The sequence below is a fragment of the Halobacillus alkaliphilus genome, from assembly GCF_900113125.1.
In the GTDB taxonomy this organism is placed as follows: Bacteria; Bacillota; Bacilli; order Bacillales; family Halobacillaceae; genus Halobacillus; species Halobacillus alkaliphilus.
The window spans coordinates 43,290-95,440 of the sequence record NZ_FOOG01000011.1; the positions used below are offsets into that span (position 1 = coordinate 43,290).

The window sequence follows — 52,151 nt, forward strand, 5'->3', positions numbered from 1 at the left end:
GGCCCAATCGAAAGAGAGGACGGCCCAATCGAGAGAGAGCACGGCTCAATCGGGAGAGAGGACGGCCCAATTGAGGTACCCCCACTCAATCATCGCCAAAGCCAAATATCCAGTAGGTTGCGCAGAAGGTTTGGAAGAAGAGTTTCTTTCCCAGTCACTGTCCTTTCAAAGAATGTATCAAAAATGAGCCCTCCATAACCGGGAACCCCTCCCAGGCTCCAACTCATCCAAAAAAACCAGACCCTCATCTAGAGAGTCTGGCTTCTATCAATCTTATACCCACGTATAATCTTTGCCCCAGCTTTCTTTCGCCAGCTGCTGAACGTTCTGAACAATTGAATCATCGACAGCGTAGGCTTCACCCTGCTCATAAGGATTGTAGTGGAAGGCATAAAGCCTTGAGGCGAATTCATGGAATGGAAGTGAGCTCTCGCCTTCTTCTTCTCCATTTCCAGCTACGCTTGGTTCAATATTCTGCCCCCAGTTCTGGGAACCGTCGTTGTTCGGATTGTAAAAATAGATCCTGTCTACTCCTTCAGGGTCTACACCGATACGAATAATCGATACGGCGTGGAGCCCGAGGAGCTTTCCGTGTACGTTCGTGATAAAGATCCCGACAGGGTTTGGATAAATCATTTCATAGTCATCATTATATTCGGTATGGTGAGTAGCGTAAAACAGACGTACAAATCCAGGATAGTCCTGCACAAACCCCGTAAGCGGATCGATGATATTGGCGAAACCTTTTTGCACCCAGTTGCCGTAAAAAGCTGGGTTGACCCATCGGTGCCCGTCGTCTCCGCGTAAAGCTACACGCGACATCATTTCGCTGTAAATCCTGTCCAAATGAGGAACCAGGATAAGTGAGATCGGATCGAGCTCCTTATGCAGCTCGGGAGCGAGTCCACCGCTTAAATCTTTGGAGTGAATGGCTTGCCCTTCGAACATGAAATCGATGTCTCCATCCCGCGCTGCGCGTGGGATAATTTCCAGTAAGAATCCTGGAGCGTGCTGCGCCCATAAGCTGATCCCTCTGGCAGCCTGGCAGGTTGGATTGAAGCCCTGACCGATGCCGAGCGGCTGGCCAAGCACTTGAATCGTCGCGGCAACGAGGATATTATTTGCTGTTAATCCTTCACCAACGCTGGTGGTCTGGGCAAGAGCGTTCCGGACATCAGGACGAATATCAAGCTCGATCAATCTCCGCAATCCTGGTGGAACAGGAGAATGAGAGAGGACACCTCGCTCAAGCATCAGTGCCAGCCCGTAAATCGCCTGACGGGTTGCTGGAAACACGGAGGCACGGATTAATTGAATCACGAGCTCGTTATTTTCCTCCAGGTTGGCAATTCCTTTACTGCTCAAATCGAGCGCGTGAGGCAGCAATTGTGGCATGCGTTTGGACAAGTAGCGGATTAAAGTTGCATGATGCGGTGCTACGAGACCAGTGGAACGCATGGATTTAGCAAAAGAAACGCTTTCTGAAATAAGCTCCGAGCGTGACAGCCCTTTGAGCTGCGCACGGTAAGCGTGCACATCCTTATAACGGCTGCTTATCTCCGAAGGACCTTCGATCGCAGCGATAAAGCGGATAAGTTCAGATTTATCATTATCCTCATGTTCTTTTTCTAACATTTCTTTGGCCATTCGAATCATGGAGACAGTCCGCTTAATCATAATGGGGCGCTGTGCGGTCAGACGTTTGATTTCATCAATAAGCGTCTGAATGAGCGCATTAGATGAAAGATGATTGGCTAAGAATTGAAAAAGTTCACTGGCTTTTTCATCATTCTCATGCTTTTCAATACGTGCGCTTTCCGAAGCATCCGGAAATAGAAGATTCAAGTTGAGAACCATCACTTCATTTAGAAATTCTTCTGCCATCTGCGGTGTAACGGCTGGATTGACATACCGCTCTTTCGCTATAGCCAGCATGCGCAGTTCACTTAAGATTTCAATGATCATCGGCAGTCCTTTTGCTTTTAAGGATCCAGCAACAAGCGGGGGCTGAAGCTTATTCGCTTCCTCCCATGGTCCATCCTGGAATACACCGGTTTGCTCAAATCGGTCGGCATATCCATAAAGGTGTTCCAGTCCATTATCCGTTTCAATGAGGCGGTTAGCCTCCTGATAGACATCGGTCTGGTATCTTGATTTTGCAAAAGGCGGTGCTTCTTCTAAAGCAGCCAGGGCCTGAGAGAAACGTTCGATAATAACACCTGTAGGTTGAGGCATTTCACCTCTCCTTTCTATAAGAACTTCACTTGTCTAGATGTAGAAATCATACTTTTCGTAACTTTTAAGAAGGTTCGTCATTTCCTCACTATCTTTTCCATAGAAAAAGATGGTTCCATAATGGTTCCCGAAACCGACACGTTCTGCTACTTTACCTTGAGGCGGGGTGAACATATCGTGCTTTTCAAAGTAGGAATGGTGCTCCAGTTCCTCAGGAATTTCAAGATCTTTTACATAATCGGTATTTGGGTGGACCATCAGACAGCCTGCGTAAGCTTCATATTGGTAAGGATCCGGGAAGAATTGATCCAGTTCCTCTTCCGTCGTATTCGGATCACTGCATAGAATTTGGGCTTCATAAGCGCTGAATCCATAGGCGCGCTCAATCAGCTCAAAGATGTGACCGCCTGGCACACGGGCAGCCACTTCACCGAAGTGCAGGGTTCCGTCTGGAGTGAGGAAATATTCAGGATGGATCACACCGTATTCAATTTCGAAGGCATCCACCAGCTGCTGAACTGCCCGTTCAATCAAAGGTCTCTTTTCTTCTAGTAATGGCGAAGCGGGGACGAAATTAGAATAGCCCAAACGAATATATTCTGTGATATTTAAAAAGCGGACTTTGCCCTTATGAACAAAGGCTTCACATGAGAATTCCTGTCCATCCAGATGACTTTCCATTAAGAGAGGGAAGTCTGTATCTTGAATTTGTTCAATTCCTTCAGCGGTATTGATAGCCAGGTGACCAACGGATCCAGCTTTGTCCAGTGGTTTTACATGAATCGGATCAAGATGATCGCCGTCTAATTTAAGCAGGGCTTCATTTACACGCTTTAGAAAACGTTCCACGTCGTCTTTGCTGCGCGCTTCTTCAAAAACGCCTACCTTAATTCCGGATATTTGTGCTTTGCGTTTCATCATCCCTTTATCACGTAATAATAAGGAACGGTTAAACACACGCGGATCTTCGCGGAAGCGGGCATTTAAGGCTCCAGCCCACTCGACACACTCTTCATATAAAGGAACGGCTACTTCTGCGCCCATTTCTTTCAGCTGCATATAGAGGTGATCAGAGCTTTCATTGATCTTGTTGAAATCCCATCCCACAAACGGAATCTCGTGTTTCTCGGCATAGGACTCAAAATCGGGTGGACCTACTACGATGAACGGCCGGTTCATTTTCGCGGCAGCTTCTATCGCTTGCACGCTCCATCCAATCAAAGCTGTATAATAAGGCTTCGTTTTCTCCGATTCCTCCACAGTTGTATTCAATTCAAGTTGATCAAGTTCCATCTCATCGCTCTCCTTTTAAAATGACTTTTCTGGAATTTGAAACCGCATCATTTTGCCATGTAGTCATAAACGGTCTCTATCATTTTAAAAGTATCAAAGTCTAGCAAAAACTGTAAGCATTATTATTGGATTCGACAATCAAAGTCAAAAGTCGCGCTTCTTCTACACTACATGTAGGGGGACTACTTTTGTAACTTTACGGGGATTGATAATGACCATCTATACCAACAATTAGAAAAGAATAAACCTATTTACAAAATTTAAAATAAATTGGAGATTATAGGAGTTATTATTTTTTTCCGAAAGAGGTTGATTCAAGTTAATTAAAGTTTTGAAACCTAGATGGATCTGTTTCGTATGCAGAGTAACGATGTTTTTTTAAAGAGGGGTGTTCATTCATCCTTTGGTCAATGTATATATGTTTCTTGAGAATTATCTAACAAGTCACCCCTCTCTACTGTAATGCATGCGGCTGTATAGTAGATTAGTAGGCAGGGAGCACATTTGAAGCGATTAGAAGGTAAGCCCTCAATTGTTCAATAAGAATTGTAGTCTACCAGTATCACGGACTTATCTTCAGCAAAATATCAACTCGTGGAGGTATTCACATGAGTGAGGAAAAAGAAAAACCCGAAGCAGCAAGGGAAAGAATTAGACAAGAGGAATTGAAAAAAGAGCCTTCGGGAAGTATTCACGGAGGCGGCCTTCCTGACTTAGTTGGGAATTTAGGATGGAAAGGTACTGGAATCATTATTCTTGTACTGATAGCAGGGTTTATCATCTATGCTGTTTTCTTTCGCTAATGTAATATAATAAATACCTTGATAGCGACTGTTTATCAAGTCTATCCTTAATCATCTATATAAAAGCATGGCAAATCTACCATTTTTCTTAAAATAGGTTTAAGCAAAGGTTTTTTTGTCAAAAGTACCCCAAAAGGGTGATGAATAATGACTAGCGAACTAAAAGAAAAACAACGCTATCGAGACAGATTAAAAAAGCTGAATCCAGCTAAAGCTATAAAACGCAGCAGGAAGCATTTTTCTGAGAAAGAATATGGTGAGAAGATCCGTACGAATAGCAGCCGGATCGGATCTAAAATTGTGTACTATAGTCTTTTGCTCTATTATGCATTTAAGAGTGAGGATACACCGAAGAAAGCGAAACTCACGATTGCCGGTGCGCTTGGTTATTTGATTCTGCCGGTTGATTTAATTCCAGATTTTATTCCAGTTGTCGGTTTCACGGATGACAGTGCCGTAATCGTTTATGCGGTCTATCAGGTTATCTCTCATATTGATGAAAATGTGAAGGAGCAGGCGCGTAATCGCGTGAGCAGTCTGTTTGGCGAGTCTGTGCTGGGCGATTTGGAAGATCCGGCCAAAGATTCAGCCGAAAATCCGCAAGCATAGATGGGGGAAGATTATGAATCAAGTAGACATACGAGAAGTGGCTGATGCCATCGAGGTGCAAGTAGAAGGTGACTTAGCGCTGGTAGATAAGATCGACGGCAAAATCGTTCATGTTAGTGACGAAGCAATAGGAGATGTAGAAGAGGAAGAGGACTTCGACCATTTGTTGGAATGGCAAAGAGAGGAACGCCATTTAGCACAGCATATTTTAGAGAATGAGACTCGCTACATCCAAGTGCCTGATTGTTCAGAAGTGGATGAGTACCAGATGATGGAAGCATTCATCAACTCTCTTCAGGACGATCAGATCCATAACGATTTATTGAGAGCCATCCGCGGTAAGGGAGCTTTTCGCAGGTTTAAAGATCAAATTGTGACCTACGGGGTTGGTGATCAATGGTATGAGTACAAAGATGAGCAATACCGTTCGCTTGCCATCGAATGGTGCGAAGAAAACAACATTCCATACAAAAAATAAAGAAAGCTTTAAAAGGCGCCTGTCCGGATTTTCGGACAGGCGCCTTTTACTTATGCTTTCGTTTTGTAGGATGTAATGTGATCTTGAAGTGTATCGTCCTTGCCGAACAGGAAGTGTTTCTCCATATCCGGGGAATACGTAGAGTTTACAGTCGTACGTCCTACGGTTTCTGCGACTTCACGAAGCATAGCCGGAGAAGCTCCGCAGCAGAGTCCCAGGTAGTTCACACCAATGCTATGCGCTTCTTTAGCCCACTCGGCGAGCTCATAGCGGTTCGTGTAAAGTGGATCGAGAGACGTCGGGAACGTCGTTTCTGTCGGAAGTGTACAAGCACAGCCACCGTCAGGAAGATTGAAGAAAGTAGGGTGTTCTTCCGTCGTGCGGTAAGGAATCGGTAGAGCACCTACATAACCGTCCACCGTATTACGGATTTTTTCCACATACGGCTGCATTGTAGCCGGTCCGCGGAAGCAGTTCATTCCAACGACAAGAGCGCCTTTTTCCTTTAACAGACGGCAGGCTTCTTCTACCTCATAGCCGTCTCGAAGGATATTTTCGCCCATCAGACCGAACGTGATCACAGCTGGGAGGCCTTGTTTTTGGATTTCTTCAAGAGCAATTAGAGCTTCCTCGTAATAATAGAAGGTTTCGCCGTTCACAAAGTCCACGCCTTCTTCCTTACACCAGCCGATCATCTCTGCGAACATGCTTCTTGTTTTTTCAACGGCTTCAGGATCATCCGGGTTGAACAAGTTCGTGTTGGAAATGTTCCCAGCTACGAGCGCTTCTTCTTCTGGATGTTCCTGCGCCACTTCTTTAGCTAGACGAATGGCCTGGCGGTTAAGCGGTTCTAATAACTCCTCTTTACCGATGATTCTCATTTTCTCGCGGTGACCGTTATAGGTAAAAGCTAAGACGACGTCGGAGCCTGCGAGCATATAGTCACGATACGTTTGTTTTAGTGCCTGAGGGTTATCAAGGGCTACTTCCGGTACAAAGGATCCAGCCTGTAAATAGCCTCGGCGCTCCAGTTCAAATAAGTATCCTTCTCCACAAATAACGGGTCCATCCTGTAATCTCTGTTCTAATGATCGTTTCATTTCATTCAACAACCTTTCCATTTTGTGATTGTAGTTATATTAGTTGAAAGCTAATGCCCTTCTTACAGGGACACGCTGACTTTCTGTCTGGTACGGGCAACCGCCTGTAAAGCTTGTTCAATATCTTCAATTAAATCACCAGGGTGTTCAAGACCGACGGAGAGTCTGAGGAGCCCGTCGGTAATGCCTCGTTTCGCTCGCTCTTTTTCCGGCATAGCTGCATGGGACATGGTGGCCGGATAGGATAGAATCGATTCCACAGCCCCAAGACTCACGGCAAAGACTGGGAGACGGATTTGCTCCACAAACGCTTTGGCTGCTTCTTTATCCGCCAGCCGGAAGGAAAGCAAGGCCCCTGCTCCGGTAGATTGTCTACGGTGAATCGGATGACCGTCATGATGGGAAAGCCCTGGGTAGTAAACTTCTTCCACCAAGGAATGGTCTTGCAGATGAGAGACAATTTTAAGCGCTGAGTCTGACGATTGCTTCAGCCGGGCGCCGAGTGTCTTGATCCCCTGAATGAGCTGGTAAGAGTCCTGAGCACCGAGAATAGAACCGAAAGAATTTTGAATAAAAGCGAGTCTCTCTCCAAGTTCTTCATTTTTAGTTACGGCAAGCCCTGCAATGATATCGCTGTGACCGGATAAAAACTTGGTCGCACTATGCAGGACGATATCTGCTCCAAGCTCAAGTGGATTCTGATAGAGCGGCGTCATGAAGGTATTATCCACGAAGGTTAGACAGCCATGGGCTTTAGCAAGCTTTGCGACACCTTCAATATCTGTGATATTTAAGCAAGGATTGGACGGCGTCTCTACATAGATAACTTTTGTATTGGACTGGATCGCCCGGCTGGTTTCGTTAAGATCCGTCATGTTAACGAAAGTGTGATCGATATTGTACTTGCCAAGCATTTCGGTGATCAACCGGAATGTGCCGCCATAGACATCTTTGGAAACGAGTACATGGTCACCTGCGGAAAGCAGCATGAAAGCAGAAGAGATCGCTGCCATTCCAGAGGAGAAGGCGAGCCCTCGTGCGCCGCCTTCCAAGTTAGCGATGGTATCCTCAAGCACCTGTCTCGTTGGATTGCCGGAACGACTGTAATCATAAGGCCCCATCGTATCGAAGCTTTCCTGATGGAAGGTTGAGGATAAGTAGATCGGTACATTCACTGCACCTGTAGCCGGTTCGTGATGGCTTCGATTATTCGCAGAGCCGTGGATGAAACGGGTTTCCAACTGGTCGTTTTCTGGCCTCATTTTATTTCCTCCTTTTGAATAGCAGAGAGAGCCTGCTTCAAATCATCAATCAGATCGTCTTCATGTTCAGTACCTACGGAAAAGCGAAGCAGCCGGTCACAGATGCCGCGTTCTTCCCGTTCTTCTTTTGGAATATCCGCATGCGTCTGCGTTGCCGGGTACGTAATGAAGCTTTCGACTCCTCCGAGACTTTCGGCAAAAGAGATAACCGACAAATTCTCAAGAAAATCAGAGATGCTGGAAGGATCCTCCACACGGAATGAAATCATTCCTCCTTTTCCAGGGTAGAAGACTTCTCTTATCCCCGGATCGTTTCTTAAAAACTCAACAATGGCCTTCGCATTCGCCTGCTGTTTATCGAATCGAAGCGGCAGGGTCTTTAATCCTCTGATTAAGAGCCAACAGTCAAAAGGAGAGAGGACGGCACCTGATGAATTTTGGAAGAAGGCGAGCTTCTCACAAATTTCTTCTCCTTTCGCAACGACAACGCCCGCTAATACATCGTTGTGCCCGCCAATATATTTGGTAGCGCTGTGGATCACGATGTCCGCTCCTAAGTCCAGAGGCTGCTGGAGGTAAGGCGTTAGGAATGTGTTATCGACGATGAGCAGAAGGTTGTGCTTCTTAGCAATCTTTGAAACTTCTTCAATATCCACTTCCTGCAGCAGCGGGTTGGTCGGCGTTTCAAGAAAGATGGCTTTTGTTTTTTCAGTAATGACACTCTCAACATCCGTGAAATCAGAGTAGGTCGAATGGATCTGGTAAGCATCTGCGTAGTGTTCGAGTAAACGGTACGTGCCGCCGTAGATATCTTCCGCAACGATCAATTCTTCATTTGCACGAAACAGGGAGAGGATCAACTGGATCGCTGCCATTCCTGAGCTGCAGGCGAAGGCTTGATCACCGTTCTCAAGCTGGGCCATGCCTTCTTCTAGAAGATGGCGTGTCGGGTTTTTGGTACGAGTATAATCATATCCGGTGGATACCCCGAGTGATTTGTGCTGATAAGCGGTAGATAAATAGATGGGCGGATTCACAGCCCCTGTTTCTTCATCACTGTTATTGCCTAGCTGGGCTAAAATTGTTTCGATCCTGTTCCGTGCCATGGTGATCATCTCCTTCGTAAAAAAATGGATATAAAAAAGGACCTCCTTGAAGAAGAAGGTCCTTTATGTATAAAGAGTCTCCTTATCGTCAAGGTATAACTACTACCTTCTGGATTTAGCACCGTGCCAATGGCTGGTTGCTGAGGTATCAAAGGGCCAGTCCCTACACCTCTCTGGATAAGTTTTATTAATATGTAATTTTTGGAAAATCAACTGTTGAACACTTTACATGAAACGTATGCTTAAATCAAGAATTTTATTAAAAATTACTAAAAATTTCTTTCAAAAATTAGGTGATTATCATTTCGCTTGCGATTTACAATACAGGAAAATAATTAAAGAATCAAGATAGTTTTCAGAAAAAAATCATTTTTCTAAAACTACTAACTTAATTTGAAAAGATCATTTAACCCCCAGTCCATCTAAAGACAGGGGGAAATGAACTTATGCATATTGCTGAAGCTGTTTATACATTTGTTCGCCTTCTTTGTTCAGGACGTTACCTTTCCCGTGGCATTTCGAGCATTCTTTCACATAACTGGTTTCTTCGATGGCCATCTTCCAGGCTAGCGTCTCATTCGCATAGTTTACACGCTGGTAATGGTCCACAATTAAATTAGCTTTTCCATCATCATATTCCTTATAATTTCCAGATCCGTGACAGAGAGGGCATACATTATATAGAGTACTCACCGATTGAGTCTGCATTACGCTCACTTCCTTATAGTTTATTAGTATAAATTATGATTGATTTTACGTAATATTCAGTCTATTTGCAAGGTAATTTTCTGTTTTTTCCAAATATAAAAAAGAAAAAAAGTCTGCAGTGCTGATAGAATAAGGGTTCAAGTGATTTGTTAAGAAATTGTGAACGAGGGGATCACAGGGATATAAAAGTGGGGAAGTAATTAAAGAACCCCGATTGAGGGGGGGCTTTAATTACTGTTCAGTTGATAATTCGGATTTTGTGTCCAACTTATGATTGGTCACTTCTTCTCCGTTCATTCCAGGCATATGGTCAGCGATGATCTGGGCCTTACTCCCTGGAGGGTAGGCTGGGTTTTCTGCTTCACGCAAACCTTCAGGTACCTCAGTTGAACCAGAGTGGTCCATATCTTCATGTTCATCGTGACTCGATTCTGAAGAAGCGTTTTCCACATTTTTTGCTGGGTCACTGTTTTCCTCACTATCGATGCAAGCTCCTAACAGTAAAGCTTAGGCAAAGATGAGACTACCTAAAGCGAATGTTGAGTGTTTCAAATTTTTCCCCTTCCAAGAAAAAATGTTTAACAGATACGATAAAATATCCCCCGGGTGTTTATATGGAATCATTCGTTTTATTTTAAATTTTTACAATTGAATGTGCTGTGACCCCTGTTGTTTTTATTCAGGGGCTGCCGCTAAAGAGGAGAATTGTTGCAGCGTTGCTTTGAAGGAAGGACGATCGAATGGCAGGTGGGGACGGCGCAATAGAGTGATTTCACGTCGGAATAGAATAGACCCACGGCGAATTAAAAGCAGGCGCCCCACAAGAAAAGCCACCGGGATCTGTAACCCCGATGGCTGTTATGCATCAATCTATTTATTTACCAATGAACATCTGAGTCCAGTAGTTTCCGTTTTCTACATAACCGACCCCGATATGAGTGAAGTCCGGATTCATGATGTTTTTACGGTGACCTTCACTATTCATCCATCCTTCCACCACTTGTTCAGGAGAAGTCTGTCCCATGGCGATATTTTCACCAGCCGTACGGTAGTCAATACCATAGTCTTTCATCATGTCAAAAGGAGATCCGTACGTTGGGCTTGTATGAGAAAAGTAGTCATTTTTCTGCATATCAAGAGACTTGTCTCCCGCGACGCCACTTAACTCTGTATCAAGTGTAAGAGGGGTTAGTCCCTGCTTCGCACGTTCTTGATTAGTCAGTTCAACGACTTGCTGTTCAAAAGCTGAAATTTCAGATTGATCTGCTTGATCTGTCGTGTTTTCTTGTGGAACGGCCTGTTCGGACGGCTGCTCCTGCTGTTCTGGCTGAGCTTCAGGTGCTTGCTGTTTAGGTTCTGCCGGTTCTTCTTTTACCGGTTGGTCCTGAACGGGTTCCGTTGGCTGTTCATATTTCTGTTCTGGTGGAGCCTGAGTTTGGAATTGTTTTAGAAGAGACTGGATATCTACTTGCTGGATATTCTGACTCTTTAAGGCTTCTTCATTTTGATGCACCCAGTTCACAACATCTTCTATATGAATATTTCCTTGCTGCAATTTATAAGACTCGCTTTCTCCTGAAGATGCAAGAGAGGTTGCTGGAGAAGCTAGTAATGATAGTACGAGTGCTCCTGATATAATCACTGATTTGCCTTTCATATTCGAATTCCTCCTTGAAAGTTATGTTTTTGGAACACCTTCATCCTATCATCCTGTTTTTGTAATAATATTGGATCTATTTGGTAAACAAGAAACGAGAGAGACTCTGCACATTCTTAAAGGAAAATTTTGTTTAAGCGAAAGTAAATAAATCTATAATTCTTGCGAAATTAAAGTATATTCATGCGAGCAGTTAAATAAATCTTCTGTTGGTATTTTTATCATTTAGTAGTATAAATTAGCGGGAATCGACGGTTGACAGGGGCCTGAAACTGTTGTGATTTTTACAAATATGTCTGGGATGTTACCTCCCTAAACGGAGAAAAATCTTAAGACTACCTGACTAAATAAAAGGGAACGGAACAGAAGAAAGGATGAGACAGATGAAATTAGAAGGAAAAATAGCACTAGTTACAGGCGGCTCAAGAGGACTCGGGAAAGTCATCAGTAAATATCTCGCTGCTGAAGGAGCGCGAGTGGTGGTGAATTACGGAAGAAATCCGGATCCGGCCAATGAAACCGTGGAAGAAATAAAGGGAAAAGACGGAGAAGCCATCGCTGTACAGGCTGATATCACCGATGAGGACTCGGTGGACGATCTCATTCGTAAGGTTCAGGAATCATATGGTGAGAATATAGATATTGTGGTTAACAATGCTTCGGGACCTCAACCGGAGTACTCCCTTGAGGAAAATACATGGGAAACGTACATGGATCAGCTTCAGTTTTTTGTTAAAGCGCCATTAATTCTAACAAAAGCGGTTATGCCAGGCATGAAGGAGAACCAATATGGCCGTATTATTAATATTGGCAGTGAAGTTGTCCAGCTTGGAAATGCCAATTTCTCAAACTATGTAACAGCTAAATCAGCCATGATTGGCATGACCCGTTCCTGGGCAAATGAACTTGGACCACACGGTATTAATGTGAACCTTGTCAATCCGGGTTTTATTCCTGTAGAGAGACATGGGGAGGTAGATCCTTCTACTCTGGAGGGTTACAGCAGCCAACTGCCTCTTCGACGTATGGGGAAACCTGAAGACATTGCTAATTCAGTCGTTTTCTTGGCCTCTAACGACTCTCAATTTATTACAGGCCAATCCATCTCTGTTAATGGAGGAAACACATTTGGTGTTTAATGAAGTTCCACTCTTTTCTGAGTAACCTTTTTCCAAACGGAACGTCAAATTCTATATAGGAGAACAAAATCCATGTACGGGAGGGCGTTCAATGAAAGATGGGAAGCTCAGGTTGCTGATGCTCGGAATCCTGATCGGCGCGAGCAGTTACGGCTGCGAAAATAGACAGCCAATTGAGCCGCCTCAGGAGGACCCGGTAGAAAACATGGAAGAAGAAGTATTAGAGAATGAAGAATCTTCTTCGAATCAACCCAGGGAAAATTCGCGGGGAAGTATGATAGCTAACGATGAAGAAATCATCGAAATGTTAAAAGCTTCTGGTGAGCTTAAAGATAATGCCACTGCAGCGGAAATAGAGAGAGCACTTCAGGACTACCTTGGAGGCAAAGCTCAAAAAATAAAAAGTGAACCAGACTGCCCTAAAGGCTGAAAAGGCCACTGGACACGTGTTGGTTCACTTTTCTTACTTTTTTTTTTAACGGTCAGAATCGTACAGCGCATATGGTTGAGTAGCCCAGGCGATTAGAGAATACGTTTATTTTCTTAGATAATATCGGCTGCAGCTGCAGCCGAGACAGTTTGGTCAGCTTCGCTGAAATTTGAGTGGAGGGACGCAGCAAGAATAATAAAAAGCATTATATCATTATGAGCAGCTGGCGTGCCCGTATCCAGACTGGAGAATGAGCGGTTATGAATCCCGGGCTCATTTTCAACTTTTCTATGTCCTGTGCCAATCTCATAGAGAAATACACGAAGTTGTTCATCATCAGTTAAAGCTCCTGGATCTTTGTCCGTGTGCATCAGCCTTTTCCACTGAAGATGTATCTTTTTTCCTTTAACCGTTTGGGGACGATAAGCAAATGCCAGTACGAGGAAGAGGACTCCAAGAACGATGAATACAAACATCCATGCAGCCAGTTGGTAGATGCCAAAGAGAATGGCCAACGTTCCAGCAAGACCGGTAAAACCTCTCCATTTATTCATGCTCTCGTAAAGATCCTGAGCATCAATTTCCTTTTTAACAGTCCTTTTCCATAAATTAAAATCTTTCTGGTACTGCTCGTGGTTTGACTTGTCAGCCGTGTATTCATGAATATCCTCGAAATGAAATGTGCCATTTCCTCCAACTTCATCAAACAGCCATGAGAGGAGAATAGTCTCGTGTTCATAGTCCGTATTCCGATGAATAACCTGGAATTCCTGATCCGATTTTTGCTTGACGTATCCTTTCCGGACTAGCTCAAGAATGGAAGCGGTGAGGGAACGGATTGTCAGGTTACGGTGGTTTTGAAAATACAGGGTGGCCGGCAGGCTCATTTCCTCTTCCGGTACAAAGGATAAAGAGTTCAGCTGGCGGTCAACTTCCCGCTGGTTTGAACGATAGCGGCTCACCGCATAGCCGGCCATTACTATGCCGGCAGCTATAAACAAAGCCAGCGCATAAGGAGCAATCTGTTTTAAAGTGTTTTGGCGATTTTCTTCGGCAGCGGCTTCAGCGGCCATACTTTCCTTTTCAGACTGAATCGTTCCGCTTATATCTTCGTTAGAGACCGGTCCGGCAGAAAATAAGGAAGAAGGATAGGCAGCCCTGACCTCCATGTTCTCTCCACTGGAAACATAGCCCAGATCAAACTGGACCACTCCTCCGTCTTCAATTTGCTCGGTTCCATAGGCGGTGTGATACCCGAGGGCCAGTACATCTTCTGTCTTGGACGGGGGATGAATGCTGACTGAAAAACTTTCATAGGCCGACTCATTCGTTTCATCAAAGAAAGACCAGTAAAACTGTGCTCGGTCAGCATATACTTCGACCCCATCTTCAATTAGATAGGTTAACGTAACCGTAATGGTTTCATCCTTACCACTCCGGTATATTTTATAGGTCTGATCTTCGCCTTCCACCTTTAAATTCTGTTTTTTCTCATATGCTTGCACATTCGTGATTTTGGTTCCTTCTTTTGCATACAAGGTGCGAGTTATGCCGTTAAACTCTCCGTCAAAAGCATACGTATGTTTTTCTCCTACTTTCACATCCCCATTTTTCTGGAGTTCGACGTCAATGGTTGTTTTTGTAATGGAGTACTCGACAGCCAATGCCTGAAGAGGAAGAACGAGAAGAATAACTGCAGCAAATAGAATGGGAAGTGTTTTTTTCATCATGATCCACCTTCTTTCTTCTTAAGTAATACGTCGATTCAAAGCCGTAAGTTTCATAAAAATTGACAAAGGACAAGTTGATTTTTGCAAGTAGCAGTAATATACTACATTACAACACTAATGCACCAATTTAGAGAGGAAGGGGAGCAAGTGATTCTTAACACCGATGGAACGAAGCCGATTTACTTGCAGATAGCTGATTGGATCGAAAATGAAATCCTGAACGGCGATTTGGCGGAGGATAAGAAAGTATATTCTCAATATAAGCTTGCGGATATGTATAACATTAATCCGGCTACAGCCGCCAAAGGGCTCACGAAGCTTGCCGAGGAAGGAATTCTTTACGACAGGCGCGGAATCGGAAAATTTGTCTCCTCCGAAGCGATAAAAATCATCAAAGATAAACGGAAAAACCATACACTTAAAAGTATGGTGGAAGACCTTGTTCAAGAGGCTGAACGACTCGATATGTCAGAAACAGAACTTATTTTACTGATAAAGGAAACAAAGAGTAGAAACAAAGGGGGAGAAGAATGAAGATCATTGAATGCAGGCAATTAACGAAAGCTTATAGGGGGTTCAATGCTCTCGACCAGCTTTCCTGCACAATTGAAGAGAATAAGCTGGTTGGATTGGTCGGAAGAAATGGCGCAGGCAAGACAACGCTTATGAAAATTTTAAGCGGCATGCTTAAGGGAACGTCCGGAGAAGTGAAGGTGTTTTCTCACCGCCCTTTTAACAGTCTGCTCGTATCTGCCAATTCTATCTTTATTGACGACCAAATGAACTTTCCAACAGCCCTTTCCCTGGCGGAAATTCTGGAGGAATCCTCCCGGTTTTACGAGCATTGGAATGAGGAGCTGGCTTGGCATTTGTTTGATTATTTCGGCTTTCACAAAAAGGAGCATCATAAAAATCTATCAAAAGGGAAAGAAAGTACATTCAATATGATTGTCGGACTTGCGGCCCGCTGTCCGCTTACTATTTTTGATGAACCGACCACCGGCATGGATGCGGCCGTGCGCAAGGATTTTTACCGGATCCTGCTCAAAGACTATCTCGCTTACCCACGTACCATTCTTCTATCCACTCATCATTTAGAAGAAGTGGAGGATCAATTGGAAGAGGTATTGCTGCTGGACCGGGGAAAGAAAGTACTTCATATGTCTATCGAAGAACTGAGAGAGCTTGCAATAGGATTGAAAGGAAAGCGAGAGATACTGGCTCCGTTTTTAGCTGACCGCAATCCCATTTATACAGAAGTTTTTGGGATGGGGGACGAGTATATCGTTACAAGAAATAACTTTTCTCAGAAAGAAAAACAGGAAATGAAGCGTGAGGGAATTCAATTTTCAGGCGTTTCCGCGAGTGATCTATGTATTTACTTAACTACTTCAGAATCTCAAAAAAGGAGGACTTTAGATGACATCCTTAACTGAAGTACGTACCAGTGAGGTTATTGTTAAACAATATCAATATAAACTGAAAGCCTATATGGGGATTCTCACCTCGCTTGTCACTGTACAATTGCTTGGGTTGCTGTTCTCGTTGAATGGTGTTGGCTTTCTTAGCACCGGCACCCTTGGCTTGGACCTCAGCATTAAGTATTATTCGGCAGATATGATCATCATTTTCACCTTTTTCTGGGGCTTCATGAGTGCTCTTCTGATGACCACAAAAGCCTATCGGGAAGATGACTTTGCTTTTATTACCAACCGCTTCAGCAGCAACATGTCTTCCGTGGCTTTCATCGCTACGGCCAGTGTGATCGGCGGCCTGACTGCGATCATGGCCGGGTTCTTACTTAGAGTGGTGGTCTATTTTATTTTAGGAAACAAGGAGGTCATAGGAACAGGCCTTGCTTCCGGGCCATTAGCGTTTACCACTGGACTGTTAGCGATGATACTGCTCGTTTTCCTGTTCAGTTCTCTTGGCTATTTAGCCGGGATCATCGTTCAGGTTCACCGAGTGTTTGTGATTTTGCTTCCCGTCTTGTTTTTTGGAGGGCTTCAGTATTTATCCAGCACCGAAAATTGGAATCTTCCAGCCTTTCTGTACGAATTTTATTTTCAAGAATCTTTCTTTCTGTTGTTCGCAGCTAAGGTAGTGGCAAGTGCCGCTCTTGTTTTCACTATTGCGTTGTGGATTTCGGATCAATTGGAGGTGAAGAAATGACGACTGCTACGTTTATTGGGTTCCTTCCAATTGTGTTCATTGCGGTTTTAATCTGGCTGTTCTTGAAAATGAATCAAAAGAGTGGCAGAACCCGCAGAAAGTATTTGCCATCTAAAACTTCGGTCTGGGTATTTGGAGGTTATGTGTCTCTCCTGCTCGTTAGCTTTATTCTCTTTTTCTTTATCCCTGAGCGGAACGCAAGCCCTGAGACCAGTGATGGAAATATTTCAGAAACAGGAAGAGAGCTGTATCAAAAAGTGCTAGCGGGTGAAGTTACGGATATAAACGATAAATACCTGCGAGAAGAGTGGAGGTTCGATTATGAGTATGACCGGCTGGAGATTGGTGAAGAAATTGAAGAACCGAGCGCACTTACCATTGTGGTGGACCAAACAAACGATAGTGAGAAAATTGAGGCCTCTTTTTATTCAACCCCGGCTTCTCTCCAGGGAATGGTGCTAAATCATGATTTACCGCTGAAGATCGGGGTGGCAGACCGACACCTGGATCTTCTGCTCACTCAAACGATCGACCGTACATTTACTGTCTTTAGCCCGGCGTTTCCATTCACCCAGTTTACGGAGGAAAAGGATGGCATGATGGAAGGTGATATGGAGTGGGGAACTAATATCTTGTATGTGAGCGTTCCTAAGGATATTAATGTGTCTTCGGATTACCATTCTGTTGAATATGTAAAGGAATAACAAAAAGCCCCGATGCGCGGGGCTTTTTGTTATTTAGGCTTTGTTAAACGGAAAAAGCCTTATTAAGCTATAGGGCCGGTTACTGTCGAGATAAATCGGGTCCGTTATCCTATGTGGAAGAGGGCTGGTGGGGAAATAACTCGCTTTCCTATGGCCCTACACGACGTAGGGTCGAACGACCCTGCGTCGTGCAGGGCCGGAAAGCGAAATCATCCCCCGAAGGACCTTCCGCTCAACAAACGTCTCGAAACTGAGTCTTCAAGTAACGGGAGCTTAACTGTAATATCAAACCCGGACTTTAACAGTGCTATTATTTAAAACGGAGCAGATCTCCTTTAATAATGTGATCGGACAATTTGAGCTTTTCCCGTGCTTTTTCCCGGCCTTCTTTACAATAGGAGCCATTTACAGGCTGGCTGCTGTCTGTTTTGTAACAAATGCCGTCTTGAAAGAGGTAGGAAGGCGTAATAAAATCACCATCACGGAAAGCTACAAACTCTTCTTTGTCATCAGCTAGAAGATTCTGGCTGAAACTCATGTAACTCTCTGTCTCTTTTCCGAGTAAATGAAAGACAGTGGAGCGGATGTCAATTTGACCGCCTAACGTATCAAACGTTTTCCCTTTCATACCTGGAATATGAATCAGCAGCGGGACGCGCTGGTTCCTTGTATGAGAAAGCGCCGTATCGGCCTGATCGAGAAGCTCATGCACTCCGTCTTCATATTCCTTAGAAATACCGTAATGGTCCCCGAACAGCACAAACATCGTATCCTGATACATCCCTTCTTCTTTTAACGACTGAAACAGCTGACGAATTGATTCGTCCAAGTACCGGACGGTAGTTAAGTACCGATTTACCACCGGCTCCGAAGTTTCCGCTAGAGGAAGACTGCGGTCCTTCTCATCCAATAAAAATGGAAAGTGATTCGTAAGGGTAATAAACTTCGCCATATAAGGCTCATTTAATTGCTTCATATACGGGATTGATTGTCTGAAAAAGGATTTATCCTCTATTCCGTAATTAATCTTGTTTTCTTCGTTAATCTCATAGTCCTGTTTGGAAATAAACTGGTCATATCCTAGGGAATCATACATTTGCTCCCGATTCCAAAACGTTCTTACGTTTCCGTGAAAAACGGTAGTCTGATAGTCTTTCAACAGTTCTGGAAGGCCGTTGAACGTATTATTGGGCCGGCGTACGAACACAGAACCACCGTCGAGCGGATATAATCCAGTATCTACCATGAACTCTGCGTCCGAACTTTTGCCTTGAGAAGCCTGGTCGTACAGGTTGGAAAAGTAAAGACTTTCTTCTTTCAATTGATTCAAAAAAGGTGTCACCGGTTCCCCTTTTACTTCTGCATCAATGACGAAGTTTTGAACCGATTCCAGTGTAATGAAAACCACATTCTTTCCTTTTGCCTGACCGAACCATTTTGTTTTTATAGGCTCTTTCTCTGCCACATATCCTTCTACGGGTTCAGCGGCGGATTGGTCTGCCATGGTCTTCTGAAGCGGTGCCGTTATGCTGTAGGCAATATCAAACCATTGATACGCATAGATGCTGATGGATGTCACAACTTTATCACGGTTATAGTTTTCCTGGAAAAGGTGGGGAGAATGCCACCAGGCAGCTGCCAGGATCACAAGGGAAATGCCTGCTGCACTTCCTGCGTATTGCTTCTTTTCTTTAGGCGTAATTGTGAAGGAACCTCTCTTGATCAGCCACCAGCCAATTACCACTAAATCAATAATAAATAACAGGTCCCATGGAGAAAGAAGGGTCCACGTACTTTGACTTAGTCCTCCTACGTTTCCTACCTGAAGAAGAATAGGAAGGGTAAGGAAATCTTCATAAAAACGATAATAAATTAAATGAGCATAAAGAAAGAAAGTGGTTAAAAACATTAGAACGATTAATACCCATGGATGGAGGCGTTTAAAAAAGAAAAACGAGAGCCCGAACCATAACAGCAGAGGTCCGAGCGAGCTAAAAATTAATAATAAATGTTCGGTCACTCCCGGGGGTGACATTTGAACAGCAACATACATAACGGCTGTTGTTTTCAACCAGTAAAACAAGGCGATCCAAGAAACTTTTCTCACGACTGGTTCACCTTCGGAAGGGTTTCAGAGCTCAAGACACGGTTCATAACTTCCCCGAGCCGAAGGAGATGGTTTGAATCTACATCACCCATAAGCGCAATCTGCACCCAGTTTCGTCTAGCCAAATAGCTGCTTTCATAGTTAATAAATATTCCGTTTTTCTTTAACCTTTCACCAAAGTTCTGCTGGGAAATGTGATCGGGGAGGGCAATCGTGACAATCCCGTTTGAATAGCTGTGATCGCCCAGAACCTTCAACCCCTGGTTACCCAGTACATTTCTAAGTTCCATCATTAACGCCCCAAGAGGACGTTCATCAATCGAGGACATAGATGCCTCAAGAGCATGAACCAGATTTGTGGAGTGAGTGTACGGAATACTCTGATTAGAATCGTAAACGCCAAGATCCAGGTATTTCGGGATATTCGGGTCCGGTACCGGTACATAGTTGTGAAAGACGATCGCCAGTCCAGGGTAAGAGGCCAGGGCTTTACCGCTGACACTGGAAGCGATATGAACGCCGGAAAGGTCAAGCGGGTCGGCACCGAGGGAGCTGCAGGCATCCAGACAGAGTTTTATATTTTCAGAGTCTGCTATTTTTTTCAGTTCTTCGACATCAAACAAATATCCAGTCGAAGTTTCGCAATGGACACACCAGATCCATCCAATGGAAGGGTGCTCTTTCAGAAAGTCACGAACACGATTCAAATTGACCGGTTCATTCCACGCTTTCTGCATTCTGTAAAAATCAAGACCCGTCCGCTGGGCATGGTCCATCAGCCGGTCGCCGAATTCACCATTTGAGAGAATAAGACCCGGCCGGCCCAGCTGTTTAATCTGTTGGGCGACAACGTCATTAGCAAGCGTTCCCGTCCCTACTGAGACCGTGGCGTATTCGGCATTTGTTCGCTCAGTAAGCGAGTTGCGCACTGTTTTCATTTGGCTGATAAAAGAGTCAGATCGATGAGACAGAGGAGAGGCTGCCAATGCTTCTTTCACTTCATCTTTTACGGCTACAGGGCCGGACAAAAACGATATCGGTTCATATCGGGCCAATATTCGGTGGAAGGCCTGAGTAGCTTTGACAAAACGCTCTTTAGTTAATTTCATAGGCTGGAATTTAGCACCTTCGTGACCAGTCATGGGTCCAAAAGGTTCAAACCCTAACTTCAAGTAGAGCTTCCATTCACGTTCTGTCCCAGAGATTAATGCTGCATCATAGTTTTCCTGAAGACAGTATCGAATCAATTGGTCAATTAGTCCAAAGAAAACAGAACCCTTTCGGTATTCCGGATGGATTGAAAGCAGACGAATTTCGCAGGGAGCTTCGACCTCATGTAAGTAACTGTCAAGATTAGGGAGCTTTTGGTCGAGAGAAAACGGTCGCGTTGCGCGGACGGCAATCATACCGATAATTCTTTCGCTTTCTTTAGCAATGATATATGTATTTTCAGCGTGAAAACGATCCACCAGCTTGCGGTTTTCGTTTCTTTCGTGCTGGGGGATTTCTTCTACAAATGTCTGATAGTTTAATTCATGTATTTGTCGGTATTCTTCTTCCGAGTCAGCATTTTTATATTGAATAGACTGCTTTGTCATATCTGTTCCTCCTTTGTTAACAAACGGGGGTGTACGGGAAAGGTGTGGGCTATAACGACCAGGATGTATCCAATCCCCAGGCATAGTCCAACCTCTGGGCTTTCCTGCCAGAGGGTTAAAAGAGGGGGGATTCCCATTGCAGCAATCATCACTTTGGAAAATGGTAAAGGAGTAACACTTGCAATAAAGGCAATGAGACCAAATAGAAGCAGACCTATAGGCTCGAGCATCAGGAGGGCTGCCAGATATACGACTACACCCTTACCTCCTCTTCCTTTAAGGAAAATCGGCCAGATATGTCCCGTAATTAAAGCGATAGCTGAGAGACCAATGATGATTGGAGAGACCGATAAGTAAAGTAGCAGGCTTAAAGGTATGATCACTTTTAGTGCATCGATAACTACAGTCATTACAAAAGCCGGCTTGCCCAGAATTCGACCTGCATTTCTGGCTCCCCCGGTCCCGCTTCCAAGCGTACGGATATCCTCACCTTTTCGCCACCTGGTCACCATATAGGCGCCGTTTATATTTGCAAGTAAATAGCAAATCACGATCCACAAGTTACAACACCTTCCTATCTGCTCATATTTTACCATCTAGAAGTTTTTGGTAAAGGGAGAAGGTGACGAAAATGCTCGGAATTTCTTCTTTTTTAAAATTTTACCTCTATTAAATCTCAGTATAACTTGTTAAAGAAAAGCTCCCATTACTGGTCCTCCGTGGGACGATTTCGCTTTCCGGCCCTGCACGACGCAGGGTCGTTCGACGTTGCCACACGAGGTGGCGTTCTTAGTCGAACCTCTTATGTGCTGAGCTTCCTCGGGCTTAACAGCCCTGCGGGATCTCACCGATCATGTTCATCCCTCTCTTACACTTTTATAAGAGTTAAGCATAACTCATAACATAAACGTCAACGAGAGCTATCTAGCTGCAGCACCTAGCGTCTAGTGAGACTTCCCTCACTTCTGTACGATAAGTCAACATCGAATCGCTCCGCTCTTCGTGTTTCCTTTATCTCCGCCAGCTCAGTCCAGTCCATACGCCGCTGACCAAGGTGCTTCCGCTTTTAAGATAGGAGTCTACATCGTCCCCCTCCGGACCTGGCCAAATCAGAGACTCGAAACGGGTTCATCTTTCACCTGCTAGAGAAGAAATAACCCTATGAGCGTATATCCTTTTTTCAGGCAAGGACTATGCGGGATAGCCTGTTATATAAGCATTTCAGGCGGGTTAAGGAGCATAGGGTACTCTCTTTCTGAAGGGTTCGTTCGCCCTAATAAAGTCGGGGTGGTGGGGAAATGACGAGACTCCCGTGGGAGAAGGAACTAGGAGAGACCACACAGGGAGTGAAACGAGCGAGGAAGCTCACCGTTCCCCCACAGGAAAGTGTTCAAATGTGGAATCACCCCGAAAGACACGACCAGCATAAGCCGAGCATCAAAAGGATGGCGATTTTCCAATCCGTTGATGAACGGCTTATGGCTCGAGTGTCTGGGTGATGGAACAAGACGAGTTATTTCCCCACCAACCCTACATCTTCTAACGTAACGAACCCAACTATCTCGAAACTGAGTCTTACAGTAACCGGCCCTTTAGTTTAATAAGCTGTGAGAAAAGTGGGGAGTTTGCTTAATATGTACCCAGGCTTCTTTTTGCCAAACCTCCTGTGCGTACACTATAGATGTAGTTTAAAGGGGGAGGTTCGTCATTTTGTAAGGTAATGAGGAGCGGATAGAGCTAGGAGAATCTCACCTCTTTTTTTCACACATGTAGGCAGAGACACATATGATTGCCATAGAGGTGGTGAAGAATGAAGGAAAGACTGAACAATATAGAACACGATCCGCTCGTGGTTGAAAAAGAAGAATGGAAAAAGCGGCAGCTGAAAAGCCGGTTGAAGCAGTTACTTACCATATCATCACCGATCTTCATCCTGATTTTATGGGAATTTTTATCACGAACCGGCCTGGTGGATGCACGGTTTTTCCCGCCTCCTACAGAAATCGTAGGCACGTTTATTACGATGGGGACAAGTGGTGAATTATTTGAACATATAGGCATATCGCTGTTTCGCATCATGGCAGGATTTTTGCTTGGCGTAATTCCCGCCATAATTCTTGGGCTGCTGATGGGGCTGTACTCTCCGCTTAGACACTTTTTCTCCCCGTTAATTATGGCCCTGATGCCGATTCCAACGCTTGCTTTATTACCCATTATTTTAATTTTGTTCGGAATAGGAGAAGTCTCAAAAATTGTGACAATCGCCGGGAGTGTATTTTTTCCGGTTATTATCAATACCGTGGCCGGGGTCACTACCATTGATCGTATTTATTTAGATGTAGCCCGGAACTACGGAGCGAATTCCCGCCAGTTCTTTTTTAAAATTGCCCTTCCCGGTGCTCTGCCTGTCATGATTGAAGGAATTCAGATGGGGCAGGCCATTGCCCTGCTTACGATTGTAGCGGCTGAAATGATGGGGGCGAATTCAGGGATTGGATATTTAATATGGACGTCTTATAACGCCTTTTTATTAAAAGAAATGTATGTCGGTTTAGTGCTGATTTCATTCTTTGGATACTTGTTCTCATTAATCCTTAGAGGATGCCAAAATAAACTGCTGCCATGGAGATAAATGAAGGAGGAGGTCTATGAGTACCCCCGCAAAGATTTCAATTCGCGATTTAACAAAGGTATTTTACAAAAAAGGTTCTAGTGTCACCGCTTTAAAAGGGGTGAACATGGATATCAAAGATGGGGAATTTGTCTGTCTTCTTGGTCCGAGCGGCTGTGGGAAAACGACCCTGCTCAGGATTCTGGCAGAACTGGAAACACCAAGCACTGGTGAGTTTATCATTTCCCGGGAAAAAGAGGAGCGCCCGCTGCAGTCTATGGTTTTTCAGGAACGCGGCGTGATTCCCTGGCTAACGGTCAGAGAAAATGTAGCCTTTGGTTTGAAAATGAGACATCTACCCAAAGCCTACATTAAGGAACGGACGGATTACTACTTAGAAAAAGTAGGGCTTGAGCAATTTTCTACTCTTTATCCAAAAGAACTTTCCGGTGGGATGAAGCAGCGGGTCAATATTGCACGAGCGTTTGCTAATGATCCGGAAATTCTGCTGATGGATGAACCGTTCGCTGCCTTAGATGAACAAAACAAATTCATTTTACAGGAAGAGCTGTTAAGTATTTGGAGTGAAACCAAAAAGACGGTCTTATTTATTACTCACAGCATTGACGAAGCTTTATTATTGAGCGATCGTATTGTGCTTATGAGTTCACAGCCCGGGGCAATTGTAAAAGAAAAAAGGGTCGAAATGCCACGTCCGCGTACGATGGAAGAGGTGCGGGCAAACGCCGATCTTGCCTCAAGCTTTGTGGAAATTTGGACTCATCTTCAGGATGAGGTTCAAGGATCAAGAATGTAGGGGAGGGGAAACATCATGAAAAAGTTGGGCCTATTACTTATTCCAATTATGGTTTTCGTTTTATTGATCAGTGGGTGCGGTACTGACACACCTAAAGAAAAACAGGAGGGCCTTCCTGAAACATCCGGTGACCATCCTTCTGGGGATATGGCGCCGCTCGATAAGAAAGCTACGGTTATTATTGCGGAAGATGGAGCAGCTTCTGGGGCAGGTTTTTATATTGCTAAGGAAAAAGGGTACTTCGATGATTACAATATTGATGTAAAGTTCACCCAATTTGCGAACAGTGATGATATGCTACCAGCTCTTGCTGCTGGTGAAATCGATATCGCAGGAGGCGTGTCTACGGCATCCTTTTTCAACGCGATCGCCCAGGGGATTGATGTGAAGATTATTGCGGATAAAGGACATTACATTAAAGGAGATTCGTATTTCTCTTTTGTGATCCGGGAAGATTTACAAGATGAGATTAAAGATTATTCTGATCTAAAAGGCAAAAGAGTGGCCGTTTCTTCGCATAACGCGGTAGATGATTACATTTATCGTTCTATGCTCGAGCATGCGGGTTTAAAAGAAAGTGATGTAGAATTCGTATTAATGTCTGACTTTGGCAATATGCTTGCCGCTATGGGGAACGGCTCTATTGATGCAGCGCTTCAAATTGAACCGCTGATCACTCAGGGAGCAGAACAGGCACTGCATAAACGACTTGGGGATGCCACAGACTTTGCTCCAGATGCCCAAATTGCGATGGTGCTTGGTTCTCCGAAGTTCATTGAGCAGGAAACCGATGTTTCCCTTCGTTTTATGGCCGCTTATTTAAAAGGTGTTCGTGATTACAATGATGCCTTTATTAAAGGAGAAGGCAAAGAAGAAGTCATTGATATAATGATCAAATATACGGCTTTGAAAGACCCACAATTGTGGGAGAAAGTAGCTATTACCGGACTTGATCCCAATGGCCGGATGTTTACAGAGGATATCAAGAAACAGTATAAAATGTATAAAGAGAATGGAGCCATACGAGGCGAGTTCGATTTTGACACCTCAATAGATACATCTATGACTGAAAAAGCGGTCGAGGTGCTCGGTGAATACAAGTAAGAAACTGAAATGAGAGGAGGTTTCCTCTCATTTTTTGCTTTATAAGTTAAGACATCCATGATCGATTCCCTTATAATGGATAGTACAGAGCAATGGAGAGGAGAGAATCTAATGACGTTTCAAAAGTTGGCCGATTTTAAAACATTCACTGAGATATGCAGCCGCTGCTATCCAGGAATGAAGCTCGATTCCGAGGAAGCAAAAGAAAATCATCGCAAGCGCCAGAAGAAGTTGGACAAAGAAGCCAATGTAAAGCATTTTGGTCTTACTCAAAATAACCGCTTAGTCGGAGGGTATGTCGAATATGATCACACGTTGAACCTCTACTCCCGGAAAATTGACGCTCGCGGCGTTGGCATGGTAGCTGTGGACCTGCCTTATAAAAAGCAGGGATACGCCAAGCAGATAATTCAAGCCTTTATCAAGGATGCTCGTGACCAGAGCATACCACTCGTGCAGCTTTATCCTTTCCAGCCTTCCTTTTATAGAAAGATGGGCTTTGGACTTGGACCGATTTTACATACATTTCATTTCCATCCCTCCCAGCTTCCTGTTTTTTCTAAAAGTCTTTCCCTTTCTGTGCTCGATCCGTCGGATAAGTATGAGATGGCAGCGTGCTATCACCGATGGGCGGACCATACGCATGGATCGTGTGAAAAGCCATTATATGAGTTCAGATCATTGGAAGCAGAAGATTATCATGTGGTTGGTTTGAAAAAAGAAGGGGAAATAGATGGGTACATAGTTTTCCAGTTCAAGCAGTCTCCAGCCGATCACATGCTGCTGAATGATTTACATATCGTTGAATTTATCGCGTGTACAACCGAAGCCTACCAATCGCTGCTTCAATTTTTACGCAATCAGAAAGATCAGGTTCGCTCCGTTTATTTTCCAACCTTCAATGAGCAATTTTCTTATATGATGGAAAATCCTTGTCATACGGATGACGAACTTATCTTCCGGATCTATCATAAAATAAGTGAACAGGGTCAAGGGCTGATGTATCGGATTGTGGATGTTCCGCTATTCTTGGAAAAGCTCGAGCATCATTCTTTTGGACAGGAATCTGTCCGTATCGGCTGGAACATATCCGACAGCTTTATGGATGAACAGTATTCCTATGTGTGGGAGTTTACGGACGGGGTTCCGAGAGCAACGAATCAGCTCCCTGACGTAGAGATCCAGATAGGAATAGCTGAATTTTCATCACTTATGATGGGATGTGTTACCTTGGACAATCTTCTGCTGGGTGGTTATGCAGAAGCAGAACCAGGAGAGGGCCTTGATCAGGCTATTACGCTATTTCAAAACCCTAAGAAACCCGAAAGCTGGAGTTTCTTTTAGTTTAACGATAGGATTCCCTTCTTCTGCAGGTACGTGCGGGAAGAGAAGGTAAATTGTGCCCGGCGCTCCGATTAATTATTCGAATTCAGGGAAAAATCAGGATAGAAAATGATTTCTGTCATGGAGGTGCTTCAATGGAAAAGATAGCAGGGAAAACGGTATCCGAATGGGTTGAAAGTCTTCCCTTATTAGATAAAGTCATGAAAAGTGAGCCCGTGTTTTGGATCAATACGTCTGCCAGGGAGATGGATAAGGTGCCTGAGTTTGCGGTAACCAAATATGACATCTATGAAGCGGAACAACTGTGGAAACGGTTTGCTCCTTTTCTAAAGAAGGCTTTTGCAGGAACGAAAGATGGGGCGATTGAGTCGCCTGTAAGATCATTAAAGCAGATGAAAAAAGATCTTAGCACCTATTATGATCAACCATTTGAAGGAGAGTTCTACTTAAAATGTGACCATGACCTTCCTATATCGGGGTCTATTAAAGCACGTGGCGGGGTGTTTGAAGTGCTGAGCTATGCAGAGAAGCTGGCGCTTGAAAATAATATGGTCTCCAAAGAGGATAACTATCAAGTTTTTCTTGATTCTTCATTCAAACAGTTCTTCAGTCAGTACACGATCGGCGTTGGATCGACAGGGAACCTGGCGCTGAGTATTGGTACCATTAGTGCTAAGTTAGGATTTACGGTAGAGGTTCACATGTCGGCTGATGCGAAGCAGTGGAAGAAAGATCTGCTCCGGAAAAAAGGGGCGAAAGTTTATGAATATAAAGGAGACTTCAGTGAAGCCATTACGCAAGGGCGTTCGATTACAATGGACGATCCGCTTGGCTATTTTGTAGATGATGAGGACTCGAAGGCCTTATTTTTAGGGTATAGTGTGGCTGCTCTTGAATTAAAAAGACAGTTGGATGAAGAAGGGATTATTGTAGATAAGGATCATCCGCTGTTCGTTTACCTTCCGTGCGGAGTAGGAGGATCTCCGGGAGGGATTACATTTGGATTGAAGGAAGTGTTCGGGGATCATGTTCACTGCCTGTTTGTAGAGCCTACGCATTCCCCGTCCGTACTACTCGGGGTAATGACTGGGGAACACGAAAAAGTAGCCGTTCAGGATTTTGGTCTGGATAATCTTACAGAGGCGGATGGGCTGGCGGTTGGACGTCCTTCCCGGTTTGCGACAGAAATTAGTCAGTATTTGGTAAGCGGTTTTTATACTATGGAAGACGATGAAATGTACCGTCTGCTTGCCTTGCTGGCTGATTCAGAAAACGTGTACGTAGAACCATCCGCAGCTTCCGGACTTTCCGGACCGTTAAGACTTAAAGAGTCGGGCATTATCAAAGAAAATGGATGGCAGGACAAAATGGGCCGTGCGGTTCATTTAACCTGGTCCACAGGCGGTTCCCTAGTACCGGAACAGGATAGGGAGAAATTCTATCAAAAAGGAAAATCCCTGCTAACACCCGTAACCGAATCGTGAATCCAATGGAATAAACATCCACCTCAGGTCATCCAAATTCTGGATGACCTGAGGTGGTATTTTTTTACATATTCACAATAGTGATTCGGCGCCGTCGATAAACACTTCGGTACCTGTAATGTGGGAAGAAGCATCGGAAAGCAGGAAGTATACAAGGTCGGCGACTTGTTCTGGTGAGCCGACTTCTTCATTAAGCGGTGAACCTTCTATTTCTTTTTTTACTGGTATATCAATTTTCTCAAGCTCCTGCTCAGCCGGACGCGTGTTTTCACCAATATTGGTATCGATGAAACCAGGGCACATAATGTTAACGCGAATTCCCTGGGAAGCAAGTTCCACGGCAGCCATTTTGCCGAAGGCCATAATCCCGGCTTTAGAAGAACTGTATGCAGAAAATCCTTTATTCGTGAAGGTGCGGTTACCATTAACGGAACTAGTAAGTACAACACTCCCACCTTTTTCTTTCATGTGGGGGATGGCATATTTCAGGGTCAGGAAAGAACCCTTTAAATTGGTTTCAATGGTATGGTCCCATTCTTCTGGAGGCATATCCTCGATAGGCATAACTTTTCCGTTGACTCCGGCATTGGCAAATACCCCATCAATCCGGCCCCAGTGTTCTTGGACCATGTCTATACTTTTCTTGACCTCTTCCGGAGAAGATAAATCAGTGACTATGGTCAGTGTGCGGTTGGCTTCCCCCTGAATCTGCTGTTCAGCTTCTTTTAATCGTTCTTCATTAATGTCTAATAGAGCTACATTTGCCTGTTCATTTACAAGTCTCCGAGCAGCCGCATATCCCATTCCGGAAGCAGCGCCCGTAACGATGAAAACTTTATCCTGGACAGTTGTCAAACCTTCCACCTCTTTCTATTGTCATACTTCCCTTTATCCAAAAAGCCCCCATGAAAAACCTATTCATTACTACGAATTCCATAAACTGGATGACCTGAGGTGGCAATATAAGGGATTTATTTGGGAGACTTTTGAAGTTGATTTCTACCTTGGATTCCAAATTTATGATAGAATTTGTTAATATATGAGAATATTCTTGCAATAATAACAAATTTGGATAGGAGGAATCATGATGCAGGAACAATCCGGGATAAAAAGTTTCTGGAACTGGATGTGGCAGTTGCATGATCAAGCCAAAGATTTAATGAGCTTCGCTGTTACGGGAAATCCTGAGAAAGTTAAACCGAAAGAAGATGATCGTAAGCAGGCGGGGAACGGGTCAGGTCCGAATCAACCGGCAAACGGAAGCGGAGGATCCGGTTCTTCCTTTGATACCCGTCAAAAAGTTGGTATCATCTTAGGTCCGCTTTTATTTATTGTGACGCTTCTATTCTTTGAACCAGAAGGATTGTCTGGCAGTGCGGTAGCAATTCTCGCAAGTACATTATGGATTGCTACGTGGTGGATTACCGAGGCCGTACCGATTCCAGCTACGTCTTTATTACCTTTAATTTTGTTTCCGCTTACAGGAGGTCTCTCCGGTGATGCAACGGCATCATCTTATGGAGACAACACCATTTTCTTATTCATGGGTGGTTTCCTTATTGCCCTTGCTATGCAGAAGTGGAACTTACATAAACGTATCGCCTTGTTCATTATTTCGCTGGTAGGGACAAGTACCGAGATGATTGTGCTTGGGTTTATGCTTGCGACCGGACTTCTTTCGATGTGGATCTCTAATACAGCTACTTCGATGATGATGGTTCCGATCGGCCTTGCGGTTATTTACCAGGCATCTGAGCAGTTGAAGAAGGAAGGGGAGGGTCAAGTCGATCACTCTTCCTTTAACTTTGGAAAAGTCGTTATGCTTGGGATTGCCTATAGTGCTTCTATAGGAGGTCTAGCTACTATTATCGGTACGCCGCCGAATACGATCTTTGCCGCTGTCGTTTCAGAAACGTATAATATTGAGGTCTCTTTTGCGGGATGGATGGCTTTTGGTGTTCCCTTATCCTTGATTTTTCTAGGGATTGCCTGGGTATATCTCGTGAAAATGGCTTTTCCTATGAAAATTAAGCAGCTTCCCGGGGGGCGAGAAGTCATCGACAAAGAGCGCCGTGGACTTGGGGAAATGTCGGTGGAAGAAAAAATTGTCCTCACTGTGTTTGGTGTAACGGCTCTGGCCTGGATTTCGAGGTCTTTTCTTCTGGTACCTTACGTTAGCGGCAATATAAACGATACAATAATCGCTATGACCGCAGCAATTATTCTGTTTCTTATCCCTTCAATTAGTAAAAAAGGAGATTTCATTCTGGACTGGGGAACTGCAAAAGGGCTGCCATGGGGGATCTTACTCCTTTTCGGAGCAGGACTTGCGATTGCAGCAGGGTTTCAGGAAACCGGATTAGCCGAGTGGATAGGTAACCAATTGACTATTTTAGAAGGAGTCAGCTTGTTCCTCATTCTCGCATGCGTTATTGCTATGGTTATTTTCCTAACTGAGATCACATCAAATACAGCAACCGCTACAATGATGTTCCCAATTATGGCTTCGCTTGCTTCTGCGTTGTCGGTGCATCCGTATAGTTTGATGATTGGAGCAGGGGTTGCAGCCAGCTGTGCCTTTATGCTGCCGGTAGCCACACCGCCAAACGCAGTCGTATTTGGATCCGGGTATTTACGAATACCCGATATGGCCAAGGCCGGGTTTTTACTAAACGTATTTGCCGTTGTTCTAGTGACCTTGGCAATATATTTCTATTTACCAATAGTATGGGATATTGATCTAACATCGTTCCCTCAAAAATTCAGCCAATAAGAAAAGGATGAACATCATGGATTCAAGTCAGCCGGCTATTAAGCCTTATACCCCGGACGAGTCTGGATTCTGGCGCGTTACATTAGCCCTGATGCTTGCGTCCTTACTCGTCTTTTCAACTTTGTATGTATTTCAGCCGTTACTGTCGATTTTTGTGAATGAATTTCAAGTATCGGCTACCAAGTCCAGTTTTCTTATGTCCGCTGCTGTAATCGCGATGGTTGTTGGGCTTTTCATTCTTGGCTTTGCAGCGGACCGTTACGGACGAATGCGTCTGATGCAAATATCTCTTGGAGTGACGGTATTGCTGCTTGTAGCAATGCCGTTTACTTCTTCTTTTGAATGGCTGGTAGTTTTACGATTGCTGCAAGGCTTTTTCCTGGCCGGAATTCCTGCAGCAGCTATGGGCTATTTAGGAGAAGAAGTAGACCCCAACCATTTAGGCCTCGCCATGACGCTGTACATATCCAGTAATGCACTTGGCGGTATGGGGGGGAGAGTCGCGGGCGGTTATTTAACCGATGTATTTGATTGGGAGAAGACCTTGTTCATACTCTCAGCATTTGGTGTGGCTGCTGCTCTGCTTTTCCTATTGCTTCTACCTTCCGAACGTTTCTTTACAAAAGGAGACCAGCCACTTCGGGAAGATTTTCAGGGGATGCTTGTCCACTTGAAAGACCGTTATATGCTGGTTTTGTTTTTAATGGGACTGCTGCTTCAAATTGTTTTCACAGCAATATGGACGTATATCCCTTTTCATCTTCAGTCAGACCCCTATCAGTGGCCGTTAAAATGGATATCCTTTACGTACTTTGCTTATGTTCTCGGGGTGCTTGCTCCTCCACTTGCCGGGCGTCTGTCTAATTACTTCGGTTTAACAAAAGTGATGTTTTCTGGATTGTTTATTTTAATTGCAGGAGCTGGTTTCACAGCTTTACAACCGGTATCATGGGTCATGGCAGGGCTCGGTGTGCTTTGTTCCGGCTTCTTTATTGCTCATTCCATGGCCGCCGCCCTTGTGAGTAAATCAGCTGACCATCACAGAAGCGGGGCCTCAAGTTTTTACTTGATTAGTTATTACGTAGGAGTTGCAGTAGGAAGTACAGCTGTCGGAGCCCTTTGGGAGACATTGGGATGGACGGGAGTGATTAGTACCACTCTTGTCTTTATCTTAATTTTTCTCTCTTTGCCGGTATTTAAAAGGAATTCAGGAGGAGGAGAAGTATGAACAGCATTAAGGTGAAAGGTACAGGGGTAGATGAACACACGAGATGTGCACATTATCATAGTAACGTCGACATTGTAGCGGTCAAATTCTACTGCTGTCAGGAATACTATGGCTGCTACTATTGCCACAAAGAAAAAGCGAATCACAGTGAGAGAAAATGGCCTAAGGAGCAATGGGAAGAAAAAGCGATTTTGTGCGGAAATTGCTGGACTGAGTTTTCTATTCAAACATATATGAAGGTAACTCAATGTCCAGCATGTGCTCATCCGTTTAACGAAAAGTGCAGCTACCACTATCCCTTGTATTTTGAAGGATTTTCAGAATAAACACTATTAAACAAAAGGGCCGGTTAGTTGAAGACTCACTTTCGAGATATTGTGTGGAGAAAGGGGCGGAAGGGAACGGCTCGCTTTCCGCGGCCCTGCACGACGCAGGGTCGTTCGACGTTGCCACAGGACGTGGCGATCTTAGTCGAACATCCCATGTGGTGAGCTTCCTCGGGCTTAACAGCCCTGCGGGATCTCACCGATCATGTTCATCCCGCAGGAGTCTTCGCCGTTCCCTTCCGCCCCTTTGCGATCATGGAGCGCTCGAAATTCTCTGCATAAACGCGTTCCAATGAACCAGGATCATCTATGATCCATAGTGGTTTTTACGTGTGTTTACATGTAGGAACCCTGTTATATAAGCATTTAAGGCAGATGCAGCATGGCTCCTTTCTGCTATAGCGGGGGTCGTTCGAAGCATTATAGTTGGGTTGGTGGGGAAATGGCGAGACTCCCATGGGAGAAGGGACTAGGTGAGATCCCGCAGGGATTGAAACGAGCGAGGAAGCTCAACTTTCCCCCATAGGAAAGCGAGTTATTTCCCCACCAGCCCTTATCCATCTAACGTAACGGACCCAATTATCTCGAAACTGAGTCTTCAAGGAATGGGAGCTTTAGTTTAAGATTATTGAATTTATCAGAGCCTACAATAAAAAAGGAGCTTCATTGCCTGAGGCTCCTTTTACTCATGATCAAGTTGCACCCATACCGCCATCAACGCGATACTGGCTGCCGGTAACAAATCGACTCTCATCAGAAGCGAGGAAAAGGACGACTTTTGCGATGTCCTCCGTTTCGCCATAACGATTCAGTGGAATGGCATTGGTCTGTTCTTCTTTAGCTGCTTCTGCATCGTCAGGGCTGAATCCTTTTTCAAGGGAACGCATCATACGGGTGTTAACCGGAGATGGGTGAACGGAATTAACCCGCACACCAGAAGGGGCAGCTTCTAAAGAAGCCACTTTTGTCAGCCCAACCACTCCATGTTTGGAAGTGACGTAAGGCGCTACTCCTGGAGAACCCATCAAACCAGCAACTGATGACATATTGATGATACTGCCATCCTGCTTTTCAGTCATAACAGGCAGCACATGCTTCAGACCCAAGAAGACTCCTCGCACGTTTACATTCATAACTTTATCAAAGTCCTCGACTCGCTGCTCGGTAATCGGACGGACTTCGCCTTCAATTCCTGCGTTATTAAAGAAAACATCAATTGTTCCAAAATGTTCAAGTGTTTTTTCTACATAATTCTGGACGTCTTTTTCTTCGGTGACATCGGCAGTGACCGTCAAAACTTCACCATAAGCTTCCAATTCAGATTTCGCATCCTTCAAAGCTTCTTCATCTACATCCACGAGTGATACTTTGGCTCCTTCTTGTAAAAACAAGCGAGCCGTGGTCTTTCCGATGCCGCCGCTTCCACCAGTAATAACAGCGGTTTGGTCATTTAAACGACCCATGCTAGAACCTCTCCTTATTACATATTTGTAGAAAGGCAAACGAAGTAAAACGTTTGTCACAAAACGTCTTCCACTTTATCCCAATAAATAAACGCAGGAGGGGAATGACGGACTGGTTCTTGATCATGTGCTTAACAAATATAAGCCTTCAAAGGGTCAAAATTTGAATGTTTAATGATTGAATACATAATAACGGGTTTTATTCATACCGAACTTTTCACAGGCTACTTCATTTAATATTTGAAGAGCTGCCGTACTGGAGTCAAGCTTAAGGAAAGCGCTTGCCCGCTGGTTCGTAATTCGTTCACCGAAAAGAAACTGGTAATCTTTTAAAGCCTCTACATGAGCATTTCTTGAAGTATGATGACAGGCTTTACAATACCATCGTCCGTGAAGTCTTTTCATCGGAAGAGCACTACATTCCGGACAGATGACCCCTTGCAGAATATCTGATTTTTTAAGACGAAACCGGTCTAAAATAAAAGGCTGGTATGGGGCATATTCGATCATTAGCTGGTCGCATAATCGGTTTAGATCAGATTCTTCCAATGGAGAGCTAGTGTAGACATTATTTAGTGTTTGGAAGGCTGTTATCAACTGGTCTAAATGTACAACATGACTGTTAGATCCATAAGATGGGTGGCTATAGGAGGCGGGACTGGTTAAAACGACGAAATAGTTGATCGGTACACTTTGAAATCCGTTCATTGACAACCAGTAGGTTAATTGGTGGGCCTGAAGTTCTGCTTGGGACAGAGGGTCTGGCATCCTTGCTTCCATCCGTTCGTTTACATGCATAAATCTATAGTCCTTTGTCAGGCTTTGTAAAGGTGTATGATTAACTTCTAAAATAAGGGCAAAATTTCGAGTGACAATAAGAACATCGATCTGACAAAAGGAGTGATCAGGGAGCGGGAGACGCAGGTCAAAAAATATGCGGGATTCTTTGGAGGATAAATGGGTCAATACAGGTAAGATCTTTTTTTCTCCATAGTAATTCGACGATAATTGGGTTCGCCAGTGTACGATTTCTGAATGTTTATGATGAGTCATCGCGATGCGTCTGGAAGCAGATTCCAACTGATCGAGATAATAAGGTTTTGATAGATGTTTAATGAACAAAAACATCAACTCCATTCAAAATGATTATTTCTATATTCCATGAGGTTTATGGAAACTCCTTCCTGTAAAACAAAGTTCCAAATTTTCCACTTTTTTTATTGAATTTCTGCAATTTTATCAAACACCATTCGTACACTTTGTAAATTGGTATAGACAACTATATGTCGTAGTGGTATCCTCTAATTATAAAGCGGTTTCAAAATCGACGACTTGAATATAGAGGAGGAACAAACATGTTAAGTTTTCTACAACGAATTGGGAAGTCGTTAATGTTTCCAATCGCTACACTGCCAGCTGCAGCGTTACTCGTTCGATTAGGTATGGAGGATTTGTTTGATATTCCATTTATGACAGCAGCCGGAAATGGAATCCTTACCAATCTATCCATTATTTTTGCTATAGGTATTGCAATGGGGTTTGCCAAAGATGGAAGCGGAGGAGCAGCTTTAGCCGGGGCAATTGGAGTTCTTGTACTGGAAGAAGGCATTAAGGCAATTAATAATGATATTGATATGGGAGTGTTTTCGGGGGTGATTGCCGGAGTAATTGCGGGTATGCTCTATAATCGCTTCTATGATATTAAATTTCCAGAGTTCCTGTCTTTCTTTGGAGGGAAGCGGTTTGTGCCCATCATTACCTCTCTGACTATGGTTGCTCTTTCTTTTGTCCTCGGGCACTTATGGGTTTATCCCCAATATGTTCTTGATGCTACGGCCAACTGGATATTAAATGCTGGAGAAGTGGGAGTAGGAGTGTATGGAGTACTCAACCGACTGCTCATCCCTGTTGGGCTGCACCACGTGTTGAACACTCTTATTTGGTTTGATTTCGGCTCCTTTACAACGGAGTCAGGGGAAGTTATAAAAGGTGAAATTAATCGGTTCTTAAATGGAGATCCGGATGCAGGTTATTTTTTAGCAGGGTTCTATCCTGTCATGATGGTAGGCCTTCCAGCAGCTTGTATCGCCATGTACGCGGCTGCGAAAAAGCACCGTAAATCGATGGTAGGCGGAATGTTCTTAAGTATCGCACTTACATCTTTCCTGACTGGTGTTACGGAACCTATTGAGTTTTCATTTATGTTCCTATCACCGCTGCTGTATGTTGTTCACTCCGTTTTGACTGGAGTGTCTATGGTGGCCGCTTATATGCTTGAGATTCGCCACGGCTTTGGCTTTTCAGCCGGGCTCATTGACTATTCCTTAAACTTTGGTATTGCGCAGAATCCTCTGCTACTCATTCCAATCGGTCTGGTCCTTGGTTTTATCTATTTCCTAGTCTTCTACTTTTTGATTATTAAACTGGATTTGAAGACTCCAGGACGTGAAGATGAGGATGAAGACTTTGTAGAAGAATCCCAGGCAGTGGGACAACCCTCTGAAGGATCTGAGGATGGTTATGACCGTAAAGCTTCAGACTATTTGAAAGCTCTCGGAGGCGCTGAAAACATTAAATCACTGGATTATTGCACCACTCGCCTGCGGTTACAAATGGTAGACCGGGATCAGGTGGATGAAAATGCCCTGAAACGATCCGGTGCACGCGGAGTGATGAAAGTAGGCGGGCAAAACCTGCAAGTAGTTGTAGGGACGTCTGTAGAGTTTATCGCCGAGGCGATTCGAAAAAGAATGGATGAAAGAGACACCGACAATCGTAATAAATAGATTCATGTACTTGAAACGATAAAAAAACGGGTCGCCGAACAAAGACAATTTTTGTTATGGCATCTGAAGGAGTTATCCTTTCGTATGAAGAAGTACCAGTTAGACTTTTTTGGAGAGTGTGCAGACAATAAAAGGACCACAACGATGCATGATTTTACGGCAGAATGAAGGGGGAGGGTATAATCTCCCCTGAAGTCTTACTAAGGAGTGAGAAGCCCATGGCGGATAGTTTAGAGATAATAAACGTAACAGTCGTTTGTAATAATGAAATTGTTCCTTCAGGTTCGGTATTACTTAAGGACGGTTTGATCGAATCTGTTGCTGAGCATCCAGTGGGTGGTGCAGACAAAGTTATCGATGGTAAAGGTGAAAGGTGGACCCTTGTGCCTGGATTTATAGATGTGCATATCCACGGAGCAGACGGACACGACGTGATGGACGGTACGAGCGAAGCACTGACAGGAATGGCGCGTAGTCTGCCGGCTGAAGGCACCACCAGTTTTTTGGCGACGACCATGACCCAGTCCGGCGAAAGTATTACCAGGGCCTTAAAGAATATTAGAGAATACATGAACACTGGACAAGCGGGCAGACAGGCGGAGATACTTGGCATTCATTTGGAAGGACCTTTTCTATCGATAAATAAAGCAGGAGCTCAGCCGCATGAACACATTATTCCTCCTTCAACCGACCAGTTTGATCGTTGGCAGGAAGAAAGCGGAGGACAGATTCGTTTAGTTACTTTAGCTCCTGAAATTCCCGGGGGATTGAAATTTATTGAGCATTTGACGGGCCAGGGAGTGATTGCCTCTATTGGTCATAGTGAAGCAACATTCGATCAGGTAGAAGAAGCGGTGGACGCCGGTGCCCGTCACGTCACTCATTTATACAACCAGATGAGTGGATTTCATCACCGCGATCCTGGTGTGGTCGGAGCTGCTTTGCTGAACAAGCGGTTGAAAGTGGAAATGATTGTGGATCATGTGCATGCGAGGCCGGAAGCGGTGCAATTGGCTTATCACCATACTAAAGCTGAAAGAACCATTCTGATCACTGACGCCATGAGAGCGAAATGCCTTCCTGAGGGGACGTACGATCTGGGTGGTCAGCAGGTAGATGTTAAAGGCGGAGAGGCCCGCTTAGGCGATGGGACACTCGCGGGCAGTGTGTTGACTCTGCAGAAAGCCTTAAAAAATATGCAGCAGCATTCAGAATTACCTTGGGAAGACCTGGTCCGGATTACCTCTCTCAATGCGGCAGAACAATTGGGACTCGATGAAAGAAAAGGGAAAATCGAGAAAGGGAAAGATGCGGACCTTGTTCTTTTAGACGAAAATATGGAAGTGGTAACGACCATTTGTAACGGTGAGATAGCTTATCAACGAGAGGAGAGTTAACCGTGAAAATATGGGTCTCTCAAGACTACCAATCTTTAAGTCATAAAGCCTGCGGGATGATAGAAGATGAGGTGAATCGTAATCCTGCAGCTGTTCTCGGACTTGCTACAGGAAGTACGCCTCTTCAAACCTATCACGAAATGGTAGAAGGGCATAAGAGAAGAGCAGTGGATTACCGTCATATCTCCACGATCAATTTAGATGAATATGTGGGTCTTGGCGAAAAAGATCCGCAAAGCTACCAATTTTTTATGAAAAAGCATTTATTTGATAAGATTAATATCAATCAGGCTCACACGCATATTCCTAATGGATTGGTCGAAGATTTAGAAGAAGAGTGCAGCCGTTATGAGCAGTTGATTGATCGGGTTGGACCGCCTGATCTACAGATTTTAGGAATCGGGCAGAATGGCCACATTGGATTTAATGAACCCCATACGTCATTTGAAAGTGAAACCCACATGATCGAACTTGCTGAATCGACAAGAAAAGCCAATGCCAGATTCTTTGAATCGCTCGAAAATGTACCGAGAAAAGCAATCACCATGGGAATTCAGTCCATTTTAAAAAGCAAAAAAATTCTTTTGCTTGCTTCTGGAGAAAATAAAGCGGAAGCTATAAGAAGTTTACTAGAAGATCCGCCTAGTGAGGATATGCCAGCGTCTGCCCTTTGCTTTCATGAAAATGTTACGTTACTCGTAGATGAAGCAGCTTATAAAAAGGTAGAGTATTGAGAGGAGACGAATAGAGTCATGATTGATAAGAAGTCGCCGCTTCCGATTTATTACCAAATTGAAGAGGATATTAAACAGAGGATTTCTGATGGGGAGTATCAGCCTAACGATATGATTCCATCTGAACGTATTCTGTCAGAAAACTACGCTGTCAGCCGAATGACGGTCAGACAAGCGATTACCAATCTGGTCAATGAAGGAGTTCTTTACAGAGAGAAAGGCAGAGGAACGTTTATAGCAGAGAACAAAATTGAACAGTCTCTAAAAGGTTTAACAAGTTTTACAGAGGACATGAAAACCCGAGGGATGACAGCCAGCAGTAAGCTGCTGGATTTTGAGAAAGTGACGGCAAGCGGAGAGATTTCCCGCAAACTGGAAATCGAAGAGAATGCAGAGATCTATCGTCTGCAAAGAATACGCTATGCCGATCAAAAACCTATGGCTATTGAAACCAACTTCCTGCCAGCGGCTATGTTTCCTAATCTGAAAAAAGAAAATGTACGGGGTTCTCTCTATGATTATGTAGAGAAAAATAAACGCCAAAAAATAGGGAAAGCCAGCCAAATCATTGAAGCAACCATTGCCAATGAAGATCAGTCTTCCCTACTTGAAATCCCTCTTGGCTCTGCTGTTCTTCATATAGAAAGACATAGTTTTCTTGAAGATGGCACGCCATTTGAGGTAGTTAAATCATCCTATCGTGCGGACCGCTATAAATTCTCAAGTGATATTACCCGTGGTTAAGGAGAGGCTAGTTATGAGTTATTTATTACAAGCAGCGGAACTATTGGAACGATTGGATAGAGACAAAGGCGATCAACTGAATTCCATTAGCAGAAAAATCGCCCGCCGTCTAAAGAATAAAGGGGTTATTCACACGTTTGGCTGCGGCCACTCCGGTCTTATCGCTCAGGAACCTTATTACAGAGCGGGTGGTCTGGTGCCGGTTCGTCCTATTTTAGTGGAGCCCCTGATGCTTCATGAAGGAGCAGTAAAATCCAGTCAATTTGAAAAGCAGCCAGGGTTTATCCAGAGTTATTTAGAAAAAGAGGATATTCGTGAAGGAGATGTCTTTCTTGTTATCTCAACATCCGGCCGTAACCCTGCCCCAATTGATGCGGCAATTTATGCACGCGAAAAAGGGGCTTATGTGATCGGGATGTTATCCATGGACTACGCAGATAACTTCCCGTCCCGGCATCCGTCAGGTAAAAGACTGGAAGAAGTCGTTGAGGAAGTCGTGGATACCCAAATTCGGTCAGGAGATACTTCGCAGGAAGCGGAAGGTGTGCCACAGGCATTTGCCCCTATGTCATCCGTTATCGGAGCGGCTTTACTGCAGGATTTGTTGGCAAGAGTAATTCTTAGTTACAGAGATATGGGAGAAACCCCACCGATTTTTCTAAGCGGCAACTTAGAAGGCGTACAAGAACATAATGCTGCACTTGTAGAGAAATATAAGGATAGAATCAATTTTTAATTTTTTTCATAACTCCCCATATTGTTTATAGAACCCTTTGCTGATAACAGGCAGAGGTTTTTTACTGGCTAAAAAAATAAAAATAGTTACATACATAAAAATTATCATTTTTGGGGCGACCGGCCGTAGCTGAGAAATAAACCGTCGTATATTTGTTGTTATGAGAATGAATAAGTCGGAAGAACCGCCGATCTTCCTATCCCCTGCCTAATGCAAAGAATACAGGCCTTTCAAGATGATAGCTTGTATGCCGCTAAAAAACATAGTTCTTTTAAATCAGGTATGAAACTACTAATTTCTTCACAAAACGATAACTTTTTTTTACAAGCCTGTCATAGAATATTAGTTTTCTGTTAATATTTACATACTATTATAAAAATTGTAAGAAAATCCAATCCTGGAGGGATCAATTTGAAGAAAGGTTTAGCGAAAAAAGTATTATCTGTGACGGCTTTGTCATGTCTATTCTTTGGGTCAAGTGCAGGAGTCAACACAAATTACATAAGCGCCTCCGAGCATGAAGAAAAGGATGTAAAAAATGTGATTTTCATGGTTGGTGATGGCATGGGGCCGTCTTATACCACGGCTTATCGCTATCTTAAGGATAATTCAGAGACCATAAAAATGGAGGATACAGCTTTTGACCCATACTTAGTAGGCATGCAGTCTGTCTATTCAGCGGACGCTTATCACGATGGCGGTGAAGAGGACGAGAAAGAAAACATCCCCGATTCTGCAGCTACAGCTACTTCTATGTCTTCCGGTGAAAAAACGTATAATGGAGCCATTGCAGTAGATTTAGAGAAAGAAAAAACAAAGACGGTGCTAGAAGGGGCTAAGGAAGAAGGAATGGCTACCGGTCTTGTCGCGACTTCTCAAATTAACCACGCAACCCCAGCAGCTTACGGAACGCATGATGAAGACCGGAACAATTATAATGATATTGCCAATGACTACTATGATGATATGATCCAGGGCGAACATAAGGTAGATGTGTTGTTAGGCGGAGGTACAGACTTCTTTGATAGAGAGGACCGTGACCTGACCAAGGAGTTCCAGGAAGATGGGTACGATTATGTAACCTCTACGGACGAGCTTATGAATACATCAAGCGATCAAATTTTAGGTCTATTTGCACCTGTAGGCTTAGAGAAAGCTATTGATCGTCCGGAAGAGCAGCCTTCTCTTGAACAAATGACTGAGACAGCTCTTGAGACCCTGAGCCAGGACGAAGACGGATTCTTTTTAATGGTTGAAGGAAGTCAAATCGACTGGGCTGGGCACGACAACGATGTAGTAAGTGCCATGAGTGAGATGGAAGACTTCGATAAAGCTTTCCAAAAAGCTATTGAATTTGCTAAACAGGATGAAGAAACTCTAGTAGTAACCACAGCTGACCACTCTACTGGTGGCTTTTCCATTGGAGAAGGCGGGCCTTACAAGTGGGATGCGGAAGTTATCCAGGCAGCTAAACACACTCCGGACTATATGGCGCGCCAAATTGTTGAAGAAGGTGCAGATGTAGAAACTGTTCTTAATGATAATATCGACTTTGAATTGAAAGACGAAGAAATTCAGTCGGTGACAGATGCTATGGAAAGTGCGGCTGAAGAAGAGAAAATGGTAGAAGTGGATAATGCTATTGAAGCGATTTTTAACGAGCGTTCGGGAACGGGCTGGACAACGAGTGGACACACGGGGGGAGATGTTCCTGTTTATGCTTATGGTCCAGGTTCTGACATGTTCTCCGGGTTTATTGATAACACCGACAACGCTGAAAACATCTTTAAGCTTCTAGGCCTTTCTAAAACAGAAGATGGAGCTCCTCTTCCAGACACAAGCACTTCTACTCCTGCAGGCATGCTTGCTGGTGTTTTGATTGCTGCCGGTGGTGCTGCACTTCTGATATTCAGAAGAAAGAATGCTAAAAACTAGTCAATCAGGTGCAGGTTAAAGGAGTCTTAAGAAAAGGTCCGCCTCGGAAGAAGAGGCGGACCTTTTTCATACGCTCATAAATGCTTTTTAAGCAAATCCATTTCTTCCAAGATAGTTTCCCAGGCAGGAGAGGAAACATTTGTGAGCATAAAGTGTTCATCTTCAGGAAGTTCAACATACTTAATAAAGTCACCTAAATTTTCTGCCATCTGGTAGTAGTGATCACTAATACCAACAGGAACATTAATATCAAGTGAACCATGCACAATGACCTGAGGCACATTTAGGGGTAAAAGCTCTAAAGGACTGGCTTCCTTAAATCGTGTCGGGTATTCATCGGGAGAGCCGCCAAGTAGTTCTGAAGTTGGATTGGTAGGTTGTAAAGAAAGTGTAGAATCTCTCTTCTGATGAACCTCATACATTTTGTGTAAGTCGTTTACCCCTGCTAAACTCACAGCTGCTGCAATTGGGAGGGGAGAAGCGTTTGTCACCAGCTCACTATCTGCTGAGAGACGATGTCTTCCAGCAATCCAAAGTGCTAAGTGGCCTCCTGCTGAATGACCAATAGTTACTACTTTTGAGAGATCAAGAGAATAAGAGTCTGAGAGCTGAGTCAGGTAATCGCAGGCTTCTGCTGCATCTTTAAGAGTGCCTGGCCATGCCCCGCCTTCCTGTCCAACACGGCGGTATTCAATATTCCAAGTGGCGAAACCCTGAGAAGTTAAACTTTCAGCGACGTCATTCATGATTTCGAGACCGAAATGTTCTTTCCAGAAACCACCGTGAATGACCACAGCTACTGGATGCGGTCCGTCTCCCTCTGGTAAGCGTAAATCCCCAAACTGATTTTCATTCGTTCCGTAAAATAGTCTTTCCATATGTACACCCCTTTTTAATGGACTGCTCTAAATTAAATTGAGCGAAACTCTACTAGTATTTTATTCCATTAAGGGTGAAACTACAAAAGTTTTAAGGGAGACGCTGACCACCAAAGATGGTACCCCTTCAGGTTATGATAAAATGAATGTAATCGAATGAAGCGGGAGAAAAAGGATGTATAAATTAAAAACCAAGAAAAACGATGAAAGTGTACTAGCGTTTATTGAAACAGTGGATAAGCCTAAAAAACGCGAAGATACTTATCAGCTTCTGGATATTTTCACGGAAACCACTAGGTGTGAAGCGAAAATGTGGGGGAGCAGTATGATTGGGTTTGGATCTTATCATTACACATACGCATCCGGGCATGAAGGTGAGGCTCCACTTGTAGGATTTTCTCCTCGCAAGGCCAAAATTAGTTTATACTTTTCGCTAGGAGAACCCCGCAGGGAAGAACTTTTAAAGAAACTTGGAAAACATACGACAGGGAAGCCTGTGTTTATATCAATAGAGTAGAAGACATTAACGAGGACGTTTTAAAAGATTTGATTCGTGCTTCGATCACCCACCTGCAAACCCTTTACCCTAAAAAATAACAGTTTGTTATATACGTAGGTTGTGTATGGCGAATCGGGTTAGTTATATGTTTTTTATCAGGGATTTCTAGAGGGATAAAGCTCATAAATAACGAGATAACATTTGGAGGAGAAATCCAATCATTATCTCGCTTTTAAACGATTATTTCATTTTGAAATGAGCGTTAATCTGTCCCCGCAGCATACGCTCAATCACCTTTTCCTTATCACCGGACCGCTGCATATCCTTTCTAATCTCATACGTTTGAACGCCTTCTTCACGCTTGTCTGCAATTTGAAGCAGAACTTCCACATCAGCAAATGAATACTTCCTAGTACCTCTTTTAGTTCTTTCAGGGAAGATTAATTCTCTTTCTTCATAGTACCGTATCTGCCGGAGGGATAAGCCCGTCAGTTCATTCACCGTCCCAATCGAGATTACTTTTTTATCCTTATAAGAAGACATCTTTTCTCCTCCTTAAACGTTTCAACACAAAGGACTCCTTCTGGGAATTCAGGGACCTGTTTTATCGAGGCGTTTCACTAACGCTTCCAGTTGAGTTAATGTCAGCGTTTGTAAAGCCTCATCCGTAGACTGAACCACCCCTGAATGAATTAACCTCTTGATATAGTGCTCTTTCATGGCTTCTACTGCATCACGTAAATGATTTTTCATAAGGCCCACCTCAACATTCAGATTGTATTTTTTAACAAAGATTCACGGTTGAAAAGAAACGGTAAATTCATGCCGTGTCCTTTTCATGAATTATACTTAGAATAAAACACTCAAAATATTTTGTCACCCTTTATGTTAGATAACCTAACATAAATATAATTGAAACGGCTATTATGTCATAAAACCTGACATGATTGTTTCTTCTGGATTTAAATAATATGCTCAACTTTCAAATTTCCCTCCTTTATTGGCTATTCAAGTTTTGTTTGGATTTTAAGAATAAACAGGCGTTTAAAACTTCTCATGAAGGTCTTGAGCTTATTTTGAAACAGAAAAACCATAATCTCTGAAAAAACTCCAATACTGGCGTTCTTTTTTTAATTTAGCTGTTTATCCAAGCCTAATTTAGTGAATGTGTTAGAAGGAAGATAAAGTCAGTAAAATGTCAGGAGAGTGACTATGTGGATTAAGCATCCTTTTTTCAAATATTTAACCGCTATAATATTGGTGTTAATAACTATTTTCTTTTTAAATTTGCTAGAATTCTTTAAACCGATCGGTACAGTCATCGGAACCCTTTTCTATCCTTTTCTCATTGCCGGATTTTTATTTTATCTGATGCGGCCTCTGGTAGAACTAATATCAACGCGCAAGTTTTTCCCACGCCCCGCAGCCATACTAACAATTTTCGCAGGGATAGCCGGGCTTTTTTATGCAGCTTACGCTTTGCTGGCTGAAACGATAAAGAAACAAGTGAACAACATCTCTCAATTGCCTGATAAAATGAAAAGCGCTGCCAAAGAGGCTGAACAAAAGATTCAGGAGAACGATATGGGAATGCTTTCAGGCCAATCCCTTACTCATAAGGCTAATCAATTCTTTGGGGATATGATTCAAGGGATCATGGATAACATTACGGGTATTTTCTCAGCAGTCACAGGTGCCGCGACGGTTTTAGTCATTGTGCCTTTCGTTCTGTTCTTTTTATTAAAAGATGGTCATAAATTAATTCCGTTTATCGGCAACAGACTGCCAAAAGGACATCAAAAAGAAGGACAGAAGCTGCTTAGAGATGTCGACCGTACGCTTGCAGCTTATATTATTGGACAGGTGACGGTAGCCCTGGCGGATGGTATATTGTCTTACATTGGGTATTTAATTATCGGGCTGGATTATGCGCTCATACTTGGCATATTTGTGGCCGTAACAGCCATTGTGCCTTTTGTTGGTCCAATAATAGGAGCGATTCCGGCGATTGTCGTTGCTCTTATGCAGGATCCTCAGATGGCCTTATATGTCATAATTACATTGATTATCGTCCAACAGCTGGAAGGGAATCTTGTGGCCCCTGTCGTACTTGGCAGCCGACTTCATATTCATCCATTAACGATTATTCTGCTGCTTGTAGTAGCTGCCCCGTTGTATGGGTTTATAGGAATGCTGATTGCGGTTCCTCTATACTCTGTCGTTAAAGTCGTCATTAAAGATCTGTTTAAGTTTTATAAAGTAGACACAGGACTTAAAGCATAATCCCTCTTAATGGTTTTGGTTAATTTAATTTTTAAAAGAGGCTTAATACGCCGCGGGGCCGCCATAGGAAAGTGTTCAAATTTGGAATTGCCCCGAAAGACACGACCAGCATAAGCCGATCATCAAAAGGATTGCGGTTTTTTAATCCGTAGAGGAGCGGCTTATGTCTCGAGTGGCTGGGTGATGGAACAAGACGAGTTATTTCACCACCAGTCCTTCTCCATTTAACGTAACGGACCCCGATTATCTTGAAAACTGACTCTTCAAGTATCGGGAGCTTATCTGTGAAATCAACACGAAAGTTTAATAGAGCCAACCATAAAAAATAAGCCCGGATTCCTTGGTTAGGAACCGGGCTTATTTTTTATTGGCGTTGGACGTTTTTAATAACGAATCCACTTTTTGGTAAGGCTGGCATTTTTCTTAAACTATAGCTGTAATCCTGTTTTGGCACCTCATAATCAAGATGGTTCGTCATATAATCGAAGCTTGATTTCAAGATTTCAATCGTCGGCTGCTCGCCTGGACAACGGTGCCCTTTATAATAGTCTCCGCCTCCTTGAGGAATGAGATCAAATAAGCCTCCGTTCCAGTTCAAGAAACGATCTGGATTAAACTCATCAGGATTATCCCACAATCGAGGATCATGATTTGTTCCGTAAATATCAATCAAAACCAACTGTCCCTCTTTGAAATTATACTGCTGCCACGTAAAGTCATGATCGACTCTTGCCCCTAGGAAAGGGACGAAAGGATAATAGCGGCGAACCTCTTGAGTAAATCTTAAGAGGTAGTCATCGTCATTAGCTGCCTTAGCAATGTTTTGTGGAAATTGGTAGAAAGCTAGAGCTCCAAAGGTAATAAATTTGGATATAGCTACAAGAGGGCGAATGACGTTGATCAGTTCGATGGCAGCCATTCGAGCATCCAAAGGATTTCCGTGCAAATCTTTATGCATAGCCATTTCGTAAATAGCCGTACCTTTTTGGGCCGATTGTTTTCCTTCGCGAACATCGAGAATTAAATCTTCAATCCATTTCTCTGTGCGCTTACGTGCTCTTCGGCTTTCTATATGTTTCGGGCCGACAGCGCTAAAACCATCAATCATATTACTTAAGTCGCGGGTACGTTTTTCTACTTCTTTTTCCTTTAGAGGAACCCCGGCCCACTCGCAGGCTGTACGGCATAGTAACTCCCGTGTCTCATCGTACAGCACCACTTTTTTCTTATCTTCCCATTTACTTGCAAACTGGTCCCAGTGTTTTTTTGTAATGACCTTTAAAGAAGTGATTGCTTCAGGGGTCATTAAAGACATGAATAATAATTTACGGTGAGTGTGAGCTTTTCCATCCATGGTTTGAATAGCGTCTTCTCCAAAGAGAGTTTTCAGTACACGGCTCGGAAGAGCATTTTTTCGGTTCATTCGATTAGTATCATAGAAAAGTTTTGCTCCTTCTTCGCCGCTGAGAAGCGCCACCTTTTCCCCGAGAACACGCGTTTCGTAAACATCCAGATGATTGCTTTGCACACGTTTGGAAATGAATTCGTAACCATCTTTAAATATTGCCAGAGTATTATCTAATGTCCTGTCTTTCGGTACTTTTACAGTCATATGTAGTCTCCTTTTCATTAAGGGTGTAATAGTTAAGATTCCTTTTTATAAGGGATAATAAACCAGGTAGAATGACTAATTTGTTAGAAAGTGGATAACTAAAACTCGTTAACTTGACTAAATACAGTCAAACGTTTAAAATCGTAATCGTTACTATTTAGTTATTGCACCAGCAAGTTGCTGAATCGTAACAGATGTTTAAATCCTGAAATGATTTAATCGATAAAAAGTCACTAATTTTTATAAAGGAAGGGTGAATAAACCATATGGCTAAGAAATCCAAAATCGCTAAAGAGAAAAAGCGTGAAGAGATGGCAGTTTTCTATGCTGAAAAGCGACGCGAGCTTAAAGAAAAAGGGGATTATGAAGCTTTACGTAAGCTTCCCCGCGATTCATCGCCAACGCGCGTGAACCGTCGTTGTGAACTATCCGGTCGTCCCAGGGGTTATATGAGAAAGTTTGATATGTCTCGTATTGCTTTCCGCGAACTGGCTCATAAAGGTCAGATTCCGGGTGTGAAAAAAGCCAGCTGGTAATCTAGTGAACTTCTCTATAAGAGAGAGGAAAGGCAGGTGTGGATTTATATTCGTGCCTGCCTGTTCCTATACATAAATCTTTATCCTGCTGTTGTATTAAGCGGAGAAGTTTCTAGTTCCTTTTGTTCTTTACGATCGGTTTTTGAGAATAGGCGGTACACGGCAGGTATAAGCACCAGGGTAAGGATGGTGGCAAACAGCAATCCGGAAATGATGACCGTTGCCATAGGTGCCTGATAGTTTCCTGCAGACCCTGTAGCAAGAGCGAGAGGGAGCATGCCACCGGCGGTCGTGAGGCTGGTCATAAAAATAGGACGCATACGATTTTTTCCTGCTTCTATAAGTGATTCTTCAACTCGATAGCCTTGTCTGCGAAGTTGATTTGTTCGGTCAATGTATAAGATCGCGTTGTTCAACACGATCCCGATCAGCATAACTACGCCCATTCCGGACATGACACTGAGCTCACGCTGGGTTAAGAAAAGACCAAGAATGACACCGACAATAGTTATTGGAATGACAGACATAACGATGAGCGGGTGGAGCAGATGGTTAAATTGCACAGCCATAACAAGGTACACAAGAAAAATCGCTATTCCAAGAATAAGGATCATTTCCTGAATTAACTCCTGCTGCTGTTCCAGATCCCCTGCTGCTGAAATATCGTATCCAGCGGGGGTATCAAAGCTTTCGATTACTTTTTGAACATCTCTGTTTACCGCGCCCAAATCTCTTCCCTCAATGTCAGCAGCTACGGATACAAATCGTTCTCCGTCGATGTGACTGATTTCATTAGGAGTGTCAACAGACGTTAATGCAATGAAAGAAGACAGCTTCTTGTTCCCATCTTCTGTTGGGATCGTCCAGTCCATTAACGCTTGGCTTGTATCTGCTTCCTCTTGCCAACGCACGTTAACAGGAACTTGCGCTTCATCAATGGTTACTTCGGAAATAGAGGTATTCAGTAAGGCCTGCTCCAAGGAGAGCTTTAATTTCTCAGTTGTTAGTCCGGCGTTTTTCACGACATTTTCCTTCACTTCAACTACTTCTTCCTTAGTAGTGCGATCTATGGAAGTGGTAACGCCCGCCAATCCCTCAATGTCTTTTAAATCATTAGCAAAGTCCTTCGCCAGCAAGTTTAGCTCTTCAAAGGAATCTCCTTTTATTTGAACCTCTACAGGGAATCCCCCGCCTCCGGACATCGCACTTTGAACGGATTGAATCGGCTGTTTATCCTGCAGGGCGCGTAAACTTCTAAATATGTTTTCATTTACCAGGTCCTGATCTTCTGTAATTTCCTTATCTTTCGTCATATTTATAATCGTGTAAAACATATTTCCGTCATCAATAATATAATTGGATTCTACATCTTTCACATTTTCAAGACTGTCATTCATCTGCTGAACCAACTCTTCTTTATCCTCTTCCGCTAATCCAGAATCGAAGTCTACGATGACCTCAGCGTAGCGATTGAACATATCGGGCATGATCGTCATCGGGATTTTTGTGACTAAGAATAGAGAGCTTGCAAACATTAGAATAAATAGACCGATGACAGCGGCGCTGTGACGCTTTTTCTTTACAACCCAGGCTGTCATTCGTCCGTAACCCTTTATCCATGAACTTTCTGTATTAGGTTTTTTAGTTTTTTTATGCATCAAGAAACGCTCGGATAAAGCGGGTATAAGTGTAAAAGAAACGATGACTGAACTGATCAGCGTAATGGCCACCACAATAGAAAGTACCATCATAAATTGCCCCATTTCGCCGCCTAGCAGACCAATAGGCAGAAACACAACGATGGTCGTGAGCATGGAGGCGAGAACAGCCGATGCTACTTCTCTGGTTCCCTCCAGCACTGCAGAGATTTGTTCCAGCCCCTGTTCTTTCTTACGATAAATCGACTCTAGTATGACAATGGATGAATCGACCATCATACCGATACCAAGCCCCAGTCCGATCAGCGTAAGAATATTTAAACTGTAATCAAACACCCAAATGCTTGCCATAGTAAGTAAAATAGAAGTCGGGATCGATACGCCAATAATAATGGTCGCTCTTATATTCCTTAAAAACAAAAGGAGGATCACAATGGCAATAGCCCCGCCAATCAGGATGTTGCTTGTAACCCCGTCGATAGAATCTTTCACATAGTCCGCCTGCGCGACAATTTCATTCACTTGGAAACTCTCCGTCAAACCTTCCTCTTTGATGGATTCGAGCTCACCACGGACAGCTTCTGCCGTTTCGATATCCGTAAAACCGTCAGCGCCTCCAATTTGAGCAAAGATAAAGTCTTTTGTTCCATTTTTCCACACAAAAGAGGAGCTTTCTTTTGGCTGTAAGGAAACGGCTGCTATTTTATCAAGCGAGATGGTACCGTCTTGTGTTGGGATATCTATAGCTTCTATGTCGTTTAACTGGTCCACAGTGGTATTCCAGCGAAGAGAAGGGGAGTCTGTTTCTCCAGTTAGTTCTCCTAATGTACTTTCACTGTTCGACTGCTGGATAACTCCTATGACTTGGTTGATATCCAGTTGTTCTTCCTCTAAAGATTCTCGGTCAAATTCAATCATTACTTCTTGCTCCAGGGCTCCTGACAGGTCAACATCTCTTACCTCAGGGAGTTCTTCGAGCCTGGGCTCTAATGTATCTTTAGCAAATACCGTCATTTCTTTTAAATCTCCGCCTGATACATCCAGGAAGAATTGATAGCTCTGGGTGGTTCCGTATTGACCTGATTCAACCTTTTCTACACCTGGAAGGTCAGGTTTGGAGGCGTTTACTAAAGACTCCACTTCTTTTATGGATTCTTCACCTTTTCCTTGTTCAAATTCGATTTGAAGAGAACTCTGCCCTGCATAAGTAGTGGAGCTGACTTCTTTAACGCCGTCTACATCTTTCAGTTGAGTCTCGAGCGGTGTGGTGATCGTGCGTTCCACTTCGGCGGCAGGTTGATCACCGGCATACACATTGACATAACCCATGTCTACAGTGAAGGAAGGGAGAAGTTCCTCATCCAGATTAAGAACAGCGTAGCACCCAATCATTACAATAAGTACAGAAAGAAGTCCCACCATAATCTTCCGGCGGATAATGAATTGCAGGGCTTTCATAACGGTATTTCCTCCTTTATAACTGTGTATTTTTGAATTTAGACCCAAAGATAAGTATATATCTACCTCATGAAAAAATGATTGTATTTTCCTCCTTAACAAAAATTTTACAATTGTAAATAAATTCTGCTTGGTTATATCATAGCCTGATTATAAGGCGTCTGGCTTTGATCCCAGGGCGTATATTCAATAGGTCCTGAGACGTATTTGACAAAAAAGTCTCTATTAAAACTACCAAATCGCCTTTACAGAAAAGCTCCCATTACTTGAAGACTTGATTTCGAGACATTTGTGAGATTTAGGTCCTCCGGGGGACGATTTCGCTTTCCGGCCCTGCACGACGCAGGGTCGTTCGACGTTGCCACACGAAGTGGCGGTCTTAGTCGAACATCCCCTGTGCTGAGCTTCCTCGGGCTTAACAGCCCTGCGGGATCTCACCGATCATGTTCATCCCGCAGGAGTCTACATCGTCCCCCTCCGGACCTTGCGATATATGGAGCTCGAAATCACTTAAGATATCGTCAGCTTGATGACAAAAAATCTTGGGATAATGATCATTCTATAACGATGAAAAAGTCCTGTTATACAAGCATTTATGCTTAATTGAGAAGGAG

Annotated in this window: 46 protein-coding genes, 2 pseudogenes and 1 riboswitch; of the genes and pseudogenes, 27 read left to right on the plus strand and 21 right to left on the minus strand. The window is 43.7% G+C overall.

From position 1 onward, the window contains the following. Nucleotides 1-273: 273 nt before the first annotated feature. Complete coding sequence (locus BMZ06_RS08475) at nt 274-2,235, minus strand: hypothetical protein (protein WP_089751625.1); 1,962 nt, start codon at nt 2,233-2,235, stop codon at nt 274-276. Nucleotides 2,236-2,268: 33 nt separating this feature from the next. Then, entirely contained in the window at nt 2,269-3,528 is a 1,260-nt protein-coding gene (locus BMZ06_RS08480; protein WP_175477834.1) for an ATP-grasp domain-containing protein, read from the minus strand. Between the two features lie 608 nt (nt 3,529-4,136). Between BMZ06_RS08480 and BMZ06_RS08485 the strand changes: the two genes are divergently transcribed. From BMZ06_RS08485 to BMZ06_RS08495, 3 genes are all read left to right on the plus strand, one after another. Further along, entirely contained in the window at nt 4,137-4,331 is a 195-nt protein-coding gene (locus BMZ06_RS08485; RefSeq protein WP_089751626.1) for a DUF6366 family protein, read from the plus strand. A 147-nt stretch (nt 4,332-4,478) separates the two neighbouring features. Beyond that, nucleotides 4,479-4,940: a YkvA family protein gene (locus tag BMZ06_RS08490; RefSeq protein ID WP_089751627.1), complete on the plus strand. Its 462-nt coding sequence runs from the start codon at nt 4,479-4,481 to the stop codon at nt 4,938-4,940. 13 nt (nt 4,941-4,953) lie between these two features. Further along, complete coding sequence (locus BMZ06_RS08495; protein WP_089751628.1) at nt 4,954-5,418, plus strand: UPF0158 family protein; 465 nt, start codon at nt 4,954-4,956, stop codon at nt 5,416-5,418. A 50-nt stretch (nt 5,419-5,468) separates the two neighbouring features. Here the strand turns inward: BMZ06_RS08495 and BMZ06_RS08500 are convergent, their stop codons facing one another. The 7 genes from BMZ06_RS08500 to BMZ06_RS08525 form a co-directional block, all read right to left on the minus strand. Further along, nucleotides 5,469-6,518 carry a homocysteine S-methyltransferase family protein gene (locus BMZ06_RS08500; protein WP_089751629.1) on the minus strand — a complete coding sequence of 350 codons (1,050 nt, stop codon included), beginning with the start codon at nt 6,516-6,518 and terminating at the stop codon, nt 5,469-5,471. 62 nt (nt 6,519-6,580) lie between these two features. Then, nucleotides 6,581-7,780, minus strand: coding sequence for a cystathionine beta-lyase (metC, locus tag BMZ06_RS08505; protein WP_089751630.1), 1,200 nt, complete (start codon nt 7,778-7,780; stop codon nt 6,581-6,583). Continuing rightward, nucleotides 7,777-8,886, minus strand: a complete 1,110-nt coding sequence (locus BMZ06_RS08510) for a methionine biosynthesis PLP-dependent protein (RefSeq protein WP_089751631.1) — start codon at nt 8,884-8,886, stop codon at nt 7,777-7,779. The genes metC and BMZ06_RS08510 overlap by 4 nt, the downstream gene beginning before the upstream one ends. Nucleotides 8,887-8,965: 79 nt before the next feature. After that, nucleotides 8,966-9,070: riboswitch (SAM riboswitch) on the minus strand. 260 nt (nt 9,071-9,330) lie between these two features. Further along, the gene (locus BMZ06_RS08515; RefSeq protein ID WP_245755979.1) at nt 9,331-9,594 is read right to left on the minus strand and encodes a hypothetical protein; all 264 of its coding nucleotides are present in this window, start codon (nt 9,592-9,594) and stop codon (nt 9,331-9,333) included. Nucleotides 9,595-9,825: 231 nt separating this feature from the next. Then, nucleotides 9,826-10,044 (minus strand): hypothetical protein, encoded by a 219-nt coding sequence (locus BMZ06_RS08520; protein WP_089751633.1) that lies wholly within the window; start codon nt 10,042-10,044, stop codon nt 9,826-9,828. A gap of 225 nt (nt 10,045-10,269) precedes the next feature. Next, on the minus strand, nt 10,270-10,416 hold the full coding sequence (locus BMZ06_RS20650; protein ID WP_175477835.1) for a hypothetical protein: 147 nt from the start codon (nt 10,414-10,416) through the stop codon (nt 10,270-10,272). Between the two features lie 52 nt (nt 10,417-10,468). Then, nucleotides 10,469-11,251: a CAP domain-containing protein gene (locus tag BMZ06_RS08525; protein ID WP_089751634.1), complete on the minus strand. Its 783-nt coding sequence runs from the start codon at nt 11,249-11,251 to the stop codon at nt 10,469-10,471. Between the two features lie 383 nt (nt 11,252-11,634). Here BMZ06_RS08525 and BMZ06_RS08530 point away from each other — a divergent pair, with 383 nt between their 5' ends. Together BMZ06_RS08530 and BMZ06_RS08535 are read left to right on the plus strand one after the other, a co-directional pair. Next, nucleotides 11,635-12,390, plus strand: coding sequence for an SDR family NAD(P)-dependent oxidoreductase (locus BMZ06_RS08530; protein ID WP_245755980.1), 756 nt, complete (start codon nt 11,635-11,637; stop codon nt 12,388-12,390). A gap of 91 nt (nt 12,391-12,481) precedes the next feature. After that, on the plus strand, nt 12,482-12,820 hold the full coding sequence (locus BMZ06_RS08535) for a hypothetical protein (protein ID WP_089751636.1): 339 nt from the start codon (nt 12,482-12,484) through the stop codon (nt 12,818-12,820). A 113-nt stretch (nt 12,821-12,933) separates the two neighbouring features. Here the strand turns inward: BMZ06_RS08535 and BMZ06_RS08540 are convergent, their stop codons facing one another. Next, complete coding sequence (locus BMZ06_RS08540) at nt 12,934-14,547, minus strand: DUF2207 domain-containing protein (protein ID WP_175477836.1); 1,614 nt, start codon at nt 14,545-14,547, stop codon at nt 12,934-12,936. A gap of 150 nt (nt 14,548-14,697) precedes the next feature. On the opposite strand from BMZ06_RS08540, the gene BMZ06_RS08545 reads away from it, so the two are divergent. The 4 genes from BMZ06_RS08545 to BMZ06_RS08560 are packed head-to-tail and all read left to right on the plus strand — an operon-like array spanning nt 14,698 to nt 17,426. After that, nucleotides 14,698-15,084, plus strand: coding sequence for a GntR family transcriptional regulator (locus tag BMZ06_RS08545; RefSeq protein WP_089751638.1), 387 nt, complete (start codon nt 14,698-14,700; stop codon nt 15,082-15,084). Then, nucleotides 15,081-15,986: an ATP-binding cassette domain-containing protein gene (locus BMZ06_RS08550; RefSeq protein WP_089751639.1), complete on the plus strand. Its 906-nt coding sequence runs from the start codon at nt 15,081-15,083 to the stop codon at nt 15,984-15,986. Before BMZ06_RS08545 ends, BMZ06_RS08550 begins: the two co-directional genes overlap by 4 nt. After that, nucleotides 15,970-16,722, plus strand: a complete 753-nt coding sequence (locus BMZ06_RS08555) for a hypothetical protein (protein ID WP_089751640.1) — start codon at nt 15,970-15,972, stop codon at nt 16,720-16,722. The genes BMZ06_RS08550 and BMZ06_RS08555 overlap by 17 nt, the downstream gene beginning before the upstream one ends. After that, entirely contained in the window at nt 16,719-17,426 is a 708-nt protein-coding gene (locus BMZ06_RS08560; protein WP_089751641.1) for a hypothetical protein, read from the plus strand. Before BMZ06_RS08555 ends, BMZ06_RS08560 begins: the two co-directional genes overlap by 4 nt. Nucleotides 17,427-17,736: 310 nt before the next feature. Here the strand turns inward: BMZ06_RS08560 and BMZ06_RS08565 are convergent, their stop codons facing one another. From BMZ06_RS08565 to BMZ06_RS08575, 3 genes are read right to left on the minus strand one after another with little or no spacing between them, the layout of a single operon-like run. Further along, nucleotides 17,737-19,533, minus strand: a complete 1,797-nt coding sequence (locus tag BMZ06_RS08565; RefSeq protein ID WP_089751642.1) for an LTA synthase family protein — start codon at nt 19,531-19,533, stop codon at nt 17,737-17,739. After that, nucleotides 19,530-21,131: an aminotransferase class V-fold PLP-dependent enzyme gene (locus tag BMZ06_RS08570; protein ID WP_089751643.1), complete on the minus strand. Its 1,602-nt coding sequence runs from the start codon at nt 21,129-21,131 to the stop codon at nt 19,530-19,532. Before BMZ06_RS08570 ends, BMZ06_RS08565 begins: the two co-directional genes overlap by 4 nt. After that, nucleotides 21,128-21,682 carry a glycerol-3-phosphate acyltransferase gene (locus BMZ06_RS08575; RefSeq protein ID WP_245755983.1) on the minus strand — a complete coding sequence of 185 codons (555 nt, stop codon included), beginning with the start codon at nt 21,680-21,682 and terminating at the stop codon, nt 21,128-21,130. The genes BMZ06_RS08570 and BMZ06_RS08575 overlap by 4 nt, the downstream gene beginning before the upstream one ends. Nucleotides 21,683-22,429: 747 nt before the next feature. Here BMZ06_RS08575 and BMZ06_RS08580 point away from each other — a divergent pair. The 6 genes from BMZ06_RS08580 to BMZ06_RS08605 all read left to right on the plus strand — a co-directional run bounded on the left by BMZ06_RS08580 (nt 22,430) and on the right by BMZ06_RS08605 (nt 28,491). After that, a complete protein-coding gene (locus BMZ06_RS08580) occupies nt 22,430-22,630 on the plus strand; it encodes a hypothetical protein (protein WP_089751645.1) in 201 nt (66 codons plus the stop codon). Between the two features lie 311 nt (nt 22,631-22,941). Further along, nucleotides 22,942-23,763: an ABC transporter permease gene (locus tag BMZ06_RS08585; protein WP_089751646.1), complete on the plus strand. Its 822-nt coding sequence runs from the start codon at nt 22,942-22,944 to the stop codon at nt 23,761-23,763. A 16-nt stretch (nt 23,764-23,779) separates the two neighbouring features. Next, the gene (locus tag BMZ06_RS08590; RefSeq protein WP_089751647.1) at nt 23,780-24,559 is read left to right on the plus strand and encodes an ABC transporter ATP-binding protein; all 780 of its coding nucleotides are present in this window, start codon (nt 23,780-23,782) and stop codon (nt 24,557-24,559) included. Between the two features lie 15 nt (nt 24,560-24,574). Continuing rightward, nucleotides 24,575-25,663, plus strand: coding sequence for an ABC transporter substrate-binding protein (locus BMZ06_RS08595; RefSeq protein ID WP_089751648.1), 1,089 nt, complete (start codon nt 24,575-24,577; stop codon nt 25,661-25,663). Nucleotides 25,664-25,774: 111 nt separating this feature from the next. Beyond that, nucleotides 25,775-27,007 (plus strand): GNAT family N-acetyltransferase, encoded by a 1,233-nt coding sequence (locus tag BMZ06_RS08600; RefSeq protein WP_175477838.1) that lies wholly within the window; start codon nt 25,775-25,777, stop codon nt 27,005-27,007. Between the two features lie 134 nt (nt 27,008-27,141). Continuing rightward, nucleotides 27,142-28,491 (plus strand): D-serine ammonia-lyase, encoded by a 1,350-nt coding sequence (locus BMZ06_RS08605; protein ID WP_089751650.1) that lies wholly within the window; start codon nt 27,142-27,144, stop codon nt 28,489-28,491. Nucleotides 28,492-28,563: 72 nt separating this feature from the next. Here BMZ06_RS08605 and BMZ06_RS08610 read toward each other — a convergent pair whose 3' ends face one another. Beyond that, nucleotides 28,564-29,346: an SDR family NAD(P)-dependent oxidoreductase gene (locus BMZ06_RS08610; protein ID WP_089751651.1), complete on the minus strand. Its 783-nt coding sequence runs from the start codon at nt 29,344-29,346 to the stop codon at nt 28,564-28,566. A 229-nt stretch (nt 29,347-29,575) separates the two neighbouring features. On the opposite strand from BMZ06_RS08610, the gene BMZ06_RS08615 reads away from it, so the two are divergent. Genes BMZ06_RS08615 through BMZ06_RS08625 form a run of 3 tightly spaced genes read left to right on the plus strand, consistent with a single transcriptional unit; the run spans nt 29,576 to nt 32,818 of the window. After that, on the plus strand, nt 29,576-31,264 hold the full coding sequence (locus BMZ06_RS08615) for an SLC13 family permease (RefSeq protein WP_089751652.1): 1,689 nt from the start codon (nt 29,576-29,578) through the stop codon (nt 31,262-31,264). A gap of 16 nt (nt 31,265-31,280) precedes the next feature. Then, nucleotides 31,281-32,492 (plus strand): MFS transporter, encoded by a 1,212-nt coding sequence (locus BMZ06_RS08620; RefSeq protein WP_089751653.1) that lies wholly within the window; start codon nt 31,281-31,283, stop codon nt 32,490-32,492. Next, a complete protein-coding gene (locus tag BMZ06_RS08625; RefSeq protein ID WP_175477839.1) occupies nt 32,489-32,818 on the plus strand; it encodes a CHY zinc finger protein in 330 nt (109 codons plus the stop codon). Before BMZ06_RS08620 ends, BMZ06_RS08625 begins: the two co-directional genes overlap by 4 nt. Nucleotides 32,819-33,510: 692 nt before the next feature. Here the strand turns inward: BMZ06_RS08625 and BMZ06_RS08630 are convergent. After that, a complete protein-coding gene (locus tag BMZ06_RS08630; protein WP_089751654.1) occupies nt 33,511-34,281 on the minus strand; it encodes an SDR family NAD(P)-dependent oxidoreductase in 771 nt (256 codons plus the stop codon). A 171-nt stretch (nt 34,282-34,452) separates the two neighbouring features. Next, nucleotides 34,453-35,403 (minus strand): nuclease-related domain-containing protein, encoded by a 951-nt coding sequence (locus BMZ06_RS08635; protein WP_175477840.1) that lies wholly within the window; start codon nt 35,401-35,403, stop codon nt 34,453-34,455. 233 nt (nt 35,404-35,636) lie between these two features. On the opposite strand from BMZ06_RS08635, the pseudogene nagE reads away from it, so the two are divergent. The 6 genes and pseudogenes from nagE to BMZ06_RS08665 all read left to right on the plus strand — a co-directional run. After that, nucleotides 35,637-37,034, plus strand: a pseudogene (gene nagE / locus BMZ06_RS08640) (N-acetylglucosamine-specific PTS transporter subunit IIBC); the annotation flags it as partial. A 251-nt stretch (nt 37,035-37,285) separates the two neighbouring features. Further along, nucleotides 37,286-38,464: an N-acetylglucosamine-6-phosphate deacetylase gene (nagA, locus tag BMZ06_RS08645; protein WP_089751657.1), complete on the plus strand. Its 1,179-nt coding sequence runs from the start codon at nt 37,286-37,288 to the stop codon at nt 38,462-38,464. A 2-nt stretch (nt 38,465-38,466) separates the two neighbouring features. Further along, nucleotides 38,467-39,198 carry a glucosamine-6-phosphate deaminase gene (gene nagB / locus BMZ06_RS08650; protein ID WP_089751658.1) on the plus strand — a complete coding sequence of 244 codons (732 nt, stop codon included), beginning with the start codon at nt 38,467-38,469 and terminating at the stop codon, nt 39,196-39,198. Nucleotides 39,199-39,216: 18 nt separating this feature from the next. Continuing rightward, nucleotides 39,217-39,942, plus strand: coding sequence for a phosphonate metabolism transcriptional regulator PhnF (phnF, locus tag BMZ06_RS08655; RefSeq protein WP_089751659.1), 726 nt, complete (start codon nt 39,217-39,219; stop codon nt 39,940-39,942). A 13-nt stretch (nt 39,943-39,955) separates the two neighbouring features. After that, complete coding sequence (locus BMZ06_RS08660) at nt 39,956-40,678, plus strand: sugar isomerase domain-containing protein (RefSeq protein ID WP_089751660.1); 723 nt, start codon at nt 39,956-39,958, stop codon at nt 40,676-40,678. A gap of 405 nt (nt 40,679-41,083) precedes the next feature. Beyond that, nucleotides 41,084-42,613: an alkaline phosphatase gene (locus tag BMZ06_RS08665; protein WP_089751661.1), complete on the plus strand. Its 1,530-nt coding sequence runs from the start codon at nt 41,084-41,086 to the stop codon at nt 42,611-42,613. A 74-nt stretch (nt 42,614-42,687) separates the two neighbouring features. On the opposite strand, the gene BMZ06_RS08670 is transcribed toward BMZ06_RS08665, so the two are convergent. Beyond that, nucleotides 42,688-43,491, minus strand: a complete 804-nt coding sequence (locus BMZ06_RS08670; RefSeq protein WP_089751662.1) for an alpha/beta hydrolase family protein — start codon at nt 43,489-43,491, stop codon at nt 42,688-42,690. Between the two features lie 175 nt (nt 43,492-43,666). Between BMZ06_RS08670 and BMZ06_RS08675 the strand changes: the two are divergent. Then, nucleotides 43,667-44,088 (plus strand): annotated as a pseudogene (locus tag BMZ06_RS08675) (DUF1801 domain-containing protein). Between the two features lie 142 nt (nt 44,089-44,230). On the opposite strand, the gene BMZ06_RS08680 reads toward BMZ06_RS08675, so the two are convergent. Further along, the gene (locus BMZ06_RS08680; RefSeq protein WP_089751663.1) at nt 44,231-44,533 is read right to left on the minus strand and encodes a MerR family transcriptional regulator; all 303 of its coding nucleotides are present in this window, start codon (nt 44,531-44,533) and stop codon (nt 44,231-44,233) included. A gap of 48 nt (nt 44,534-44,581) precedes the next feature. After that, nucleotides 44,582-44,743, minus strand: coding sequence for a Fur-regulated basic protein FbpA (locus tag BMZ06_RS08685; RefSeq protein WP_245755981.1), 162 nt, complete (start codon nt 44,741-44,743; stop codon nt 44,582-44,584). A gap of 459 nt (nt 44,744-45,202) precedes the next feature. On the opposite strand from BMZ06_RS08685, the gene BMZ06_RS08690 reads away from it, so the two are divergent. Next, nucleotides 45,203-46,273: an AI-2E family transporter gene (locus BMZ06_RS08690; RefSeq protein WP_089751665.1), complete on the plus strand. Its 1,071-nt coding sequence runs from the start codon at nt 45,203-45,205 to the stop codon at nt 46,271-46,273. 364 nt (nt 46,274-46,637) lie between these two features. Here the strand turns inward: BMZ06_RS08690 and cypC are convergent, their stop codons facing one another. Then, nucleotides 46,638-47,885, minus strand: a complete 1,248-nt coding sequence (gene cypC, locus BMZ06_RS08695; protein WP_089751666.1) for a CYP152 family fatty-acid peroxygenase CypC — start codon at nt 47,883-47,885, stop codon at nt 46,638-46,640. A 266-nt stretch (nt 47,886-48,151) separates the two neighbouring features. Between cypC and rpsN the strand changes: the two genes are divergently transcribed. Continuing rightward, on the plus strand, nt 48,152-48,421 hold the full coding sequence (rpsN, locus tag BMZ06_RS08700) for a 30S ribosomal protein S14 (protein ID WP_089751667.1): 270 nt from the start codon (nt 48,152-48,154) through the stop codon (nt 48,419-48,421). Between the two features lie 80 nt (nt 48,422-48,501). Here rpsN and BMZ06_RS08705 read toward each other — a convergent pair whose 3' ends face one another. Then, on the minus strand, nt 48,502-51,537 hold the full coding sequence (locus BMZ06_RS08705; protein ID WP_089751668.1) for an efflux RND transporter permease subunit: 3,036 nt from the start codon (nt 51,535-51,537) through the stop codon (nt 48,502-48,504). Nucleotides 51,538-52,151 lie beyond the last annotated feature (614 nt).

Bases quoted from the DNA above. Each gene is read 5' to 3' on its own strand.
- BMZ06_RS08475 (WP_089751625.1), bottom strand. From the start codon at position 2,235: ATGCCTCAACCTACAGGTGTTATTATCGAACGTTTCTCTCAGGCCCTG.
- BMZ06_RS08480 (WP_175477834.1), bottom strand. From the start codon at position 3,528: ATGGAACTTGATCAACTTGAATTGAATACAACTGTGGAGGAATCGGAG.
- BMZ06_RS08485 (WP_089751626.1), top strand. From the start codon at position 4,137: ATGAGTGAGGAAAAAGAAAAACCCGAAGCAGCAAGGGAAAGAATTAGA.
- BMZ06_RS08490 (WP_089751627.1), top strand. From the start codon at position 4,479: ATGACTAGCGAACTAAAAGAAAAACAACGCTATCGAGACAGATTAAAA.
- BMZ06_RS08495 (WP_089751628.1), top strand. From the start codon at position 4,954: ATGAATCAAGTAGACATACGAGAAGTGGCTGATGCCATCGAGGTGCAA.
- BMZ06_RS08500 (WP_089751629.1), bottom strand. From the start codon at position 6,518: ATGAAACGATCATTAGAACAGAGATTACAGGATGGACCCGTTATTTGT.
- metC (WP_089751630.1), bottom strand. From the start codon at position 7,780: ATGAGGCCAGAAAACGACCAGTTGGAAACCCGTTTCATCCACGGCTCT.
- BMZ06_RS08510 (WP_089751631.1), bottom strand. From the start codon at position 8,886: ATGGCACGGAACAGGATCGAAACAATTTTAGCCCAGCTAGGCAATAAC.
- BMZ06_RS08515 (WP_245755979.1), bottom strand. From the start codon at position 9,594: ATGCAGACTCAATCGGTGAGTACTCTATATAATGTATGCCCTCTCTGT.
- BMZ06_RS08525 (WP_089751634.1), bottom strand. From the start codon at position 11,251: ATGAAAGGCAAATCAGTGATTATATCAGGAGCACTCGTACTATCATTA.
- BMZ06_RS08530 (WP_245755980.1), top strand. From the start codon at position 11,635: ATGAAATTAGAAGGAAAAATAGCACTAGTTACAGGCGGCTCAAGAGGA.
- BMZ06_RS08535 (WP_089751636.1), top strand. From the start codon at position 12,482: ATGAAAGATGGGAAGCTCAGGTTGCTGATGCTCGGAATCCTGATCGGC.
- BMZ06_RS08540 (WP_175477836.1), bottom strand. From the start codon at position 14,547: ATGAAAAAAACACTTCCCATTCTATTTGCTGCAGTTATTCTTCTCGTT.
- BMZ06_RS08550 (WP_089751639.1), top strand. From the start codon at position 15,081: ATGAAGATCATTGAATGCAGGCAATTAACGAAAGCTTATAGGGGGTTC.
- BMZ06_RS08555 (WP_089751640.1), top strand. From the start codon at position 15,970: ATGACATCCTTAACTGAAGTACGTACCAGTGAGGTTATTGTTAAACAA.
- BMZ06_RS08560 (WP_089751641.1), top strand. From the start codon at position 16,719: ATGACGACTGCTACGTTTATTGGGTTCCTTCCAATTGTGTTCATTGCG.
- BMZ06_RS08570 (WP_089751643.1), bottom strand. From the start codon at position 21,131: ATGACAAAGCAGTCTATTCAATATAAAAATGCTGACTCGGAAGAAGAA.
- BMZ06_RS08580 (WP_089751645.1), top strand. From the start codon at position 22,430: ATGACGAGACTCCCGTGGGAGAAGGAACTAGGAGAGACCACACAGGGA.
- BMZ06_RS08585 (WP_089751646.1), top strand. From the start codon at position 22,942: ATGAAGGAAAGACTGAACAATATAGAACACGATCCGCTCGTGGTTGAA.
- BMZ06_RS08590 (WP_089751647.1), top strand. From the start codon at position 23,780: ATGAGTACCCCCGCAAAGATTTCAATTCGCGATTTAACAAAGGTATTT.
- BMZ06_RS08595 (WP_089751648.1), top strand. From the start codon at position 24,575: ATGAAAAAGTTGGGCCTATTACTTATTCCAATTATGGTTTTCGTTTTA.
- BMZ06_RS08600 (WP_175477838.1), top strand. From the start codon at position 25,775: ATGACGTTTCAAAAGTTGGCCGATTTTAAAACATTCACTGAGATATGC.
- BMZ06_RS08605 (WP_089751650.1), top strand. From the start codon at position 27,142: ATGGAAAAGATAGCAGGGAAAACGGTATCCGAATGGGTTGAAAGTCTT.
- BMZ06_RS08615 (WP_089751652.1), top strand. From the start codon at position 29,576: ATGATGCAGGAACAATCCGGGATAAAAAGTTTCTGGAACTGGATGTGG.
- BMZ06_RS08620 (WP_089751653.1), top strand. From the start codon at position 31,281: ATGGATTCAAGTCAGCCGGCTATTAAGCCTTATACCCCGGACGAGTCT.
- BMZ06_RS08625 (WP_175477839.1), top strand. From the start codon at position 32,489: ATGAACAGCATTAAGGTGAAAGGTACAGGGGTAGATGAACACACGAGA.
- BMZ06_RS08630 (WP_089751654.1), bottom strand. From the start codon at position 34,281: ATGGGTCGTTTAAATGACCAAACCGCTGTTATTACTGGTGGAAGCGGC.
- nagA (WP_089751657.1), top strand. From the start codon at position 37,286: ATGGCGGATAGTTTAGAGATAATAAACGTAACAGTCGTTTGTAATAAT.
- phnF (WP_089751659.1), top strand. From the start codon at position 39,217: ATGATTGATAAGAAGTCGCCGCTTCCGATTTATTACCAAATTGAAGAG.
- BMZ06_RS08660 (WP_089751660.1), top strand. From the start codon at position 39,956: ATGAGTTATTTATTACAAGCAGCGGAACTATTGGAACGATTGGATAGA.
- BMZ06_RS08670 (WP_089751662.1), bottom strand. From the start codon at position 43,491: ATGGAAAGACTATTTTACGGAACGAATGAAAATCAGTTTGGGGATTTA.
- BMZ06_RS08680 (WP_089751663.1), bottom strand. From the start codon at position 44,533: ATGTCTTCTTATAAGGATAAAAAAGTAATCTCGATTGGGACGGTGAAT.
- BMZ06_RS08685 (WP_245755981.1), bottom strand. From the start codon at position 44,743: ATGAAAAATCATTTACGTGATGCAGTAGAAGCCATGAAAGAGCACTAT.
- BMZ06_RS08690 (WP_089751665.1), top strand. From the start codon at position 45,203: ATGTGGATTAAGCATCCTTTTTTCAAATATTTAACCGCTATAATATTG.
- cypC (WP_089751666.1), bottom strand. From the start codon at position 47,885: ATGACTGTAAAAGTACCGAAAGACAGGACATTAGATAATACTCTGGCA.
- rpsN (WP_089751667.1), top strand. From the start codon at position 48,152: ATGGCTAAGAAATCCAAAATCGCTAAAGAGAAAAAGCGTGAAGAGATG.
- BMZ06_RS08705 (WP_089751668.1), bottom strand. From the start codon at position 51,537: ATGAAAGCCCTGCAATTCATTATCCGCCGGAAGATTATGGTGGGACTT.